This window comes from Hymenobacter sp. GOD-10R, assembly GCF_035609205.1.
Lineage (GTDB): Bacteria > Bacteroidota > Bacteroidia > Cytophagales > Hymenobacteraceae > Hymenobacter.
Genome location: NZ_CP141184.1, coordinates 3,662,245 through 3,719,915 on the forward strand (window position 1 = coordinate 3,662,245; position 57,671 = coordinate 3,719,915).

50 protein-coding genes (2 of these 50 only partly in view) are annotated in these 57,671 nt (G+C 54.4%); 23 read left to right on the forward strand and 27 right to left on the reverse strand.

Annotated features, from left to right (window positions below; genetic code table 11):
• Window positions 1–209: the 5' portion of an SDR family NAD(P)-dependent oxidoreductase gene (locus SD425_RS14570; RefSeq protein ID WP_324670671.1), read on the reverse strand. 1,837 nt of this gene lie to the left of the window's left edge; 209 of the gene's 2,046 nt are visible here — the first part of the coding sequence; its start codon is at window positions 207–209; its stop codon lies off the left edge, out of view.
• A 39-nt stretch (window positions 210–248) separates the two neighbouring features.
• Window positions 249–1,367, reverse strand: a complete 1,119-nt coding sequence (locus SD425_RS14575; RefSeq protein WP_324670672.1) for an NAD-dependent epimerase/dehydratase family protein — start codon at window positions 1,365–1,367, stop codon at window positions 249–251.
• A 641-nt stretch (window positions 1,368–2,008) separates the two neighbouring features.
• Between SD425_RS14575 and SD425_RS14580 the strand changes: the two genes are divergently transcribed.
• On the forward strand, window positions 2,009–2,437 hold the full coding sequence (locus tag SD425_RS14580; protein WP_324670673.1) for a hypothetical protein: 429 nt from the start codon (window positions 2,009–2,011) through the stop codon (window positions 2,435–2,437).
• 147 nt (window positions 2,438–2,584) lie between these two features.
• On the opposite strand, the gene rplT is transcribed toward SD425_RS14580, so the two are convergent.
• From rplT to SD425_RS14620, 8 genes are all read right to left on the reverse strand, one after another.
• Window positions 2,585–2,929, reverse strand: a complete 345-nt coding sequence (gene rplT, locus SD425_RS14585; protein ID WP_086593417.1) for a 50S ribosomal protein L20 — start codon at window positions 2,927–2,929, stop codon at window positions 2,585–2,587.
• A 134-nt stretch (window positions 2,930–3,063) separates the two neighbouring features.
• Window positions 3,064–3,258, reverse strand: a complete 195-nt coding sequence (rpmI, locus tag SD425_RS14590) for a 50S ribosomal protein L35 (RefSeq protein WP_324670674.1) — start codon at window positions 3,256–3,258, stop codon at window positions 3,064–3,066.
• Between the two features lie 66 nt (window positions 3,259–3,324).
• Complete coding sequence (gene infC, locus SD425_RS14595) at window positions 3,325–3,939, reverse strand: translation initiation factor IF-3 (RefSeq protein WP_324679545.1); 615 nt, start codon at window positions 3,937–3,939, stop codon at window positions 3,325–3,327.
• A 333-nt stretch (window positions 3,940–4,272) separates the two neighbouring features.
• Entirely contained in the window at window positions 4,273–6,225 is a 1,953-nt protein-coding gene (thrS, locus tag SD425_RS14600) for a threonine--tRNA ligase (protein WP_324670675.1), read from the reverse strand.
• Between the two features lie 180 nt (window positions 6,226–6,405).
• Window positions 6,406–7,419 carry a tetratricopeptide repeat protein gene (locus SD425_RS14605; RefSeq protein ID WP_324670676.1) on the reverse strand — a complete coding sequence of 338 codons (1,014 nt, stop codon included), beginning with the start codon at window positions 7,417–7,419 and terminating at the stop codon, window positions 6,406–6,408.
• Window positions 7,420–7,613: 194 nt separating this feature from the next.
• Window positions 7,614–8,468, reverse strand: a complete 855-nt coding sequence (locus SD425_RS14610) for a tetratricopeptide repeat protein (protein WP_324670677.1) — start codon at window positions 8,466–8,468, stop codon at window positions 7,614–7,616.
• Between the two features lie 175 nt (window positions 8,469–8,643).
• Window positions 8,644–11,574 (reverse strand): DNA gyrase/topoisomerase IV subunit A, encoded by a 2,931-nt coding sequence (locus SD425_RS14615; RefSeq protein ID WP_324670678.1) that lies wholly within the window; start codon window positions 11,572–11,574, stop codon window positions 8,644–8,646.
• 149 nt (window positions 11,575–11,723) lie between these two features.
• The gene (locus SD425_RS14620; RefSeq protein WP_324670680.1) at window positions 11,724–13,643 is read right to left on the reverse strand and encodes a DNA topoisomerase IV subunit B; all 1,920 of its coding nucleotides are present in this window, start codon (window positions 13,641–13,643) and stop codon (window positions 11,724–11,726) included.
• Between the two features lie 240 nt (window positions 13,644–13,883).
• Between SD425_RS14620 and SD425_RS14625 the strand changes: the two genes are divergently transcribed.
• From SD425_RS14625 to SD425_RS14640, 4 genes are all read left to right on the forward strand, one after another.
• The gene (locus SD425_RS14625) at window positions 13,884–15,086 is read left to right on the forward strand and encodes an AI-2E family transporter (RefSeq protein WP_324670681.1); all 1,203 of its coding nucleotides are present in this window, start codon (window positions 13,884–13,886) and stop codon (window positions 15,084–15,086) included.
• A gap of 76 nt (window positions 15,087–15,162) precedes the next feature.
• On the forward strand, window positions 15,163–15,624 hold the full coding sequence (locus tag SD425_RS14630; RefSeq protein ID WP_324670682.1) for a PA2169 family four-helix-bundle protein: 462 nt from the start codon (window positions 15,163–15,165) through the stop codon (window positions 15,622–15,624).
• A 173-nt stretch (window positions 15,625–15,797) separates the two neighbouring features.
• On the forward strand, window positions 15,798–17,279 hold the full coding sequence (locus SD425_RS14635) for an exonuclease domain-containing protein (protein ID WP_324670683.1): 1,482 nt from the start codon (window positions 15,798–15,800) through the stop codon (window positions 17,277–17,279).
• A 201-nt stretch (window positions 17,280–17,480) separates the two neighbouring features.
• Entirely contained in the window at window positions 17,481–17,903 is a 423-nt protein-coding gene (locus tag SD425_RS14640; RefSeq protein ID WP_324670684.1) for a hypothetical protein, read from the forward strand.
• A gap of 35 nt (window positions 17,904–17,938) precedes the next feature.
• Here SD425_RS14640 and SD425_RS14645 read toward each other — a convergent pair whose 3' ends face one another.
• A complete protein-coding gene (locus SD425_RS14645) occupies window positions 17,939–19,552 on the reverse strand; it encodes a hypothetical protein (RefSeq protein WP_324670685.1) in 1,614 nt (537 codons plus the stop codon).
• Between the two features lie 170 nt (window positions 19,553–19,722).
• On the opposite strand from SD425_RS14645, the gene SD425_RS14650 reads away from it, so the two are divergent.
• Window positions 19,723–21,255 carry a hypothetical protein gene (locus SD425_RS14650; RefSeq protein ID WP_324670686.1) on the forward strand — a complete coding sequence of 511 codons (1,533 nt, stop codon included), beginning with the start codon at window positions 19,723–19,725 and terminating at the stop codon, window positions 21,253–21,255.
• Window positions 21,256–21,317: 62 nt separating this feature from the next.
• Here SD425_RS14650 and SD425_RS14655 read toward each other — a convergent pair whose 3' ends face one another.
• On the reverse strand, window positions 21,318–22,430 hold the full coding sequence (locus SD425_RS14655) for a DNA topoisomerase IB (RefSeq protein WP_324670687.1): 1,113 nt from the start codon (window positions 22,428–22,430) through the stop codon (window positions 21,318–21,320).
• Window positions 22,431–22,682: 252 nt separating this feature from the next.
• Between SD425_RS14655 and SD425_RS14660 the strand changes: the two genes are divergently transcribed.
• The 4 genes from SD425_RS14660 to SD425_RS14675 all read left to right on the forward strand — a co-directional run bounded on the left by SD425_RS14660 (window position 22,683) and on the right by SD425_RS14675 (window position 28,650).
• Complete coding sequence (locus tag SD425_RS14660) at window positions 22,683–23,489, forward strand: M48 family metalloprotease (RefSeq protein WP_324670688.1); 807 nt, start codon at window positions 22,683–22,685, stop codon at window positions 23,487–23,489.
• Window positions 23,490–23,564: 75 nt separating this feature from the next.
• Entirely contained in the window at window positions 23,565–24,371 is an 807-nt protein-coding gene (locus SD425_RS14665) for a M48 family metalloprotease (protein ID WP_324670689.1), read from the forward strand.
• 128 nt (window positions 24,372–24,499) lie between these two features.
• Complete coding sequence (locus SD425_RS14670; RefSeq protein ID WP_324670690.1) at window positions 24,500–25,633, forward strand: App1 family protein; 1,134 nt, start codon at window positions 24,500–24,502, stop codon at window positions 25,631–25,633.
• Window positions 25,634–25,839: 206 nt separating this feature from the next.
• A complete protein-coding gene (locus SD425_RS14675; protein WP_324670691.1) occupies window positions 25,840–28,650 on the forward strand; it encodes a pitrilysin family protein in 2,811 nt (936 codons plus the stop codon).
• Window positions 28,651–28,764: 114 nt separating this feature from the next.
• Here the strand turns inward: SD425_RS14675 and SD425_RS14680 are convergent, their stop codons facing one another.
• Window positions 28,765–29,202 carry a nuclear transport factor 2 family protein gene (locus tag SD425_RS14680; RefSeq protein ID WP_324670692.1) on the reverse strand — a complete coding sequence of 146 codons (438 nt, stop codon included), beginning with the start codon at window positions 29,200–29,202 and terminating at the stop codon, window positions 28,765–28,767.
• Window positions 29,203–29,230: 28 nt separating this feature from the next.
• Window positions 29,231–30,013 carry a monofunctional biosynthetic peptidoglycan transglycosylase gene (gene mtgA, locus SD425_RS14685; RefSeq protein WP_324670693.1) on the reverse strand — a complete coding sequence of 261 codons (783 nt, stop codon included), beginning with the start codon at window positions 30,011–30,013 and terminating at the stop codon, window positions 29,231–29,233.
• A gap of 93 nt (window positions 30,014–30,106) precedes the next feature.
• Between mtgA and SD425_RS14690 the strand changes: the two genes are divergently transcribed.
• Together SD425_RS14690 and SD425_RS14695 are read left to right on the forward strand one after the other, a co-directional pair.
• Window positions 30,107–30,742, forward strand: a complete 636-nt coding sequence (locus SD425_RS14690; RefSeq protein WP_324670695.1) for an LON peptidase substrate-binding domain-containing protein — start codon at window positions 30,107–30,109, stop codon at window positions 30,740–30,742.
• An 88-nt stretch (window positions 30,743–30,830) separates the two neighbouring features.
• Window positions 30,831–32,093: a metallophosphoesterase gene (locus SD425_RS14695; protein ID WP_324670696.1), complete on the forward strand. Its 1,263-nt coding sequence runs from the start codon at window positions 30,831–30,833 to the stop codon at window positions 32,091–32,093.
• On the opposite strand, the gene SD425_RS14700 is transcribed toward SD425_RS14695, so the two are convergent.
• On the reverse strand, window positions 32,032–32,952 hold the full coding sequence (locus tag SD425_RS14700; protein ID WP_324670697.1) for a diacylglycerol kinase family protein: 921 nt from the start codon (window positions 32,950–32,952) through the stop codon (window positions 32,032–32,034). The genes SD425_RS14695 and SD425_RS14700 overlap by 62 nt on opposite strands.
• 118 nt (window positions 32,953–33,070) lie before the next feature.
• A complete protein-coding gene (locus SD425_RS14705; RefSeq protein WP_324670698.1) occupies window positions 33,071–33,880 on the reverse strand; it encodes a M48 family metallopeptidase in 810 nt (269 codons plus the stop codon).
• Between the two features lie 194 nt (window positions 33,881–34,074).
• Here SD425_RS14705 and SD425_RS14710 point away from each other — a divergent pair, with 194 nt between their 5' ends.
• Window positions 34,075–34,269 carry a hypothetical protein gene (locus SD425_RS14710; RefSeq protein ID WP_324670699.1) on the forward strand — a complete coding sequence of 65 codons (195 nt, stop codon included), beginning with the start codon at window positions 34,075–34,077 and terminating at the stop codon, window positions 34,267–34,269.
• A 96-nt stretch (window positions 34,270–34,365) separates the two neighbouring features.
• Here SD425_RS14710 and SD425_RS14715 read toward each other — a convergent pair whose 3' ends face one another.
• Complete coding sequence (locus SD425_RS14715; RefSeq protein WP_324670700.1) at window positions 34,366–35,181, reverse strand: murein L,D-transpeptidase catalytic domain family protein; 816 nt, start codon at window positions 35,179–35,181, stop codon at window positions 34,366–34,368.
• A 148-nt stretch (window positions 35,182–35,329) separates the two neighbouring features.
• On the opposite strand from SD425_RS14715, the gene SD425_RS14720 reads away from it, so the two are divergent.
• Window positions 35,330–35,737 carry a hypothetical protein gene (locus SD425_RS14720; protein WP_324670701.1) on the forward strand — a complete coding sequence of 136 codons (408 nt, stop codon included), beginning with the start codon at window positions 35,330–35,332 and terminating at the stop codon, window positions 35,735–35,737.
• A 99-nt stretch (window positions 35,738–35,836) separates the two neighbouring features.
• On the opposite strand, the gene SD425_RS14725 is transcribed toward SD425_RS14720, so the two are convergent.
• The gene (locus SD425_RS14725; RefSeq protein WP_324670702.1) at window positions 35,837–36,238 is read right to left on the reverse strand and encodes a hypothetical protein; all 402 of its coding nucleotides are present in this window, start codon (window positions 36,236–36,238) and stop codon (window positions 35,837–35,839) included.
• Between the two features lie 258 nt (window positions 36,239–36,496).
• Window positions 36,497–36,967 (reverse strand): DUF4199 domain-containing protein, encoded by a 471-nt coding sequence (locus SD425_RS14730; RefSeq protein WP_324670703.1) that lies wholly within the window; start codon window positions 36,965–36,967, stop codon window positions 36,497–36,499.
• 365 nt (window positions 36,968–37,332) lie between these two features.
• On the opposite strand from SD425_RS14730, the gene SD425_RS14735 reads away from it, so the two are divergent.
• Entirely contained in the window at window positions 37,333–38,955 is a 1,623-nt protein-coding gene (locus tag SD425_RS14735) for an ABC-F family ATP-binding cassette domain-containing protein (protein ID WP_324670704.1), read from the forward strand.
• A 17-nt stretch (window positions 38,956–38,972) separates the two neighbouring features.
• Complete coding sequence (locus SD425_RS14740) at window positions 38,973–39,779, forward strand: hypothetical protein (RefSeq protein WP_324670705.1); 807 nt, start codon at window positions 38,973–38,975, stop codon at window positions 39,777–39,779.
• A 109-nt stretch (window positions 39,780–39,888) separates the two neighbouring features.
• Here the strand turns inward: SD425_RS14740 and SD425_RS14745 are convergent, their stop codons facing one another.
• Window positions 39,889–40,056 (reverse strand): lmo0937 family membrane protein, encoded by a 168-nt coding sequence (locus SD425_RS14745; protein ID WP_324670706.1) that lies wholly within the window; start codon window positions 40,054–40,056, stop codon window positions 39,889–39,891.
• Between the two features lie 348 nt (window positions 40,057–40,404).
• Between SD425_RS14745 and SD425_RS14750 the strand changes: the two genes are divergently transcribed.
• Window positions 40,405–41,295, forward strand: coding sequence for a 3-hydroxybutyryl-CoA dehydrogenase (locus SD425_RS14750; protein WP_324670707.1), 891 nt, complete (start codon window positions 40,405–40,407; stop codon window positions 41,293–41,295).
• A 183-nt stretch (window positions 41,296–41,478) separates the two neighbouring features.
• On the forward strand, window positions 41,479–42,027 hold the full coding sequence (gene msrA, locus SD425_RS14755; protein ID WP_086593385.1) for a peptide-methionine (S)-S-oxide reductase MsrA: 549 nt from the start codon (window positions 41,479–41,481) through the stop codon (window positions 42,025–42,027).
• 104 nt (window positions 42,028–42,131) lie between these two features.
• On the opposite strand, the gene SD425_RS14760 is transcribed toward msrA, so the two are convergent.
• The 7 genes from SD425_RS14760 to SD425_RS14790 all read right to left on the reverse strand — a co-directional run bounded on the left by SD425_RS14760 (window position 42,132) and on the right by SD425_RS14790 (window position 52,297).
• Window positions 42,132–45,245 carry a CusA/CzcA family heavy metal efflux RND transporter gene (locus SD425_RS14760; RefSeq protein WP_324670708.1) on the reverse strand — a complete coding sequence of 1,038 codons (3,114 nt, stop codon included), beginning with the start codon at window positions 45,243–45,245 and terminating at the stop codon, window positions 42,132–42,134.
• A gap of 237 nt (window positions 45,246–45,482) precedes the next feature.
• On the reverse strand, window positions 45,483–46,646 hold the full coding sequence (locus SD425_RS14765; protein ID WP_324670709.1) for an efflux RND transporter periplasmic adaptor subunit: 1,164 nt from the start codon (window positions 46,644–46,646) through the stop codon (window positions 45,483–45,485).
• 86 nt (window positions 46,647–46,732) lie between these two features.
• Window positions 46,733–48,055: a TolC family protein gene (locus SD425_RS14770; RefSeq protein ID WP_324670710.1), complete on the reverse strand. Its 1,323-nt coding sequence runs from the start codon at window positions 48,053–48,055 to the stop codon at window positions 46,733–46,735.
• A 179-nt stretch (window positions 48,056–48,234) separates the two neighbouring features.
• Window positions 48,235–49,602, reverse strand: coding sequence for a sensor histidine kinase (locus SD425_RS14775; RefSeq protein WP_324670711.1), 1,368 nt, complete (start codon window positions 49,600–49,602; stop codon window positions 48,235–48,237).
• Window positions 49,599–50,279 carry a response regulator transcription factor gene (locus SD425_RS14780; RefSeq protein WP_324670712.1) on the reverse strand — a complete coding sequence of 227 codons (681 nt, stop codon included), beginning with the start codon at window positions 50,277–50,279 and terminating at the stop codon, window positions 49,599–49,601. Before SD425_RS14780 ends, SD425_RS14775 begins: the two co-directional genes overlap by 4 nt.
• A gap of 292 nt (window positions 50,280–50,571) precedes the next feature.
• Window positions 50,572–51,399, reverse strand: a complete 828-nt coding sequence (locus SD425_RS14785) for a 2,3,4,5-tetrahydropyridine-2,6-dicarboxylate N-succinyltransferase (RefSeq protein WP_324670713.1) — start codon at window positions 51,397–51,399, stop codon at window positions 50,572–50,574.
• A gap of 154 nt (window positions 51,400–51,553) precedes the next feature.
• Window positions 51,554–52,297 (reverse strand): helix-turn-helix transcriptional regulator, encoded by a 744-nt coding sequence (locus SD425_RS14790; protein WP_324670714.1) that lies wholly within the window; start codon window positions 52,295–52,297, stop codon window positions 51,554–51,556.
• Between the two features lie 260 nt (window positions 52,298–52,557).
• Between SD425_RS14790 and SD425_RS14795 the strand changes: the two genes are divergently transcribed.
• The 5 genes from SD425_RS14795 to SD425_RS14815 all read left to right on the forward strand — a co-directional run.
• The gene (locus SD425_RS14795; protein ID WP_324670715.1) at window positions 52,558–53,589 is read left to right on the forward strand and encodes a hypothetical protein; all 1,032 of its coding nucleotides are present in this window, start codon (window positions 52,558–52,560) and stop codon (window positions 53,587–53,589) included.
• 30 nt (window positions 53,590–53,619) lie between these two features.
• Window positions 53,620–54,822 carry a T9SS type A sorting domain-containing protein gene (locus SD425_RS14800; RefSeq protein WP_324670716.1) on the forward strand — a complete coding sequence of 401 codons (1,203 nt, stop codon included), beginning with the start codon at window positions 53,620–53,622 and terminating at the stop codon, window positions 54,820–54,822.
• 188 nt (window positions 54,823–55,010) lie between these two features.
• Complete coding sequence (locus tag SD425_RS14805; RefSeq protein ID WP_324670717.1) at window positions 55,011–56,150, forward strand: glycosyltransferase; 1,140 nt, start codon at window positions 55,011–55,013, stop codon at window positions 56,148–56,150.
• Between the two features lie 107 nt (window positions 56,151–56,257).
• The gene (locus tag SD425_RS14810) at window positions 56,258–57,268 is read left to right on the forward strand and encodes a beta-ketoacyl-ACP synthase III (protein WP_324670718.1); all 1,011 of its coding nucleotides are present in this window, start codon (window positions 56,258–56,260) and stop codon (window positions 57,266–57,268) included.
• A gap of 145 nt (window positions 57,269–57,413) precedes the next feature.
• Window positions 57,414–57,671, forward strand: the start of a protein-coding gene (locus SD425_RS14815) for a metal-dependent transcriptional regulator (protein WP_324670719.1). It continues 399 nt past the right edge of the window; 258 of the gene's 657 nt are visible here — the first part of the coding sequence; its start codon is at window positions 57,414–57,416; its stop codon lies off the right edge, out of view.

A 57,671-nucleotide genomic window follows, 5' to 3' on the forward strand; every position in this document is an offset into this window, starting at 1 on the left:
ATTGTTGGCAACAGCCAGTGGTACCACTCGCGGCCACCTTCCGCGTAGAAATCAGCCCAAGACACACCAGTGCGCAACTCCGTTACGCCGAGTTCCTTCAGATCATTTAGCACTTGCGTAACACGCTCGTACTCTCCCGGCCGAAACCATTCTATAATGCCAATACTAGGACGAGTCTGCTTTTGCTCTGTGGTTACAGAATTATTCATGTTCTTATCCTTCAATATGTTAGAAGAAGCCTGCTTACCTTAAACCGTCAGGCCACGAGCTGCTAGCTCGGCGCTGGCCTCGTTCACACGGTCATAAGCAATTTGCCCTTCCAGCCAGGAGGCTAGCTCTTCCAAGCCGCTATTGAACTCTACCTGCGGATAAAAACTAAGTTTTTCCTTCGCCAAAGAGATGTCGGCGTAGCAGTGGCGAATGTCACCCACGCGGTACTTGCCCGTGATTTGCGGCAGCAGTTCAGCTTTGTCGAGCACTTTAGCCAGCCGCTCCGATATTTCGCTGATGGTGTAGTTGTTGCCACTCCCTACGTTGAATACTTGCCCATTCGCCTCCTCTTTCTCCAAAGCGAGACGGCAAGCCAAGGCCACATCCCGAACGTGCACAAAATCGCGCTGCTGCTGCCCGTCCTCAAAAATCATGGGCGCATTCCCATTGAGCAAACGTGAGGCAAAAATGGCTAGTACCCCCGTATAGGGGTTTGAAAGCGCCTGACGGGTGCCGTACACGTTGAAAAAGCGCATCGCCACGGTCGGGATATTGTAAGCGCGACCCACCATCAGGCTCATGCGCTCTTGGTCGTACTTCGACAGCGCATACACCGATGATAGGCAGGGTAATTTGGTTTCGTTGGTCGGGATCGGCTGCAAGGGTTGTCCTTGAGCATCTAAGAGTTCCCAATTACCTTCTTTCAACTGCTCTAAAGGACGCTCAGAGGCCATTACCTGCTCACCTGACGCGCTTTTATAAAGTCCTTCGCCGTAGATGCTCATGCTGCTGGCTACCACCAGCTTTTTCACTGGCTTCTTAATCAGAGCTTCCAGCAACACGGCTGTTCCAACGTTGTTGACCTCAGTGTACTCTTTGATTTCGTACATGCTTTGGCCTACCCCAACCATTGCGGCGAAGTGAAAAACAGCATCTACACCGTCTAATGCCCGCTTTACAGCATCAGGGTCGCGGACGTCCCCTACCAGCAGCTCTACGTCTTCATGCAAGTAATCTGGGCGCACGCAATCTTTCCCGTGTACTTGCTCCGACAGATTATCTAAGGCTCTTACCGTGTATCCGTGGCTTAGCAGTTCATCTGCTAAGTGTGATCCAATGAAGCCAGCGCCACCAGTTATCAGGACTTTCTGTTTCATACGTGTTTGGTTGGTTGTGTGAAGGTTGGTGTACTTGCAGGGCTAGTACTTATAAGCAGTAGAGTGATCTACAAGTAGCTCTTAGCCCCTTGCGTGAGACGTTCAGGCGCGAAGTCTCGGAGGACTAGGTCGTGCTAATAAGTGAACAGGTGTTAGCCTGCTCGAAGAAGATGCGCCACAGATAGTATAGAAGAGCCTGTAGGAGCTGTTCGATGAACAATTGAGAAGATGCTTGATGCTCGAGCCACAAGGTTGAGCGGTGGCCTGCTTCTTTGCACGGTTACCTGCATTAAATGCTGCTCGTTGTTTACTTGCTGAACGCTGTACCAACACTCCTCAAAATAGTTCCCTATCTTATTTAATGAATAAAACGCAACTAGACAATTAGGGTTGTAGAAGAAGCTTCCCGCAAAGAATATGGCAGCTAAAAACGCCCAATGGACGAGCTTAACCAAGCTCAACAGTAGCAAATGTGCTCTTAGTTAAACTTGTTGATTCCTTGTCGCTTCTACATGCAACCTCGTAATAATACTAATTGACCTCGAACTTTTAAGGAAAATTTAATTTTGTTACAGAATCGATTGAAACTAGCAGCTAGTCACGCAAGGTATTTGCAGACTGGTTGCTTCTAATCCATTATAATGGCGACTTCCCACGCACGACCTCCCAAGGCCCCACACTTTGCCAATGCAGTGGGAGATATTTACTACTCTACACAAGGCCACATACATTTGCAATGGAGCGCAGACCGTATCCAGCTCACTGACTTACAAGCGTTCTATGAGCAGGCTCTTCTATTACTAGATAATACAGACTCCCGTAAGATCTTATCTGAACATGGTCAACGGCAGCCTTTATCGGCGGCGGCTCAGCATTGGATCACCCGCGAATGGCTCCCGCGCGCTATGAAGCAAGTACGCGCAGAATATTGCGCCATCGTTGACGGCAGCAATCCAATGCACAGACTATCGACGCAAACAGTAATTACAGACGCCCCCTCTGACTTTATCTTCAAGCGTTTTGACACTGTTAGCGAAGCAGAAGCTTGGCTAGGCAGCTTGCCCCGCTAATAGATAATGATAGCAACAGTTATTGCTCGTAACCCGATTTAGTGTGCTGATTATAAGAACTGAATGCTTTTCCTTTCGCGATAGGGCATAAAAAAACCGCTTAGCAGAATCTGCTAAGCGGTTTTTATTTCAGCTTACGCTGAGAACTTATTTGATTTTTTCCACAATACCGCGGAAAGCCTCGGGATGGTTGAGTGCCAGATCAGCTAGTACTTTGCGGTTCAGATCGATACCTGCTTTTTTCAGGCCGCCCATGAACTGAGAGTAAGATAATCCATGCTCGCGAGCCCCAGCGTTGATACGCTGAATCCAAAGAGCACGGAACTCGCGCTTCTTGGTTTTACGGTCGCGATAGGCATAGAGTAGGCCTTTCTCAACGGCGTTCTTAGCAACGGTCCAAACATTCTTGCGACGGCCGAAATAGCCCTTCGCCAACTTCATTACTTTCTTGCGACGGTGGCGTGAGGCCACGTGATTGACGCTTCTTGGCATAACCTACTTTTTTTGGCGACCGGTGACAATCTTGTCTTGTAGACCGGGCGCCTGGTTTAAAAAATTAAATGGCTGAACTATGGGTCGCTAGGTGGTTAGCGCCTGCTAGGAGCTTCCTACCTACCGTCTGCCATTTAGATGTTCAACATATCCTTTACGCGGTTCATGTCGGCCGAGCTAACCAACGTAGCATGCGTCAAAGCGCGCTTCTGCTTGGTCGTCTTTTTCGTTAGGATGTGGCTTTTGAAGGCGTGCTTCCGCTTCACCTTGCCCGAGCCGGTGAGCGTAAAACGCTTCTTAGCACCGGATTTCGTCTTTACTTTTGGCATTGTGGTATATATTGAGAAAAAGAAATGCTGTTGGAGTAAGCCCGCAAAAGAAATCAGTTGATACTTTTACTGAGCTTCCTTCGGAGCCGGAACTCCTTCTTTGGGCGTTGCAGGCTTTGGCTTCGGAGTAGCAATTGCAACTTTGGGTGCCAAGTACAAGAACATGCGTTTGCCTTCTAGCTTCGGAAGTTGCTCTACTTTGGCTAGCTCTTCAAGAGCCTGCGCAAACTTAAGCAGCAGGATTTCACCGCGTTCTTTGAACACGATTGAACGACCTACAAAGTGCACGTAAGCTTTGATCTTAGCGCCTTCTTTGAGGAATTCTTGCGCATGCTTAAGCTTGAAGGCAAAGTCGTGCTCATCGGTATTAGGACCGAAACGAATTTCTTTCACTACCACTTTCGTGGCTTTGGCCTTCATTTCGCGGGTGCGCTTCTTCTGCTCGTACTTGAATTTCGAGTAGTCGATGATGCGGCACACCGGCGGTACGGCAGTGGGCGAAATTTCTACTAGATCAAGGTTTTGCTCCTGAGCCATGCGGCGGGCCTGGTCAACAGAATAAATGCCTTGTTCGACATTTTCACCTACTAGGCGTACTTCACGAGCCGTAATCTTCTGGTTGATTTTAAACGGCTCCTCCACCTGAGTACGGGGAACGTAGCGACGATTCGGGGTTGCTATGGGTTGGGTCTCCTTATGAAAGGTGAGGAAATAAATTAACTTTTGCGGCTGAGGTTACTAGCAGTACTAGTTTCCTAATCAGCGGGCAAATATCCGGCTTTTTTTGGAATCTAAAAAAGCCACTATATAAAATTGTCTTCCAACCTGATGTTATATGTTCGCCTTCAGACGCAATACGTTAGCAGACAAGGACAACTTTACAGCAAACAATTATTCTTTTAGTAGTTAAACCTACCGTTTGCTTCCAAATACAAACGGCAGGCCTACCATTTTGTTAGATTTTATTCGAAAATGCTTCTAAATTCTTTCAGCAGTTATTCAACTTTATTTCGATCAGGCAACAACTTTTCCCTCCATCATATCGGCAACTTGGCCTTGGAAGCTGCGCACAAAGGCATCGACTGGCATACTGCCTACGTCACCTTCGCCGTGCTTGCGCACTGAAACGATACCATTCTCCTGCTCTTTCTCTCCTACAATGAGCATGTAAGGGACTTTGGCAATTTCCGCATCGCGAATTTTGCGCCCTATTTTCTCGTCGCGGTTGTCGATGGAACCACGCAGTTCAGCAGCTTGAAGACGCTCAAAAACTTGCTGAGCGTAGTCTTGATACTTTTCCGAAATCGGTAGAATGGCAAATTGCTCGGGCGAAAGCCACAACGGGAAGTTGCCGGCGCAGTGCTCGATAAGCACGGCCACGAAACGCTCCAACGAACCAAACGGCGCGCGGTGAATCATGACAGGACGCTGTCGGGAGTTGTCGGGCGCCACGTATTCTAATTCGAAACGCTCGGGCAGATTGTAATCTACCTGAATGGTACCGAGCTGCCACTTGCGGCCTAGCGCATCGCGCACCATGAAGTCGAGCTTAGGGCCGTAGAAAGCAGCTTCACCGAGTTCGGTTACCGTGTTGAGCCCTTTTTCGGTGGCAGCTTCTTGAATAGCAGCTTCAGCGCGGGCCCAGTTTTCGTCAGAACCAATGTACTTGGCCTTATTTTCCGGGTCGCGGAGAGAAATCTGAGCCGTGAAATCGGGGAAATCTAACGCCTTGAGCACATACAGCACAATGTCGATTACCTTCAGGAACTCCTCCTTTACCTGATCGGGGCGGCAGAAAATGTGGGCATCGTCTTGCGTAAAGCCGCGCACCCGGGTCAGGCCGTGCAGCTCACCGCTTTGCTCATAGCGATACACCGTTCCGAACTCCGCCAAACGCAACGGTAAGTCACGGTACGAACGGGGCTTGGTCTTGTATATTTCGCAGTGGTGTGGGCAGTTCATGGGCTTAAGCATGAATTCCTCCCCCGGGTTTGGCGTCTTGATAGGCTGGAACGAATCGGCGCCGTACTTCTCGTAGTGGCCGCTGGTTACGTATAGCTCCTTCGAGCCAATGTTGGGTGTCACGACGGGCAGGTAACCGGCTTTCACCTGGGCGCGGCGCAGAAACTGCTCTAGCCGCTCGCGGAGAGCGGTGCCTTTGGGTAGCCACAGCGGCAGCCCTGCTCCTACTTTCTCCGAAAAGGCAAACAGCTCCAGTTCTTTACCTAGCTTGCGGTGGTCGCGGCGCTTGGCTTCTTCCAGCTTTTCTAGATACTCCGTTAGCTCTTTTGCCTTGGGGAAGGTAATGCCGTAGATACGGGTCAGTTGCTTATTCTTCTCGTCGCCGCGCCAGTAAGCCCCGGCTACGTTCATGAGCTTCACCGCCTTGATAGGGCTAGTATCAGGCAAATGCGGCCCGCGGCAAAGGTCGGTAAAGTCACCTTGCGTGTAAAAGGTAATCTGACCGTCTTCTAAGTTTTGAAGTAGGTCGAGCTTATAAGGGTCTCCTTTTTCTTCAAAGTAGGCAATGGCCTCAGCTTTTGGCACTTCACGGCGTATATACTGGCTCTTTTTCTTGACCAGCTCGACCATCTTTTGCTCAATTTTCGGAAAATCGTCCGTTGAAATCGCACGGCCTTCTCCTAGGTCAATGTCGTAATAGAAGCCATTTTCGATGGATGGACCAATACCTAGCTTCACGCCAGGATACAAGGCCTCCAATGCTTCGGCTAATAAGTGAGCGGAAGAATGCCAGAAAGTGGCCTTACCAGACGGATCGTTCCAGGTTAGGATTTCTACCTTGGCATTCTCAGTGATGGGGCGAGCCAAGTCACGAACTTCGCCGTTCACACGCACACTTAGAGCGTTGCGGGCCAGACCTTCGCTGATGCTGGCGGCCACATCATAGCCCGACACTCCGGCCTCAAATTGGCGCACGGAGCCGTCGGGAAGCGTAATATCAATCATATTGAGAGGGAGCTAAAAAACAGCACGTGCCCGCAAGTTAGCAGCTTGAACCAAATTATGAGGAAGCAAGCTGCTCATCGGGTTTGGGTATTTACTTTACTACTGCCCCAACAGGACAAAGGGGCGTCGAAATTCCCTGCCTACAATAATACCCTGACTTATGGCAATCAACAGCAACATTTACTCTTCTGGCGGGGCAGGTTCATCGGTATTTTGCGCTGTGGCCGATAGGGTATCGTTCTGCTGCCGGCGCACCTTATCTCTTACTTTCCACACTTTATAAGTCCAATGTCGGTTACCAGGGTTCTCGGCCACCAGGAGGCGGTATTGGGCTAGGGCTTCAGCTTGCTGACCGAGGCTTTCATAGCTCTCTGCTAGCATCTGACGAGCATCTAGCAGGCGAGGTGCACGGCGCAATGCACGACGCAGGTGCGGCAGCACAGCTGCGTACTGGTGCCGTTGGTAGGCTGCTAGTGCCAACCGATAGTCGGCGCGGTACAAAGTGGTATCTAGTTGCACGGCCCGACTGTAGCAACGCTGAGCACTATCAAGATGACTTTGCAATTCGAACTGCCTGCCGTAATCGTACCACAGCGGCGCATAGGCAGGCGTGACCCGCAGGCCACGCTGCGAGTACGTCATTGCCTGAAGAGGCTGGTGGTTGGCATTATATAGAAAAGCTAGCTGGTGTAGAATCTCAGGCTGCCGTGGCTCACGCGCCAAGCTGGCACGCAGGTAATCAAGCGCCTGCACGGTATCGGCTACCGCGGCATAGGCTAGTCCTTTGTAGAAAAGGGCTGCTGCGTGTTCGGGCTCTTGGCGGAGCACGCGGTCGAGTTGGTCGAGGGCAGCTTCATAGTGGCGCAATGCCAAGTTCGCCTCTCCTACCAGCAAGTTTAATTCCGGAGACGAGTAACCCTGTTGTGCGGCGGCCTCTGCCGCCTCAAGCGTTGCAGTTAACCGATTCTGTCCGCGTAGAATGCGGGCTTTAGTGAAGTAAAATTCGCCTTCATCCTCATTTAAATCAATGGCGCGGTTAATATCTTCGAGCGCGGGGCTAAACTGGCCGGCCGCAAGCCGGAAGCTCGCCCGCCGAGCGTAAAGTGCTGCATTTTGAGGCTGGCGCGCAATAGCACCCTCCAATTCTTGCGCTTGCAGTTGAGGCCCGCTTTGCACGGTAGCTAAGTTGACCATTCTATCAGGGCGCTCCGTGGACGCGCGCTCACATGCCGTAGTCATGACAGCACTTACCAAAAGCACCCGCAGAATAGAACGTGGAGAAACCACCATGCCGTGTTGAAGCCTACTGAAGTTTCAGCAAAGATAACCTTTGCGGAAGTGTTTGCCAGTCGTATCACTTGTCGCCTTAGCTGGCCTAGGTTGCAAACTCAATCTCGTTTCAGGCTAACCGTATCTGCTTGCTGCATACGCTTGATCTCAGGCGGAGTATCGTCGTCGATGAGTTGGTGCTTGCGTATCGCTCTGCGCTGCAGCTGTTGCAGCAGAATGCGGCTCCGTCGACTCACCTCTAGCTCCTCACTCGTTGCTGGCGTGATCTTCAGCGCTGCTTTGAGGATATTCCGAGCGTTGGTGTACTGTCCCTGGTTGCGGTACACCCGAGCTAGGTCGTAGCAGAATTGGATGCGCTTAGGATCTAGCTCGTGGGCGCGTCGTAAGGCATCAATGGCTTTGCGGCTCCCGGCACCGTTTGGCGTACCACCTAGGAATAACCGGCTGAAAATGCGCTCAAAGAAATTATAATGGTCGACTCGGTAGTGCCAGCGCCCGAGCAACTGCCAGGCATCAGCCCAATCGGGGCGGCGTGCTACGGCTCGGAACACGTAGGGCTTCATCTCCCGGTAGGCTATTAAGTATTGACGCGTCCCGAATAAGGTTGCTTGGTTGGCGATAGTAAAAGCCGCGGCATAATTTGCTTCACCACCTTCCGGATTGACCACTAGAGCCCGGTTAGCATAGAGGCGAGCCGTTGCGTAGTACGCTGCTTTCCGCGTCTCATCTGTGTAACGCGCGCCAATACGGACGCTGAGCACGGCTGCCGACCAAAGCGCTTCGTAATTGCCCGGCGCTTTACTGAGCACTTGCTCGTACTTGGCCAAGGCCTCCGACTCGCGGTAGCTATTCTTCAACGAACGAGCCTCCGTTAAGATCTTGGGGATGTCTGTGGTCGCGACACTGGCGGGTGTTGGTGAACCTTGTACTTCTGGTGTTTGAGCAAAAACCAAGCAAGTGCTAGTCAATAGCCTCAACAGCACAAGCAGGAGAAGCAAACGAGAGCAGCGCAAGGGTATAGAAAGGAAACGACCGGGCACAACAGATGAGTTCGACTAAGCTAGGTCTTACAGAACCTACATACGCAAAAAAGAGCCCCGGTTTGGTTGCCAGGGCTCTTGTAAGTAGTTAGAACAACTTAAGCTGTGATTTCGGCCGCCGCAGTAAAGCTTGGGCTTGGGCTACTTCTTCGGCTGTCACTGTTACTTCACCGGATTCTACAGGCTCAGGTTCCGTAGCAGTTGGGGCTACACGCGGAATGGTAGCTGGGCCACGGCGCTTGGCTACTTCGCGTCGTTCCGGTTCGGGGCCTTCGTTGGTGAGTAAGGTTATTGCGTGAATCTTGAAGTAGTTGAGCTTATTGCCCATCGCCTTCCAGCCTTTCACATCGATAAACTCATGCAGATGAATAGCCTCAGTTTCCTTATCGGCTTTCTTATCGCGCTGAAGCTTCACTTCCACTTGTGGCTCTGTGCAGCAAGTAGCGCACAGCAGCTTCGAGCCTTTCGTTTCCGAAATAAAGGTAAAGCGCTTATCCAGAGTACTCGTCTCAATCTTGAAACGCTTCACATAATGCGTCTTTGTTTCGCCTTCCACGTACACCGCGCTGATGACTGTTTCGGGCTCTAGCTTGCGCATAAGCACAATGTTGGGCACATCGAAGTGGTGAGCAGGGTCGGGCGACTTGAGCTCGTAAGTACCGTCTTTGTGCACCAGCAGAATGGTGTGGTCGGTATCGAAAGCACCTAGGTAGCGGCCGTGGCCTGCATTGTTGAGGCGGCCTGTTACTTCGTCGAAGAACGTTTCGCGACCACCTAGGGTCGAATCGCCGCGGCTTTTCTGCGTAATTTTCTTAATCGGCTGCTTGGTCACGATGTTGCCCATCGAACCTTTGCCTTTGATAGCTAGCTCAGCAAAATCGAAGTCAAACTGTTTCACGCGAGCTGGCGCCTTGTCCACCAACTGTATCGTCACAATTTCCGACTCCGAGTTGGGGTTGGCCGTCAAATATAGCGTCTTGGTACCTTTCGTACCCTTCGTGAGGTCGTAAGTTTTGTCGCGGGTGATGCCCGTTACCAAGAAACGCTTAGCGAAGCTAATGCCTGAGGCGCCATCCTGGTAAATCATATTGTACACGAGTCGGTCGTCATTCTTATTATAGACGCCAACGTGCAAAATGTCCTTGCCGACGAAGGTCTTTTCTGCAATTCGAGTTACCATGAAAGAACCGTCGCGGCGAATAGCGATGATGTCATCCAGGTCAGAGCAGTCGCACACGAACTCGTCTTTCTTCAACCCATAGCCCACGAAACCATCTTGGCGATTGACGTAAAGCTTCTGGTTTGCCACGGCTACCTTCTGCGCCGTCACTACGTCGAAGGTACGTAGCTGCGTTTTCCGCTCGCGGTTGGTTCCGTACTTTTTCAGCAGGCCCTCGAAGTAGTTGATGGCATAGCGCGTGATGTTCGCTAAGTGGTCGGCTACTTCGGCCAATTCAGCTTCGAGGCGCTGGATATATTCTTCAGCCTTGAACGAGTCGAACTTGGAGATACGCTTGATGCGAATCTCCGTCAGACGGGTGAGGTCTTCTTCCGTGATGGCACGGCGCAGCACCAAGCGCGTATCATTGGCTTTCGCTTTCTCGCCGTCGATGCGCACAAACTTCTTCAAGCCGGCATCAATGGTCGCTAAAATATCTTCCCACGTCTCGCACTCCTCAATCTTGCGGTAGATGCGGTTTTCGATGAAGATTTTCTCCAGCGAAGCCGAGTGCCACTTCTCTTGCAGCTCGTCGCGCTGAATCTCCAGCTCACGCTCCAGAAGCCGCACCGTTTTCTGGGTGCTCAACCGCAGCATGTCCTCTACCCCCACAAAGTGCGGCTTATCTTCGATGATAACGCAGGTGTTGGGGGAGATGCTGATTTCGCAGTCGGTGAAGGCATAGAGCGCATCCATGGTCAAGTCGGGTGACACGCCCGTGGGCAGGTGCACCTGAATTTCCACGTCGGCCGCTGTGTTGTCGACTACCTTCTTGATCTTGATCTTATTGGCTTCCGATGCCTTCACGATGCTCTCCATCAGCGCCGTCGTGGTGGTGCCATAAGGGATGTCGCGAATCACCAGCATGGTCTTGTCTACCTTCTCAATGGTAGCCCGCAGGCGCAGCTTCGCGCCGCGCAATCCACCGTTATAGTTACTAACGTCGCAGAGGCCACCGGTCGGGAAGTCGGGGTACAACTCAAAAGGCCGCCCCCGCAGCACATCAATGCTAGCCTTGCACAACTCGCGGAAGTTGTGGGGCATAATCTTGGTGCTCAAACCGACGGCAATGCCTTCGATGCCCTGCGCCAGCAGCAGCGGAAACTTCACCGGCAGCGTAACAGGCTCACGCTTGCGACCGTCGTAGCTGAGCTGCCACTCCGTAATGTCAGGATTGAAGACCACATCCAGGGCAAACTTGCTTAGGCGCGCCTCAATGTAACGCGGCGCCGCAGCCGAGTCGCCGGTGCGGATGTCACCCCAGTTTCCTTGGTGATCGATTAGAAGGTCTTTCTGACCTAGGTTCACAATAGCGTCGCCAATCGATGCGTCACCGTGAGGGTGATACTGCATCGTTTGACCAATGATGTTAGCCACCTTGTTCAGACGACCATCATCCATCTCCTTCATCGCGTGCAGAATACGACGCTGCACGGGCTTCAGACCGTCTTCAATGGCCGGTACGGCGCGCTCCAGGATTACGTAGCTGGCGTAGTCCAGAAACCAGTTCTGGTACATGCCGTTGACACTCGCAATGTCGTGGATAGTCTCGCCGGGGGCAAACGTAGCTTCTTCTTCGGGCGCTTCCGCTACTGGCTCTTCATCCAAGCTAGCTTCCAGCGTCACCGACTCAGCCAACAGCTCGCCAGTCTCACTTACCACGAGTTGTGCCTCTTGCGCGTCGTCATCGGCTTGCGCCGACGTAGCCGGCTCAGACTCAAACTCAAAGGAGTCGCCGGAACCGAACAGGTTGGGCTCTTCTTCGTGGTTGGGGTCTTGGGGGTTCTTCTCTTCTGACATAAAAGGTGTGGCCCTTGCCACGGTTACTGTTCTTGTACCTCTCTCCTATCTCAAGCCCGGCCGTTGCTCCTTAACTAAAGAACAGCTGAGCTTGAGTAGAAGGCTTCTTCAACATGCACTGCCTACAAGCTAAGCAGTAAAATTCATTTTTAAGCTAGGTCTGCCTCCGCTACTTCCTCCACGGGCAGTACGTCGGAGGTAATTAGATCTTTCTCTAAACGCAGGTTTTCGATGATGAATTCCTGACGAGCGGGCGTGTTTTTGCCCATGTAGTACGTCAACAGCTTCTGAATACTGCGGTCCGATTGCAAGATCACCGGCTCCAGCCGGATGTTATCACCGATGAACCGACCAAACTCCTCGGGCGAGATTTCACCCAGCCCTTTGAAGCGTGTGATTTCCGGGTTACGACCTAGCTTCCGCATGGCCTCCTGCTTTTCACGCTCATCGTAGCAATAAATGGTCGTCTTCTTATTGCGTACGCGGAATAGGGGTGTTTCGAGAATGTAGACGTGGCCGTTGCGCACTAAGTCGGGGAAGAATTGCAGGAAGAAGGTGAGCAGCAACAGCCGGATGTGCATGCCATCCACGTCGGCGTCAGTGGCAATGACCACGCGGTTGTAGCGCAGCCCTTCCAAGCCTTCCTCAATGTTGAGCGCGTGCTGGAGCAGGTTGAGCTCTTCATTTTCGTACACAATCTTCTTCTTCATCCCGAAGCAGTTCAGCGGCTTACCGCGCAGCGAGAACACCGCTTCGGTTTCCACGCTACGGCTCTTGGTGATGCTACCCGAAGCCGAATCCCCCTCGGTGATGAAGAGCGTCGTCAAGGTTTCTTTCTCCACATCCTTGCTGCCCTCGCCAAAGTGGAAGCGGCAGTCGCGGAGCTTGCGGTTGTGCAAGCTAGCTTTCTTGGCACGTTGGTTAGCTAGCTTTTTTACGCCGGCCATATCCTTCCGTTCCCGCTCGCTTTGTTCGATACGCTTGCGCAGATCTTCAGCGGTAGCAGGATTCTTGTGCAGGTAATTGTCGAGGTGCTCCTTCACGAAGTCTACCACGAAGTTGCGCACCGTTGCCCCGTCAGGCTCCATCACAATGGAACCTAGCTTGGTTTTAGTCTGCGACTCAAACACCGGCTCTTGCACCCGAATGGCAATGGCGCCCACGATAGAAGCCCGGATGTCGGTAGCGTCGTAGTCTTTTTTATAAAACTCGCGCAGCGTCTTCACCACGCCTTCCCGGAAAGCAGCCAAGTGCGTACCGCCCTGTGTGGTATTCTGACCATTCACGAAGGAGTAGTACTCTTCACCGTAATCCGTGCCGTGCGTCAGAGCTAGCTCAATGTCGTTTCCCTTCAGGTGAATGATGGGGTACTTGATCGTATCCGGATCGGTCTTGCGCTCCAGCAAGTCCAGCAAGCCATTGACGGAATGATACTTCTGGCCGTTGAAGTTAATCGTGAGCCCAGCGTTCAGGTAAGCATAGTTCCAGAGCTGGCTTTCGAGAAACTCCGACTTAAACTTGTAGTTGCGGAAGATGGTCGGGTCGGGCTCGAAAGCCATCATCGTTCCGTTCCGCTGCGAAGTCTTCACTGGTTTGGGGTCGCTCACCAGTTGCCCTGCCTGAAACTCGGCCGCCTTCATGATGCCTTCGCGTACGCTCTGCACTACAAAGTTGGAACTCAAGGCATTCACCGCTTTCGTACCTACCCCGTTTAAGCCTACCGATTTCTGGAATACTTTAGAGTCGTACTTGCCGCCGGTGTTGATTTTGCTCACCACATCGACCACCTTACCCAGCGGAATACCACGGCCGTAGTCGCGCACAATCACGCGCTGGTTATCGATGATCTTGATATCAATCGTGCGGCCGTAGCCCATCATGTGCTCATCGATGGAGTTATCAATAACCTCTTTTACAAGAATATAGATACCATCGTCAGGCGATGAGCCGTCGCCTAGCTTACCGATGTACATGCCCGGGCGTAACCGGATGTGCTCGCGCCAATCGAGGGAGCGGATGCTGTCTTCGGTGTACTCATGGGGGGCCTGCGGTAGTTGTTCGTCAGCCATCAGAAAATGCTAAATCAAATTTGAGGTAAAATAACGCAGAAAATCGGCTTTTTCCCGGCCGTATTCGTAAAGGCGGACCAAAGGACGAGCAGGTAGAAACAAGCTATTGCCAAAGACTAATTTTATTGGCAAATCATTTTTCTACAACCCATCTCCGTTTTTCATAGTTCACCAGAAACAACCAAATATAGCCTAAATCCGGCTATTTCCCTCGCCCCCTGTACCTAATTTTTTTAGCCAATGCTACCAACCCCTAACAATTTTAACACGCCGCGCCACTCCAATCCGCCCATTGAGATCAAGCAGTCAGCAGTAGTCCATTACACCTTTTTGCTCATTGGACTTTCGCTGCTGGTCTTTGTGCTGCACCGGCTTGATGACATTCTACTGCCGATCTTCTTCTCAGGCCTCTTAGCGGTATTGCTATTGCCGCTTTGCTTGCGTTTCGAGAGCTGGGGCTTCTCTCGCATTCTGGCTATCGTCACGTGTTTGTTGCTGGTTATCCTGCTGATTGTGGGCCTTTTCTACATTTTCGGTTCCCAGATTATTCAGTTCCGCGACGAGCTACCGATTCTGCAAGAACGCCTTGCCGAGTACTTCGACAAGATCCAGCAAATGCTGAGCTCGCGGTTTGGCATGCAGCCGATCAGCAAAGATCAATTGATTGACCAATCGCTGGATTCGCTGAAGACTCGTGCTGGCGGCTGGCTAGGTACCACGCTCAACACGACCACCTCAGTTCTGAGTGTTGTGACGCTGATTCCGATCTACATCTTCTGCTTGCTGTACTACCGCGACCATATCCGGCAGTTCATGTTCCGCTTTGTAGCTCCCGATAAGCGTACGTCGGTGCTGCATACTATCGATAACATTCAGACGGTAATCCAAGCGTACATCTCTGGCCTGCTTACTGTTATCGTAATTGTAGCCGTGCTCAACGCAATTGGTTTGCTTGTGCTTCAGGTGAAATTTGCTATTTTCTTTGCTGTGTTCGCCTCGGTGCTGGCGGTTATTCCTTACATCGGTATTTTCATCGGTGCAGCCTTACCCACGCTCATCACTTTAGTAGAAACTGGCTCGCCGCTGCACGCCGCAGGCGTACTCGGAGTATTCCTGGTAGTACAATTCTTGGAGGGCAACTTCATTACACCTACGATCACCGGTTCCAAAGTGAGTATCAACCCAATGGCAGCTATCATTGCGCTGATCCTAGGTGGTGAGTTGTGGGGTACGCCGGGTATGATCTTGAGCATTCCGCTGACAGCTGTGCTGAAAGTAATCTTCGACTCGTCGAAGGCTACCGAACCTTGGGGCTTCTTGCTAGGTGATATTTCCGACGGCGAAGACACGAAGAAGGACAAATCAGACGATAAGCCCGGATTTTTTGCCCGCATTTGGCAGCGGATTCGCGGTGAGCATGTAACCCCAAGCACACGCCGTTAGTATAAGCCCTAACAGCGCAGCTTCATGAAGCTGAGCTACTTTCTGAAAACGAACTCTTTCATAACACCCAACCAAAATGGCTATCAACGAATCAACTGCCCGCGCTTACAACGACCTTGTAGAAATCAACGAAACTGGTGCTAAAGGCTACCAGGAAGCTGCTGAAGGCGTAAGCAACCCCCAATTGAAATCAGAGTTGGCTCAATACAGCCAGCAACGCGCACAGTTTGCTTCTGAGCTGAAGCAACACGCTAAGCAGTATGGCATTTCTACCGAAACTGGTAACACCATCGAAGGTGTGCTGACGGATGCTGCCGCTGCCGTTCACCGTGGCTGGATTAACCTGAAGTCGGCCGTAACCGGCCAAGATGACAACGCCATCCTAGGCGAGTGCGAAACTGGCGATGCAACAGCTCTGGAAGCTTACGAGCAAGCGCTGAAAGCTGCCGACCTGCCCGCTGAAGCAAAGTCAGTTATACAACAGCAGCACGGCCAGATCTTGGCAGCTAAAAACAAAATCACTGCGCTGAAGCACTAGGTTCAACCTAGCTTTTAGACGTACGAAAGGCGGTCTGCTCTGGCAGGCCGCCTTTTTGTTTGCGCTCTGGCGACTAATGAACAGCTTACGCACATTCCTTGTGCAACCTTCCAGTAGCCTATCTTTGTTAGTAGTACCTAGCTCTATCTTTTGTCTTTGCTACCGCCCCGCTTTTGTACGCTATAATTGACTTGGAAACCACTGGTGGGCAGCCCACCCAGGACCGGATTACGGAAGTTGCCATCTTTATCCACGATGGTACGCAAGTCGTGCATCAATTCTCGACTCTCCTGAACCCGGGACGGCCTATCCCCTTCTTTATCACGCAGCTCACGGGCATCACCGACGACATGGTGCGCGACGCGCCGAAGTTTCATGAGGTAGCGCGCAAGATTGTGGAGCTGACGGAAGGCTGCGTGTTTGTAGCGCACAATGTGCGGTTTGACTACTCTTTTCTGAAAAAAGAATTTGCAGACCTAGGCTACAATTATTCGCGCAAAACGCTTTGCACAGTGCGTCTGAGCCGCTCATTGATTCCGGGACAACCTAGCTACAGCCTAGGTAAGCTGTGCCAGAACATTGGTATTCCGTTGGAGGGGCGTCACCGCGCCGCGGGTGATGCGGCGGCTACGACCGTGCTCTTTGACCGCCTGCTCAAGATAACGCAGCAGGAAGAAAACCTAGCGGACCCAAACGCTACGCCCGCTGATACGCTTGCCGCGGTGGATGCCACTGCACCCAACGGTCGCAAGCCTACCAAGCAACCTAGCCCCAAACGAGTTGCTGCCGTGCAAGAGGCCATCAAGACGGCTTTGCTACCGCCTAATATCACGCCGCAGCAAGTAGCTGCGCTCCCGCAAGAAGCTGGTGTGTACTACTTTCACAATGAGCAAGGGGAAGTAATTTATGTTGGTAAGAGCATCAACATCTACAAACGCATTCAGCAACACTTCGCTGTCGATTACAAGTCGCGCAAGAGCTTAGAGTTCAAGAATTCTATTTCCGATATTACGTGGGAGCTGACGGGTTCGGAGCTGGTCGCGCTGCTTTACGAATCGCACGAGATTAAGCGACTGAAGCCGCTTTACAACCGAGCACAACGACGCTCGGTCTTTCCGGCCGGCATTTTTCTGCGCACCGATGAGCAAGGCTACAAGCACCTCTACTACGGACGTGCCGACGACCATGCGGTTTCGCACCCACTTATTGCGCTAACTAACCAGTTTAAGGCGAAAGGATTTCTGTTTCACAAAGTTGCTAAGTTCAACTTATGTCAGAAGCTCTGCGACTTATACAAAACCCAGGGCGCTTGCTTCGACTACCAAGTGCACCGCTGCAAAGGAGCGTGCCTAGGCCTGGAGGCGCCCGAAGAATACAACAAGCGCGTGGAAGAAGCCATTGAGTCATTTACCTACGAGCACAGCTCGTTTGTGGTAATCGGACGGGGCCGCACAGAGCTAGAGAAAACGGTAGTCGTGGTAGAGCACGGCCGTTACCTAGGCTTCGGCTACGTGGATACGGAGACGTTTTCGGCGCGGAAGCTCGCCGACTTCAAGGAAATCGTTACGCGCTACAACGACAACAAAGACGTACAGCAGATTATTCGTCAGTATCTGCGCACCAAGCACAAAGACAAAGTCAAGATCTTCAAGTAGCTAGCTTTTATGCTTGGTCACTTATTGTCTTTGGTAGCCAGGTGAGCCTGCGCGCATCCAGCATTTTCTTTTAGTAGCTGCGCGTAGGCTCACCCTAAACTGGTAAATTGCTTACCTATACAGCTCAGCTGTGCCGCCCTCCTGCTACCTGTTTGCACATTTCTGTCTCCCAACATCAATGTGTCTTTTCAAGCGTTTTTAATGCCTGATTTACGTTACCCCATCCACGAGTCCCTCTTTTTTCACAACAATCTAGCAAGCATCATCGCGCATAACTTTGGGTATGTGCGTATTGAGTGGCACCCGACGATGGTGCGCACCTCGGAGCTGCGTGAGGCCTACGAGCATGTGCTGCTGCTGCTAAAGGAGTCTGGCATCACCAAGGTTTTGTCTGACCACCAGCTACTTGCGGCCATTATGCCCGACGATCAGTATTGGCTTGCCAACGACTGGGTACCACGCGCCGTGCAGGAAGTTGGCTATGCGCGTTGCGCCATCATTCAAGCATATGACGTCATCAGCCACCTAGCTACGTTGAAAATCACGAACTCGTTGATTACCACGTTGGCGGTGAACTACTTCGACGACCAAAGACAAGCGGAAGGCTGGTTACTCCAAGCTTGATCAAGGGCAACGCCAGCAGCGGAATCTAGGTCAGCTCAAAACAAGCGGTGACGCAAGAGCCAGCCAGCCGCATCAAACTCTTCTGCGCGGGGCTTATACGCTTCTACTTTTACTTTTTTTGCGGTGACCTGGATCGTGTTACCATCACCGCTGTCGTACACCGTTATGTTTGCCAAGCTAGCTTTCGGGGGCACCGTATGCTGCTGTATAGTATCCTGCCCAGCTCCGTCGTAAATACCCACGGCGATGCCGGCGTCGGGCAAGCTTTGTAGGTCGAACACATCGGCGCCACCGAGGCCAAAGATCTTGATGGAGCGCGTCTCTCGTGCATCGAACGTGCGTTGGTTGAGCAGGCTATCGGGCTGATCGACTCGCTTGGCATAAATCTGCACCCGTAATTGCGACCTACCCTGAGAAGTTATGACGAAACGCTCTGCCTGCTCGGTGCCGGGCAGCTCAATATCGCGGGCGAGCAGTTCGTAGAACTTGGCAGCTACGGCAGGCAGCTGTTCGCGCCGCTGGCGTAGCTTGGAGTCGAACTCTGACCCGACCAAATGATAGACTTGCTGGGGCCATACGAGCAGCGACTGCCGAATAACATCGTCGGAAAGCTGCCGCCGCATAGAATCAGCCACTTGCTGGAAGTCGCTGGCCGAAAGGTAAGCGAGCAGCGACTTATCCATGGGCAGCGCAGCGCGGTTCAGCCCCTCCACATTCTGTAGCTTGATCTTGCCGTGAAAACTCTGGTAATTAGTTTTAAACCAGCTGATAATGCGCGTCAGCACGCCATCGTCAAACTTAAAAAAGGCATGGTCCCGGTCGCGGGGAATGGCCCGGTATACGATACCGCCAGGCGTGGGAAAGCTAGCCCACCGCCATTGATCCTCGCGCCGACTCCAGTCGCCGAGCCACATATCAAACAAACGCGCCCGCAGGTATTGGCGCGCATCAACGCGGTAGCGCTGGCTGTAGACTAGGTTGGTAAAGGCTTTGCGCGAACTTTCCACCCGCGCCGAGCGGCCGAAGTTGGGGCTGTCACGCTGGTTACCATCAGGGCGCTCCTCCAGCAGGTATAATGCATTCGCGAAGCTCTTGCGGAAGCTGCCTAGGGCCGGGTCATCGGGCAGCCACACCAAGCGCGGATTTGTGTAATACACGCCAGCGGCTTTGGCCAACGGCGGCACAATGTAAGCTCCGTAGGGATTGATAACGCTGGTCTGATCTTTCATCAGGTTGGCGATAAGGCCTTGCTGAAACTGAGCGGGCAGCGCCTTGGTGGCATCTTTATCGACGGAGCGCAGCACGTACTCTAGGTCGTCGCGCGTCACCAACCGAAGGTTTCTCGTTTGAAAGCTCCCCCCCTCGCGCACTGGAGTGAAACCACCCGGTACGGCCGTGCGCAGGTTGAACACGCGCGCTTGAACCGGCACGGCCCATACCTTGCGGTAATGTTTACCCCAAAAAAACCGGTGGATGGCCCCGCGCATGTACTGCGGGCCGGCCGCTACTTGTACTGTGGAGTCAGCCGCAATAGTCGGTGGAGGGCCAGTAGGCTTCGCGGGCGCGGAGCAGGAAACGCACAGCAACCCGCACGATAACACCTTCACGCGAGAGCTACGCCAGCAATAAGAAATAAGAGTTAATGTCATAACTACGCGACCTAGAGGTCGGGCGCCACACGGGCGGCCACCTTATAGCGCAAACCAGGGCGGGGCGGTTGTGCTTGTTATCTTTTATTGATGGGTTTCGTTGAAGCACCTAGGTTGTGCTTTCTCTCCTTTAGATGGTTGTTCGCTTACTTCTCCTTGTATGTTGGCTGATGGTTGCTAGTTGCGCCCGGCAGCGTTTTTTTCAAACAGATGCTCGGCTGCCAAGTGCTCCCCCACTTGCTGCCACGGCCGATAGTGCCCGCGTGACGGCCGGTCGGCATTACCGCGCGAATGCACTTTACAATGTCTTCTTTGGCCGTCATTACCGCCACGTCTGGACGACACCTGTTACCGTACCCGTACTGAAGCCTCAAACGGTGGTGCCGGGCGGCTTGCAGGCGGGCAAGCTAGGAGGAGGATTCCAGAGTACCAGCATGACCTTGCTCGGCGCCAACGGCCGTGAATACGCCCTACGGACGCTTGATAAAGATCCGTACAAAACGTTGCCTCGGCTGCTGCAAAAAACCTTCGTGCTCAACTTAGTGCGCGACGCCACTTCGGCCATCAACCCCTACGGCGCGTTTGTGGTGCCGCCGCTGGCCGAGGCTGCCGGGGTGCTACATACCACGCCTCAGCTCTTTTACATCCGAGCCGATGAAAAAGGCTTGGGGGAGAACGCACCGAAGTTTCAGGGAAAGCTAGCCTTGCTCGAAGAGAAGTTTGATGGTAAGAGCAACCTCACGCCTGCCTTTGGCGAAGCACAAAACCTGGAAGACAGCGACGATGTGCTGCGCGCGCGCTACCAAGATCCCAGCTGTCAGTTCGATCAATTGGCATTTGCGCGGGCCCGCCTGCTCGACCTCTGGCTCGGCGATTGGGACCGACACGAAGGTCAGTGGCAATGGGCCGTATACGAGCAACAGAACCGCACCTTGTATCGACCCATCCCCAAAGACCGAGACCAGGTTTTTTACCGCTTCGACGATGGACTGGTGCCGTGGCTCGTGAGTCGCCCGTTCGTGGTAGGAAAGCTGCGCACCTTTAAGCCGCACTACGAAACCATCGCGGGCTTAGTAAAAAATGCCCGCTTCATCGACGAGCGGGCTCTTAATGAGGTAACCAGCGCACAGTTTCAAAAGCTAGCCCTCGATCTGCAAAGCCGGCTCACTGACGAAGCCATTGAGACGGCGCTCCACCGCCTGCCACCGCCTGTTTACGCACTAGAGGGCGCACGCACAGCCGCTGCCTTGCGAGCACGCCGGGTCTCGCTGCCAACAGCAGCGCGCACTTATTATAAATTGCTAGCGCGTGAGGTGACAGTGGTAGGCACCGATCAAGCCGAGCGGTTTGTGGTGCAGCGTCTCACCGACTCCACGACCCAAGTGCAGGTGTATGCGGCCAAAGGCCAACCCATGTACGAGCGTATTTTCCGTAGCGCTGAAACAAAGCTCATCACCTTGCACGGCCTAGGTGGCGAAGACACGTTTGAACTAAGCGGCGACGTGATGCATGGCATCCGCGTTAACATTTTCGGAGGACCAAACCGCGACGAAGTCAAGGACACATCACGGGTGCGCCACAGCCGCCGGAAAACTTACTACTACGACACGCGTAGCGGCAACACCTTAGAGGCTGGCCCTAGCACCCGCGACCGAACCCGAAAAGGTGTCGAAACTCACGCCTACGACCGCGAAGGGGACTAAAGAGTGACTGAGTGACTGTTCTAGTACCTTGCCCGGCTGTTTAACTCAGTCACTCAGTCACGCTACACTGTCTCCAGCATATCTAGCACCATGTGCTCGGTAGGCGTTAGCAGGTCGTTTTCTTTGGGGTCGATGTCGTGTTTACGGAGGTAGTCGATGAGCTTATCTGAGTTGAACAGCTCCACTACCTGGGGGTGAATGTAGTACTTGCTACAAACGGTAGGCGTGTTGCCGAGGCCGGTTGCTACTTCTTTCACGGCGCGCTTCAGCACTTTCGCTTTGGGCAGGTCCGGCTCTTCGTTAATCACGTTCTCCAGGCATGCTACCATCTTCACGGTGCCGCCCCAAGTGCGGAAGTCCTTCGCCGAGAGGCTCATGCCGGTTACGTCATGCAAGTATTGGTTCACGTCGCCCGATTCTAGCTCGGCACGGTGGCCATCAGCATCGTAGTATTGGAACAAATGCTGCCCCGGGATTTCCTTACACTTCTGTACCAAGCGCGCGAGCTTTCGGTCGTGCAGGGTAACATCGTGGGGCACACCCTTTTTGCCGATAAAGGAAAAGCGCACCATATCCCCTTCCACCTTCACGTGCCGGTCGCGCAAGGTGGTCAGGCCGTAGCTCTTGTTTTTCTTGGCGTACTCGCGGTTGCCCACCCGAATAAACGACTGGTCCATCAGATTCAGCACCAAGGCTATAACCTTCTCCTTATCTAGTTGCGGGCGCTTTAGGTCCTTCTGAATTTGCTGCCGCAATTCGGGCAGCTTCTCCCCAAACGCTCGCAAGCGGCTGAACTTGGTAAGGCTTCGGGCCGCATCCCAGGCAGCATGGTAGAGGTACTGTTTGCGCCCTTTGGCGTCGCGTCCGGTCACTTGCAAGTGCGAGTTGGCGGATGGCGAAATCCAAACGTCGGTCCATGCGGGCGGAATAACAAAGTGCTGAATACGGTCCATTACCTTCTCATCCGTAACAGACTGTCCTTTAGCATCTAGGTACGTGAAAGTACCATCTGGGCCGGGCTGCCGGGTAAGGCCTGGCTTGGTGTCGGTAAGGTACCGTAGGCCAGCTAGCTCCGCTTGACGGGCAGGGTCCTTGTAAAGCTCGTGCGCTTCTGCAAGCGGGTCGAGCAGCTTCTTCTTCGTTTTTGGGCGCGGATGTGTAGCAGCGACAGACATAAGAGGTCTTCAGGAAAGGGCTGCTTGGTAGCAGCACAGGTGGTTTTTCCTGTACGTAGATGCGCCGGGAAAGTAGCGCGCTATGCCTCACCTATCGTTTGCTCATGCAATTCGACCTTGACTATTTTCGTTAGATATAAGCGTCAATATAACTAAAATTGAATATCTATCGTAAGCGTGCCACACCCGGTTCTGGCACCGTTTTTTCTTCATTTTCACCGTCCTGTTCATCTTTCCAACCCTGCTTTTCTTATGCAGCGCCCCTTTTTGCAGCTCGCTCTCTTCTTCTCTCTAATTGCTCTTATTGCTACTGGCGCTACCACTCCTCACCAAGGTTTCTCGCTGTTCTCCATCGAAGATGACAAAGCCCTAGGTAACCAAGTTGCTGCCCAAACTGACTCTACCTACCGTGCCAAAGGCCAGCTTCTAGACCGTAACAGCAAGAATGCCCGAGCTTATCAGCTGCTCGATGGCGTCGTGAACCGTGTGCTCAACAGCGGCCAGATCACCTACCGCACACAATTTCCGTGGGACGTAAAAATTATCAAGGACGATGCCACGCAAAACGCTTTTGCTACGCCCGGCGGCCACATCTACGTTTTCTCCGGTCTGATTAAATATCTCGATCAGGAAGATCAACTGGCCGGCGTAATCGGCCACGAAATTGCCCACGCCGACCGCCGTCACTCTATCAAATCCTTGCAAAAGCAATACGGCGTAAGCTTTCTGTTGAGCATCGCCTTAGGCAAAAACCCTGGCCAGTTGGCGCAGATAGCCGCCGGCCTAGGTCAGCTCAAGTTCAGCCGTGACTACGAGCGTGAGGCTGATTCGTATTCAGTAGCTTACCTAAAAGCGACGAACTACTATTCTTGCGACGGTACGGCTGGCTTCTTCATTAAAGCTGAAAAAGCTGGTCAGTCGAACCCGCCTGAGTTCCTGAGCACCCACCCCAACCCCGGTTCGCGCATCGCCAACATCCAAGCGAAAGCCAAGCAGCTAGGTTGCACAGGCCGTAGCTCGTCGAGCGCCAACTTGACCGAGTTAAAGAAACTGCTGTAGCCGTCGTTGCTACTACGAGCTTTTGGCCCACGCCGTACTCTTTCTACTTACCCTTCTATTTCCTTTCCAGTTTTTATGATACACCTCCTGCGTAAGCCGTGGCTTCTTCTTTCCCTGGCTACGTCATTGTTGGGCACTGCTGCTTGCTCCGGCGACGGCGACAACGTAGTGCTTTTCTCCATCGAAGACGACAAAGCCCTAGGCGACAAAGTTGCCACCGAAACCGACTCTACGTACCGCGCCAAAGGCCAACTCTTAGAGCGCGCTAACAATGCCCGCGCTTACCAGCTGCTCGATCCTATGGTGAACCGCGTACTGAACAATGGCCAACTCGTGCACCGCAACGATTTTCCCTGGGACGTAAAAATCATCAAGGACGACGCCACGCAAAACGCCTTTGCCACGCCCGGTGGTCACATCTACGTTTTCTCTGGCCTGATTAAGTTCTTAGATAATGAAAGCCAACTGGCAGGCGTGCTCGGCCACGAAATTGCTCACGCTGACCGCCGCCACACCTCGAAGCAGCTCCAGCAGCAATACGGCATTTCCTTGCTCCTAAGCCTGGTGCTGGGTGAGAACCCCAACCAGCTTGCTCAGATTGCGACTGGCCTAGGTCAACTCAAATTCAGCCGCGATTTTGAGCGCGAAGCTGACGAATACTCAGTTGTGTACCTGAATAACACCAGTTATTCCTGCGACGGCACGGCTGGTTTCTTCAGCAAGGCTCAAAGCGCTGGTCAGCAAAACCCACCGGAGTTCCTGAGCACGCACCCCGACCCAGGCGCCCGCATTGAAGCCATTACGGCCAAAGCCGCAAGTTTAGGCTGCACCGGCCGCTCGGTTGATAACTCGTCATTTTTGGCGCTGCAAAAAGCACTATAAGCTGCTCCAAAAGCATTCCTGACAACGTCCGCTGCACTAGTAGCGGACGTTGTTGTTTTTAGGCGTACCGTAACATTACCGTTGAGGCTTCTCGTATCTTCTGGCCATACCGTTCTTTGTTGCCAACTATGCCTCTTCTCGACAAACTAAATGACTGGGCTGAACGCGCCGATGACCTCGTGCTTCAGATGCGTGCTCGGCTTGGGTTGTTGCACCCTTTGCAAATAGTACCTTACTGCAGCTACGGCACCCCTTCCCGGCTCTACGTGAAAGGCCGTTTGCTCACCGATAAAGGCATCGGCGAGCCCTCGGCCGACGACTCCCGCTGGCAGAACCTGCTGAATATGTACCGGCGTTTCGAGAGCAACGAAATTCCCGATGCTCAGCTGTTAATTCGACCCGCCGATGGTTCCGAGCACCCTATCATGACCGACGAGGAAGGATACTTCACGCTCAACTTAGAGCCCTCGATGCTAGGTGAACCAATCGACTACTTATGGTACGCCGTGGATGTCGAGTTAAAAGCTGCCCCTGCGCCTATCCCCACACCGCCCGGCATACACGCCCAAGCGCGGGTGCTCATTCCGCCCGCCGACGCGGAGTATGGGGTTATCAGCGACCTAGATGATACTGTTATTCAAACGTCCGCTACGGACTTGTTGCAGATGGCCCGCACGGTGCTGCTGCGCAATGCTCATTCGCGCCTACCGTTCAAGGGGGTAGCCGAGTTCTACCGGGCCTTGCAGCTAGGTCGGAACGGCAAGCGTAACAATCCCTTCTTCTACGTGAGCAGCAGCCCTTGGAACCTGTATGACTTGCTGGAAGACTTCCTGGCGCTAAACAAAATTCCAGCCGGCCCGATTTTGCTGCGCGATATGGCTCTTAGCCGCAAGCGCAGCGACCGGCACGTCAACCCACACCACGGTCATAAGCTCAAGGAGATAGAAAACCTGTTGCTCACCTACCCAAAGCTTCCCTTCGTGCTCATCGGCGACAGTGGGCAGGAAGACGCCAACATCTACCGGGAAGTGGTGCAGCGCCACCCGAACCGTATCCTAGCTATTTACATCCGCGACATCATGCGCCCCGACCGGGCGACGCTCGTGGAGAAAGTAGCCGAAGACTTACTGGATAACGAGCATAAAGTAGAAATGCTGCTGGTGCAAGACACCGTGCAAGCCGCTGAGCACGCGGCACGGACTGGCCTTATTTTCACCGAAGCCATTCCAGCTATCGAGAAGGAAAAGCAAAAGGACGAGTAAACCTAGGTCTTCTCGAAACTTCTTTATGCGGCCCGCTAGGTATTCTTGGCGGGCCGCGTGGCTTGTGAGTCTTGGTATTACTAAAGTACCCTCAGTATAATCCTACGATGGTCACTTCTTGGCGCCACAATTCGCGTAACTGCTTGTATTCTAGTGAATAGTTATTATCTATAGCGTACCAATCCATCTAAAACTAGTATCCTTCTATGCAAAGCTTTATTGCCTCTATTCGACCGTGGTGCCTAGCGTCTTTACTGCTCACCGCGAGCCTCTCCTCCGTGCATGCGCAAGGCCAGCTTTCCGCGGGCGCCACGAAAGTAACTTCCGTAGAAGGCATCACCGAATATCAGCTCAGCAACGGGTTGCGGGTGCTGTTGTTCCCGGATGCGTCGAAGCCGACAATGACCGTAAACATCACGTATCTGGTAGGTTCGCGGCACGAGGGCTACGGGGAAACCGGCATGGCTCACCTGCTCGAACACATGGTGTTTAAGGGGTCGACCAACCACAAGAACATCACCCAGGAGCTGACCGAGCACGGCGCCCGCCCCAACGGCACCACTTGGTACGACCGCACTAACTACTTTGAAACCTTCGCGGCAACCGACGAAAACCTCAACTGGGCCCTCAGCCTGGAAGCCGACCGCATGGTGAACAGCTTCATTAGCAAGACGGACCTAGCCACAGAGTTTTCAGTGGTTCGCAATGAGTTTGAAATGGGCGAAAACTCGCCTCAAGGAGTGCTGATGGAACGGGTATTATCCTCCGCTTACCTATGGCACAACTACGGTAAATCAACCATCGGCTCGAAGGAAGATATTGAGCGCGTGCCGATTGACAACCTGCAAGCCTTCTACAAACGCTTCTACCAGCCTGATAATGCCGTGCTCGTCGTAGCGGGCAAGATTGATGAGCCGAAAACCCTGAAGCTGATCAGCCAATACTTTGGGGCTATTCCGAAGCCAACTCGGCAGCTCTCCGCCTCTTACACAACGGAACCCACCCAAGACGGTGAACGAAGCGTAGCGCTGCGCCGTGTAGGCGACACACAAGGCCTCGCTGTGGCCTACCACACGCCGGCCGGTGCCCACCCCGACTACGCCACCCTCGACGTGCTCATGGACGTGCTGACCAACGAGCCTTCCGGCCGTTTGTACAAGGCCCTCGTTGACAAAAAGAAAGTAGCTTATACCTATGGCTGGACGCCGGCCTTGCACGACCCTGGCTTCGCGTTTTTCTACGCCGAAGTGCGCAAAGAACAGTCATTGGATTCGGCCCGCACGGCCATGCTGGGTACCCTCGATGCCGTGACGCGCCAAGCTCCCACCCCCGAGGAAGTAGAACGCGCCAAAACCAAGCTTCTGAGCGGGATTGAGATGATGTTCAAGAACACAGAGCGTGTGGGCCTAGATCTGAGCGAATGGATTGCAGCGGGCGACTGGCGCTTGGTGTTTCTCTACCGCGACAACATTCGTAAGGTGAAGCCCGCCGATGTGCAACGCGTTGCTGGTGCTTACCTAAAGCCCTCCAACCGCACGGTCGGCGTCTTTATCCCAGATCAGAAGCCTGATCGGGCGGAGATTCCTGCTACGCCGGATGTAGCGGCCCTGGTGAAGAACTACAAGGGAGAGAAAATTGTAGCGGCGGGCGAAGCCTTCGATGTGTCGCCGGCCAACATTGAAGCGCGGACCAAGCGCGGTCAGGAGAAAGACATCAAGTACGCTACCCTCGCCAAGAGTACCCGCGGCAACAGCGTCAACGTGCAGCTAACCTTGCGCTACGGCGACGAGAAAAGCCTGACCAACAAGCCCGTGGTAGCCAGCATGACCGCCTCCATGCTGGAGCGTGGCACCAAAACCCGCAGCTACCAGCAGATCCGGGATGAGCTAGACAAATTGAAGTCGCGCGCTTACGTGTACGGCGGCACCCAAACGGCGTCGGTGACGGTGGAGACGGCCAAAGAGAATCTGCCGGCAGTGATGAAGGTGGTAACTGATTACCTGAAGAATCCCTCGTTCCCTGAAGCAGAATTCAATAAGCTGAGAGAGGAACGCCTAGCAGGCTTAGAAGCGCAAAAACAAGAACCTCAAGCCATTGCCTTCAGCACCAGTCAGCGGCTGCTCAACCCCTATCCCAAAGGCCACCCGCTCTACGTCATGACCTTTGACGAAGAAATTGAGGCGCTTAAAGCACTAACGCTGAACGAGGTAAAGCAATTCTACAAAGACTTCTACGGGGCTGACAATGCGGCCCTAGCCGTGGTAGGCGCCAGCGACGAGGCAACCGTGCGCACGCTCGTCAAGAATGACCTAGCTAAGTGGAAAGCCAGCAAGCCTTATACGCGTATCGCCCGCACGTACCAGGACGTGAAGCCGGGTAGCCAAGCGCTACAAACCACCGACAAAGCCAACGCCGTGTACGTGGCCGGGCTCAACCTACCCATGCGCGACGACGACCCCGATTATCCAGCGCTTGTGCTAGGCAACTACTTGTTTGGCGGCGGCTTCCTGAACTCGCGGCTCGCTACACGGGTGCGGCAGAAGGAGGGCATTAGCTACGGTATTGGCTCAACGGTAGGGGCCGACCCGCGCGACAAGCTAGCTTCGTACACCATCTACGCCATTTACAACCCCGAAAACAAGGACCGGCTGAACAAGGCGATTCAGGAAGAGTTTGCCCGCATGGCAAAGGAAGGCTTCTCGGCCGACGAGGTGAAAGCGGCCAAGAGTGGCTACCTGCAAAACCGAGCCGTGTCGCGCGCCCAAGACAACGTGCTGTCAGGTCGTTTGAACACCTACCTCGACCTGAACCGCACCTTTGCTTGGGATGCTGATTTTGAAAAGAAGATGCAGGCCCTGACGCCCGAGCAGGTAAACAACGCTGTGAAGAAATACCTCGACTACAACAAGCTGGTGTTCGTGGAAGCCGGTGACTACGAAAAAGCAGCAAAAAAGAAAACGGAGCCCAAGACGGCGGAACCCGCCTCATATCAGGCAACCGCACCGAAAAAACCCTAGGTTTGGTATCGTTTCGCGGTTAAAAACGAAAGAGCTTCTGCCAAGGCAGAAGCTCTTTCTGTTATATCCTAGATGTGCGGTTCGAGAATACCCCGTCTTCACTGGCGACTAAACCTAGCTTGAATGATCGGCTACAATCACCCAATGGCCTTCTACACGGCGAAATACCAGCAGGAAATGGCCTTCTAAGTCGCCAGCGGCAGGGCGCGTGAGGTGCCAACGGCCAACTACCTGCGCTACCTCGGCGCCAAGCGGCGTGATATGCAGGTTGGAGAACGTAAGCTGCCCCATGGCCGCAGCATCGGGGTAGTTGCGACGGTAGTTATCGAGAGTGGGTTGCCAGCCGTAGGTGAGTCCCCGCTTGCCAATGAATACCAGCGAGTCGGAGTGCCAATAGCCTTGCATGAACCCAGCTACGTCGCCGCGGTTCCAGGCGGCCGTTTGCGTAGCCAGCACTTGGCTGATAGCCTGCCGGCTCGCCGCTGGGCGCTGTGCCACGGTGGCGGTAGTGGCGAGCATCACCAGACTGATAATGAGTACACCTAGCTTCATGCAACTTCAAAGATTAGGATTAGGAAGGTTATTCTGTTATCAGCTCTCGCACGTAGGCTGTACCACCTAGTCGCCGCATGTTGCGGAGCACGCGCTGCTGTTTGGCTCGCGCCACCGGCCCCGGATTGCTAGCTCGGAAGCGCAGGGGGTTCGGCAATACGCCAGCCAGCAACGCCGCTTCTCCTGGCGTGAGGCGATTGGCCGGCTTATGAAAGTAGCGTTGCGCCGCTGCTTCTACCCCGAAGGTACAGTCACCCATCTCGGCCACGCTCAGGTACATTTCCATGATGCGGCGCTTGTTCCAGAGCAGTTCGATGAGCACCGTGAAGTACGCTTCCGCGGCCTTGCGGATGTAGCTGCGCCCCTGCCACAGAAACACGTTTTTGGCTACCTGCTGCGAGATGGTGCTGCCGCCGCGCAACTTCTTACCCCCACTCATATTGTATTTGGCAGCTTCCCATAGGGCGTTGCCATCGAAGCCGTGGTGAATGAGAAAGCGCTGATCTTCGGCTGCAATCAGGGCTAGTGGCACTTGGGGTGCTACTTCATCTAGGTGCCGAAAACGGTAGCGAATACGCCGGTCGTCCTCCTGAATACCATAGTAGCCTTTGCCGACGGGCGCGTGAGCCCGCCGCTCCAACATCAGGAACGTGGCCGGCGGCGACACCCACCGGTAGATCAGCACCCAGGCAATGGAAGTTAGGAACAATGCTACCACTACTTGCAGCAGGATACGCTGAGCGAGCTGCCAATATCGTTTAAAATCTGTCGACACTGCTGAGAAAACGAACCGTAGAAAGCGAGCCGCCATGGGCTCACGGGCAAAAGTAGCAGATTTGCTTCCGCCGCTTGAGAACTGTACAGCTTTTTGCGGTACTTTTCCTGCGTCTTCTTCTCACTCGCCATGCCCCGCACCCTCGCCCTATTTCCGCTTAACCTCGTCGTTTTTCCTGGCGAAAAGCTTAACCTCCACATCTTTGAGCCCCGCTACCGCCAACTCGTGCGCGACTGCATTGAAAGCGGTATCACCTTCGGCATTCCGCCTTATATCAACGAGAGCGTAAGTGAGCTAGGTACAGAGGTGCGCCTATTGGACGTGGAGAAGACTTACCCCAACGGCGAAATGGATGTTCGAACCCAGGGTGTCAGCGTGTTTCGAATCCGCGACTTTTACCGGCAAGCACCCGGCAAGCTTTATGCGGCAGCCCGCATCGAAGACATTACCGATGATACCACGGAAGACCCGCTGCTTAAGCCGCGCATCACGGAATACGTGCGCCAGCTCTACGAAGCCCTGGGCCTCAGACGTCTCTTCCTAGACCTAGCGCCCAACTACCGGGTCTATGAAATTGCCCACCACTTAGGTTTCACGCAAGAGCAAGAATATCAGCTACTGGAAGCTACGAGCGAAAGCGAGCGGCAAGAGATTGTGCTGGAGCACTTAGAAAATATTTTGCCGGTGGTCGTCGAGACAGAACGCTTGAAGGAACGTGTGCGCCTCAACGGCCACTTCAAGAACCTAACACCCCCCAATTTTTAACCCCTAGGCAAGGGCTAACCGCGAAGAATTATCCAAGTTGATAGCAGTGTTTGGAGCAGCGCCGTATAAGAGGTAAAAGCCTACTGCGTTGCCTAGCTATCTTCTTTACTCGCTGCTACTTATCCTCGGGCTGCTGGTGCTCTGGCTCGCGTACAACTACACGCAAGAACGTCGCTACCGGCGCCAGCCCTACGTGGCGCCTAGCCTGCACGACTGGGCAGATCACCAACCTAGCCCCGATTTAGCCTTGCGCCACCGCATTGCGCTGGTCGGCGACATAGGTGCCGTGGCTACGGATGGCTCCGACCCCGTGCTCAATCTCTTGCAAGGCTGGCTTCGGGAAGCCGACGCAGCCAGTACCGTCGTGCTGCTCGGCGACAATGTATACCCGACGGGGTTGCCCGCTGAGGATGCTCCCGGCCGAGCCGCCGCCGAACACCGTCTGAACATCCAGCTCGATACGTTGCGCAACTATGTCGGCCGTATTGTTTACCTCAGTGGCAACCATGATTGGAACAAAGGTCGCCACAACGGTTACCAGTACCTGCTGCGGCAAGAAGCGTACGTAAAACAGCACTTACCCACTGCTTACTACTTGCCCGCTAACGGCTGCCCTGGTCCCTCCACGTTGCAACTCGCTGAAAACCTGTTGTTGGTGGTGATCAATACGCAGTGGTGGGTGCAGCATGGGCCGCGTCCCCTAGGTGCCCTGCATGGCTGCACGGCCTCCGATTCGAAGACGCCCTTTCAGCAGTTGCAGAAGATTCTGGAGCAGAACCGCCACCAGCAGATTGTGGTAGCTGGGCATCACCCGTTATACTCTAATGCCCTGCACGGGGGTAAGTTCACGGCCAAGCAGCACGTTTTTCCGCTTACCACAGTCTACAAGAAGGCCTATGTACCCCTACCGATTATCGGGTCGTTGCTGCCGCTTTACCGCAAAGTAGTAGGCGCTGAAGAAGACATGGCCCACCCCCGCTACCGCAAAATGCGCCGACGCTTGCTGAAAGTGTTGCAGCAGTTTCCGAACATCATCTACGCCGCCGGCCACGACCACAACTTGCAGTACTTCCACTACAAAAATGGCCACTATCTGGTGAGCGGCTCGGGTAGCAAAACGGCCTTTGTGCAGAAGGGCGGCCGCGCCACCTTTATTCACGAACACAAGGGTTTCTTCGGGCTCGACTTTTACCAAAACGGCGAAGTGTGGCTGCGCACCCTGGAGCCTACCGATGCTGTCAACCCTAGCCCCGAAGTGTTTCGGCAGCAACTTGTTGGGGCTTCGGCTATTACTCCTGCTCCTCCGGTTGTGGCACGGGCGTCAGCACCCGCAGGCTCCGCGGGTGTATAACCACCTCAATCGGTAGAGTCAGCTCAATCGGCTCGCCATCGACCTGCGCTAGCACCTGCTGCTGCCCCGGCACCGAAATGCTAGCCCGTCGGCAACGCATACGGCGCGTGTACGTGGAGGCGTCAAAAGCATTCGTGTACAGTTGATAAAGAATGCCAATACCGGCCGTTACGGGAAACGGCTCAATGAGGCACACCTCGAACTCCCCATCATCTAGGTCACTATCGGGGTTGATAACCACGTTGCTGCCGAACGTATTGGCATTGGCAATGGTCAGCATAAACGCCGGGCCTTCGTACGTCTCGCGGTCCGTCTCAATGCGATACGTGCACGGCTCGTAGTTCATGTACTCCTGCATGGCAATACGGATGTACGCACCTGGTCCACGGGTATCCCCGCTGCAAAAACGCTCCACTACCAGCGCATTAAAACCTAGGTCGGCGAGGTGCGCAGAGAAATGCCCACCTACTTCCATCGTGTCAATCTCGCGCACCTGGTAATCCCAGATCAGCTGACGCGCCGCCTCCAAATCCTGCGGAATACCTAGGTCCTTGGAGAGTCCATTGCCTGAGCCGAGGGGCAGTATTCCCAGCAACAGGTCACTACCGAGTAAGGCTTCAGCTACGAGCTTTACAGTGCCGTCGCCGCCCGCCGCAAATACTGCATCGTACGAGTGATCGGCTAGGTGGGCGCGCAGCTTATCGAGGTCGTCTTCGCCGGTGGTGTAGAAGAAAGCAGCCGTACGACCCCGCTCTGTGCAGAAGGCAGTTAGCTCTTCCTCTAGGTCGCCTTTGTCGATGTCACCCGAAACGGGGTTTAGCACGAAAAGCAGCTGGCGTAGAATGGTCGATGGAGGCATATAGGTGTTGGTGAAAATGGTAGGCGTTGGCTAGCTAAGCTAGCTCGTCAGATTAAACGCAACGTGGCCGAAAGTTTCTCCCGGCCACGTGCATTCTTTTTGTCTTAAATAGTGGGGTTTACTGCTTCAAACCCGTTGGGACGCCGCTGGGATAATCGGCGGCAATTTCCTTCTGCAATTCCTGGATGCGGTTGCCGGGGTTTGGGTGTGTGCTTAAGAACTCAGGGGTCCGACCGCTGCCGCCTTCCTGTTGCAACACTTCCATTACTTTGATCATAGACCGCGGGTCGTAGCCAGCCGGCACCGTGAAATCAACAGCTAGCTTATCTGCCTCCAGCTCGTCTTGTCGGCCATAGCGCAGGTTGAGCAATTTGGCCACCATTGCTGCCACAGCAGCATTGGCGATGGTACCGGGCCGGTCGGGGTCGTAGCTAGCAATAGCGGCCGCGCCCGTCAGCCCTTGCGTGAGTTGCGACTTGGCAACTTGCTCGGCGGAGTGCCGACCAACCACGTGTCCAATTTCGTGCGCCAAGACACCAGCAACTTCGCCTTCTGAACTTAGCTTTTTGAGTAGCCCCGCCGTGATAAATACCTGCCCGCCCGGTAGCGCGAAAGCATTGATTGTGTTTTCGTCGGCCAGCAAGTGGAACTGGAATTTGTAGGGTGTCTGGCCCGCTTTGGTGCTGTGTATAATCTGCTGACCAATGCGCTCTACAGCCGCGCCAGCAGCTTTATCGGGGTGGATACCCCCATATTGCTGAGCCATTTCGGGTGCAGCCTGCAAGCCAAGGGCAATTTCTTGGTCAGCCGACATGGAGACGTGCTGCACTTCACCGGTCACTTCATTGGTGGAGCGGTTGCAGTAATAGGTGGCGAAAGAGAAGGCGGCCATCACCAACGCAATCAAATAGCGAAGATTTCCTCTCATGGTAAAAGAGACATTAAAAAGGGAACAGGGAGAGACAAAACAGCTTGTACATGGCTGTCGGGCTTGTAACGCGCGGCTGCAAGCAGGGTTGCATAGGATTTAAGACAGCCTAAATGTGAAAGTTTACGTATTAGGCTTAGTTAATATTCTAACCTTCCTCTCCCCTTTCTCCTCTTCAACTCAACTTCTTCATCATGAATCAGAAACGCACCTTCGGCTCGTTACTTACCCTCCTCGGTATTATCGGTATTATCTACGGCGCGCTCGGCTTTATGCAAATTGCTGGGCTAGGTCTTAGCAAAATGAACTCACTTGTTCCCTTCTTCGTCGGTCTGATCTTTTTCTTCGCCGGCATCAACCTGGTAAAAACGACCAGCGACCGAGCGTAGTCGTTGTTTAAGCTGTTTGGTCCTAATAGTATAGTATACAAGAAAGCCCGGCTAATAGGCCGGGCTTTCTTGTGTGTTGCTGTATAAGCAAGCCGCCTAGCTAACAGGCATGCCCTTGCTGCGCGCAAAGCCGAGCAGCGCCCCATCCAGCTGCAGCCAATTAGAGTTGTAGCTGGCAGCTGCGGGTCCATGGATGTAGATAGCACTACCGCCTTTGATAACCTTAATTATCTCGGAACTCAGCTCGGTGGGCAGGGCTGGGCAGCCTTGGCTGCGGCCTAGACGGCCGTGTTGCTGCACAAAAGCTTCGCTCACATACTCAGCGCCATGCACCACAATTGAGCGGTCATGTGCATTGGTGTTATAGTTGGGGTCAAGGCCGTGCAGCTTCAGCGACAGGCCGTGCTTGCCTTGGTACGTGCGGCCCGTGCGATAAAAACCTAGGCTGCTCATTTCGGAGCCTTCTACGTTGGAAAACTTCTCAGCAAACTCTTCCCCCGTGTTCTTGCCGTGCGCTACTAGGGTGTTGAATAGCAATTGTTGCCGCTGTAAGTCAATCACCCACAGGCGCTTCATCCGACTGGAGCGGCTGAAGTCGATAACCGTTAGCACGTGCTTATCCGTCGATACGGAACCGCGGCGTTGCAAGCTATAGTAACCGAGCAGGGCTTCGCGAAATACCGTCAGCGGCAGACCCGTCGTCGTCAGATTTGCCTGCACGTAGGTAAGAGCTACATTCTGCTCAAAAGCAGCGAGGTACATGGCACGGCGGGCGGCGTCGGTGATGATGGGCGTACCCGTTGCTTTTGGCGCTGGGTGCAGCGTAGCCGCGCTAGGGGCGGCACTCACGGGCAGCAAGAAAGTGCTGCAGAAAAGCAAGAAGCTGGCAATCGTAGTCGGGGCTTTGGTCATTGGCTACAATAAGTCAACAATGCGGTAAATGAGTCGAAAACCGTGTGCCGCAGGGGCGGAACATTACAAATCTAGTACTTTCGTCGTACTTAGGCTCTAGAAAATTGTGTGCCTTTTTCTCAACGTCAGCAGCGGCTGACTCCTACTTATGCTTGCTCGTCGTTTCTACAGTTGCCTGCTATTCAGCCTTTTTTCCGCTCCAACGCTGTTTCTGGGGGCGTGCGGCCACTCCCTGCCCGACTTTCCCGACTTCGATGCGGCTGCTTGGCAAAGCGACTCTTTTGGGTGTCAAAATAAGCGGGCTGGGTTGCTTCCCATTCTTGAAAAACACCGCGCAGAACTATTTGGCGCCCGTACCAACGCTATTGATGCTTTCCTAGGTCACCCCGATGGGGCCGAACTCGACGAACAAACGGAGAAGACGTACTTCTACTACATTGAGTCAGGACCGCAGTGCGAGCGGGGGCACGCGCGTTCAGCAGCCAACAAGCTGCTGATTCACTTCGGCGCGACGGGTACCGTTACGGAGATTCACTACGAGCGTCCCCGGAAATAACCTAGGCTCCGGGTGCTGGCCACCGTGGCGTATAAAGCAAAAGGCGCTGCCGATAATTCGACAGCGCCTTTTGGTTGGGAGAGAGTACGTACGGGGTGCTTAGCCTACGCCATTTTCCTTGGAGGAAACGTTGCTTGGTTTGGCGTCGTGCAAGAATTCGCTGTGGTAGAGGCTTAATTGGGTCGGTGTCAGGATGCGGCTGCACTCGGCTTCGTACTGGCCTTCTAGCTCATTGAGCTTCGCATTGCGCTTGATGACATCGGTGTATTGCCACTCGATTTCTTCAATTGCGGTTAGTTTAATCTCGTTCACGGCCCGGAGCTGCACGTACTGGCCTTCGTTGAGGTGAAGCTTGTTAGCCATCTGCCGGGTTAGGTTATCAATCATCTCAGCTGGCGGGGCACTCGACACAGCACGTTCTGCGCGCCAATCGTTCATTTGGGCAGCCGCCGAGTTTACAAGGGCAACAAGCAGAGCGAAAGTGAAAAACAACGCTTTCATGAAGGTGTGTAATGAGGGGAATTTTCGGGAGCTGTCGGCTACACTTCTCAAAAACCAGGCAAAACTTGCTGTCTAGCTCTTCTGCGTGCTTTATATAATACAAACATATATTATATATGTTTAATAAGCAAATGCCGGTCGAGCTTTTTTACAAATTATATTCATACAATTTATAAGTATATTCCATAAAGTGCATATAGACGCAAAAAAGCCAGTTCTTGTACAGAACTGGCTTCCATTTTAGCAGCAATAAGTAGCTTACTCGATTCCTTCGATCGGCTTATGATCGGGGCTCTTGAAATATTGCATGGCTACTAGTGAAATAATGACACCGCCAAGCGTACCCATTAGGATGATAGCCAAGAAGGCCATGAGGGCCGACAAATCATAGCCGAACAAGTCACGTGCGTGGCTTAAGTCAAGTAAGTTGGGCTTGATGGCACTCATGACAATAAAGAAGAACCCTAGCACAATGCTAGCGACCATTGCCGTAATCGAACCGGTACCCATGCCTTGCAGGTAGGCAATACGATTGTCTTTGGCGCGCTTGAAGTTGGCAATGGCCATCGAGATGCCGATGGAGATAATGACGAGGTTGAGGCCACCAGCTTCGAGCCGGTCGAAGAACCCAGCGAAAACCGCTATCAGCGTGTACACAATCATGGCAGCGGCGGTAAGCAGCCCGTAGCGGAAGCCATTTTGTTCGGGGGTAAGGCGAGCGTCACCCATAGGAGGTCAGGAAAAATGTTTTGGAGATAGAGGAGATAGATCAAAGAAGCGGGCGGAACTGCCGCACGGCTATTCTGTGTTAGATAACACCCAGAGTAGCGGGCATTTCCACTTTGTTTTTTCTATACTCTTTTCTGGAAGCTGATGTTGTGCAGCTCGCTATTTTTTTTGGTTTAACCGCTATCCACGGCACTTTTAAGTAAACCAAACACTTGAGAATGAGCGACCAAGTTTTTCGGATAGTTTACTTTTGATATACGCTGTTTAGCGGCTGCACGTGGCATTTTGCGTATTTTTGCGCGCCACGACAGCTAGGGTTAGTTTACACAACCAGTTGACATCTCGTTTCTCCGCATTTTTCTGCTATGATCAGTACCTCCAATGTAAGTCTGCGCTACGGTAAGCGCGTATTGTTTGAAGACGTTACAATCAAATTTCTACCAGGCAACGTGTACGGCCTCATTGGGGCTAACGGAGCAGGTAAATCAACTTTCCTGAAAATTCTGTCGGGTGAGATTGAAGCTAACACGGGTTCCGTGGATATGCCAAAAGGCGCCCGCCTTTCGGTCTTGAAACAGAACCAGTTTGAGTACGACAATTATCCTGTGCTCCAAACCGTCATAATGGGCCACACGCGCCTGTGGAAGGTGATGGAGGAGAAGGACGCCATCTATGCCAAAGCCGATTTTTCGGATGCTGATGGCGAGCGGGCCGCGGAGTTGGAAGGCGAGTTTGCCGACTTAGAAGGCTGGAATGCCGACTACGAAGCGGCTGAACTACTCAGCGGCCTAGGTATTGGCGAAGACAAGCACTACACCATGATGTCCGACCTAGGTACGTCGGATAAGGTGCGCGTGCTGCTGGCCCAGGCGCTGTTCGGTAACCCCGACGTGCTACTGCTCGACGAACCAACCAACGGTCTGGATGCCGAGACCGTGCTATGGCTCGAAAACTTCCTCGACTCGTTCCAGAACACGGTTATCGTGGTGAGCCACGACCGCCACTTCCTCGACGCGGTATGTAATTACATGGCCGACCTCGATTTCTCGAAAATCACGATGTACCCCGGCAACTACTCGTTTTGGTACGAGTCGTCGCAACTGGCTTTGCGTCAGCGTCAGGAGGTAAACAAAAAGACGGAAGACAAGCGGAAGGAATTGGAGGAGTTTGTGCGTCGTTTCTCGGCTAACGCCTCTAAGTCGAAACAGGCAACTTCCCGTCAGAAATTGCTGCAAAAGCTCACGCTGGAGGAAATCAAGCCATCGTCGCGCAAGTATCCTTATATCGCCTTCAAAGCAGAGCGCGAGGCGGGCAATCAGTTGCTGACGGTAGATAACCTGTCGGCTTCGGTTGATGGACAGCCTATTTTCCGCAACGTATCATTCTCGCTCGATAAAGGCGACAAAGTAGCCATCGTGGGCCGCGACGACCGAGCCGCTTCCCTCCTCTTCGACATCTTGTTTGAGCAGATCAAGGCGGAGAAAGGCACTTTCAAATGGGGCACCACTATTACCCCTAGCTATTTCCCGAAGGAAAACACCGAGTTCTTTGACACCGATCTGAACCTGGTAGACTGGTTGCGCCAGTACTCAACGGAGAAGGATGAGAGCTTTATCCGCGGCTTCCTAGGCCGGATGCTGTTTTCGGGTGAAGAGTCGCAGAAAAAGTCGAACGTGCTGAGCGGGGGCGAGAAAGTGCGCTGCATGCTTTCCAAGATGATGATGGAAGCTGGCAACGTGCTTGTGCTCGACGACCCAACGAACCACTTGGATCTAGAAAGCATCCAGGCGCTGAACAACTCGTTGCGCGACTTCAGCGGCACGCTCATCTTCGCTTCACACGACTTGCAGTTTATTGATACTGTAGCCAATCGTATCATCGAGTTGACGCCCGATGGAATTTTGGATCGTCGGATGACGTATGAAGAGTATCTGGCCGATGAGCAAATAAAAGCGCAACGCCAGCGCATGTACCAACTCGTGTCGTAAGCACGTTGTAGCTGTCTATGAAACGTTTTCTTTCCGTGCTGGCTCTTGCAGGAGCTAGCTTGCTAGTGGCTCCGGGGGCAGCGCTAGCTCAGACTGACACTACCTCCACTAAGCCCCAGCTGAATACGGCACCTCCCGGTTCCAAACCCCAACTCAATACCGCGCCGCCCGGCAGAACCGCCCCGCCTACGTACGAGAAGACAGCACCGCGGCCAGCGGTGCCTGTACCGGTTCCACCGCCCATCGATGAGCCGCTGCCTTCCCAGCAGCCACGCCCTAGCAAGGATAATCCTTCGGGGTTAAGCTTCCCGAAAGGCACGTCTTCTGCCGAGCAGCCGAAGCCGATATACAAGTATTTTGTGTACAGCAACTTTGGCTTAGGCTACAGCAGCCTCTACGGCCTAAATCAATTCAGCGCCAGTATTGCTCCGGCCATAGGCTACCGGGTTACGGAGAAGTTTGCTTTCGGACCGGGCATTTCGTACGCCTATAACAGCTATGCTTACCAAGGCGGCGGCAAAGGTATTCACACCAACAGCCTAGGCGTGAAGCTCTTTGGTCAGTATATGGTGTTCAACCAGTTCTTTATTCACGCCGAATACGAAGTGACGCACGCCGAGGTACTGTTTGAGGACAACCAAGGATATCTCTATCCGGGCAAGATGACGGTAAAAACGCCGTTGGCTGGTGTTGGCTACCGCCAGCAGTTCAGTGATAAGTTTGCTGGCGACATCGTAATCCTGTATAACTTCAATGACGGCTACCAGGACATCTACGGCCAGCCAGTTATTCGCTTTAGCTTCCTATACAACCTAGGTAAGTAGCCTTCGACGTAGACACAAAAAAGGAGCGGCCCCGATTGGGGCCGCTCCTTTTTTGTTTTTCAGACAGTAGCATCAAACCGATGCATCAGCCACAAGCAGGCGGGCTAGTTTATACCGTGCCGCCGCGAATCAGGCGTAGCACAATAGCAATGATAGCCAGCACCAGCAAAATGTGGATCAGGTTACCGCTGGCAATGCCAGCGCCTAATACGCCAAAGAAACCCAGCGCCCAGATGATGATGAGAATGACGGCGATGATGTACAGCAAATTACCCATGGTGTTTGGAATTGTTTGATGATGGAAAGGGGGAGAGAAACCTTTCGCCTCATACCAAGTTGCTCCTTGGAGAAGCCCTTAGTGCGACGATTTGATGGTTTGTACGCTACGGTATTTCAAAAGGATATATTTGGATTAAATTATTATATCTAAAAAATACGCTTTTCACCGAAAAACGCCATTTTCTGCTTAATTTGGCTGTTTTCTGCGCGTACGTTTTTTTTCTTTCAGCGGATTCCGACCTCCTAATTTCGTACATATACCCAGACGAGTTTTCGGCTTAGCTTTACCACCAATCCCCCTACCGCACACTGGTGCGGCTATAGTTCCACCCAAATTTCACGTCACATGCTTACTGTCGCCGTTATCGGCTCTGGCACCATGGGCAATGGTATTGCCCACGTTTTCGCACAACACGGCTTTTCCGTTGCTCTTATCGACATCAACCAACCAGCCTTAGATAAAGCGCTGGGTACCATCGGCAAAAACCTCGACCGCCAAGTAACCAAGGGGAGCCTAACGGCCGAAGACAAGGATGCTACCCTAAGTCGCCTGACCACCTACACCAGCCTAGCCGAGGGTGTACGCGAAGCCCAGCTGGTGGTAGAAGCAGCCACCGAGAACATTGACCTGAAGCTGAAGATCTTCCGCGACCTTGATCAGCATGCGCCCAAGGAAGCCATCCTAGCTTCCAACACCTCCTCCATTTCTATCACCCAGATTGCGGCCGTCACCCAGCGGCCCACGCAGGTGATTGGCATGCACTTCATGAACCCGGTGCCGGTGATGCAGCTCGTCGAAGTCATTCGCGGCTACGCCACCTCTGACGCCGTGACAACCCAGGTAATGGACCTAGCCCGTCAGCTCAACAAAACGCCGGTTGAAGTGAACGACTACCCGGGCTTCGTGGCCAACCGCATTCTGATGCCCATGATCAACGAGGCGATTTATACCTTGTTTGAAGGTGTGGCTGGCGTAGCCGAAATCGACACGGTGATGAAGCTAGGTATGGCCCACCCCATGGGGCCCTTGCAGCTCGCCGACTTCATTGGGCTGGACGTGTGCCTCGCTATTTTGAAAGTTTTGCACGAAGGTTTTGGCAACCCTAAATACGCTCCCTGTCCTTTACTCGTAAATATGGTAGCGGCGGGTCGTTTGGGCGTGAAATCGGGCGAAGGTTTCTACTCCTGGGGGCACAGCACAAAGGACTTGGTGCTGGCCGAGCGGTTCCGAAAGTAGGCAGCGAGCCGGTGCCGAATCAGCCGCCCGTGCATAGTTGAGCTTTTTAAACTTTTTCGCCTGAAATATCCTTGTATTCGTATGGTAAAGCTTTTAACGGCCGTGCTGCTGACGCTAGGCCTTTCGTCGGTCAGTTTTGCGCAGGGCAAGGCCGTAACTCAACCTGTAACTTCAACTAAGAACATGGAATTAGCAACATTCGGTGCCGGCTGCTTCTGGTGCACAGAAGCCGTTTTTCAGGATTTAGAAGGCGTCGAGAAAGTAGAATCGGGCTACGCTGGTGGGCGCATTGCCAACCCTACGTACAAGGAAGTATGCTCGGGCCTCACGGGCCACGCCGAAGTGATTAACATCACCTACGACCCAAGCAAAATTAGCTTTGAAGAGTTGCTGGAAGTGTTTTGGAAAACTCACGACCCGACCACGCTCAACCGCCAGGGCAACGACGTGGGTACCCAGTACCGCTCGGTAGTGTACTACCACAACGACGAGCAGAAGCGCCTCACCGAGGAGTATAAGAAGAAACTCAACGACGCCCACGCTTTCCCAAACCCCGTTGTAACGGAAATCACGGCAGCTCCTACCTTCTACAAGGCCGAGAACTACCACCAAGACTACTACAATCTGAATGGCACTCAGCCTTACTGCCAGTTTGTAGTGAAGCCGAAAGTCGATAAAGTCCGCGCTGTATTTGGCGACAAGCTGAAGAAGTCGGCTACGGCAGCGAAGTAATCTGAACCACAGATTTTTCGGATTTTGTAGTCGGTTTGACAGTACCAAATAGTAAAAGAGGCCACCCGCTTGGGTGGCCTCTTTTGTTTGGGCTTCTTGGCTAGTTATGCCTTCCGAGCAGCTAGCTTTTTGTCGTGCCCGCGGTGGGTGGCTTCGAAGATCAGGGGGAAGATGAACAGCGTCAGGATGGTGGAGGTTACTAGGCCGCCGATGACCACGATGGCTAAAGGCTTTTGTGTTTGGGAGCCGATGCCGGTGCTGATGGCGGCCGGAAACAAGCCGATGGCGGCCATCATGGCGGTCATGAGCACGGGGCGGATACGGCTGGTAACGCCCTCGTAAATGGACTGGTCGAGTGGCAGCTTTTTGAGCAGGTTCTGTTTGAAGACGGTGATGAGAATCACGCCATCTTGGATACAAATACCAAACAGGGCGATGAAACCGATGCCCGCCGAGATGCTGAAGTTGGTGCCGGTGATGAGCAGGGCCGCAATGCCGCCAGTGATGGCGAAGGGCACATTGAGCAGCACCAATCCGGCATCCTTCATATTGCCGAACAGCACAAACAGAATAAAGAATATCAGCAGCAGCGAGATGGGCACTACTTGGGCGAGGCGCTGGGTGGCGCGCTGTTGGTTTTCGAAGTCGCCGGCCCAGGAGTACAAGTAGCCTCGGGGCAGCGGCACGGCGCCATTCACTTTGCTTTGGGCTTCCTCAATGGTGCTGCCCATATCGCGGCCGCGCACCGAGAATTTCACGGCAATGAAGCGCTCCGTGTTATCACGGAAGATGAGCGAAGGGCCGGTGAGCGTGCTAATAGTGGCAATTTCGCGTAGCGGAATCTTGGTTTCGTTCATCGTTGGCACCATCAGGCGGCCGATTTCCTCCTCAGTTTTACGGAACTCGGGTAGGTAGCGCACCCGGATGCTGAAGCGCCGCTCGCCATCGTAGAACTGTGAGGCTTCTTTACCCCCGATTGCCATTTCGACCACCGCATTGGCGTCGGCGGGGCTCACGCCGTAGCGGGCCATGCGCCGCTCGCTCAGGTCGATGCGCAACTCGGGCTGACCCACGGCATGCACAATACCTAGGTCGGCAATGCCTTGCACGGAGCTGAGCTCTTTGTACACGGCATCCGCTTTCTGCTCCAAGAAGTTGAGGTCGTCGCCGAAGATCTTCACGGCAATAGAGCCTTTCACCCCCGATACCGCCTCTTCTACGTTATCCTGAATAGGCTGCGAGAAGTTGAACACCACACTCGGGAACACGCTCAGCGCCCGCTGCATACTATCGATGAGGGCGGCGCGATAAACCGGGTTTTTCATTTCCGGCGTGTGCTTGGTGTCTACGTGAAACTCCACGTTGTAGAAGCCTGTCGGGTCGGTGCCGTCGTTAGGGCGCCCGGTTTGGCTCATCACCTGCTTTACTTGCTTGAAGGTCAGCAACTTTTCGCGCATTTTATTGCTCATCGCCACCGATTTATCCAGCGAAATACTCATGGGCAGTGAGGCGCGCACGTAGAGCGAGCCTTCGTCGAGTTGGGGCAGGAATTCAGAACCTAGCAGCCGGAAGGCCCCGATGCCCACCACCAGCCACACGCCCGCCACCAGTAGGCTAATGGCCTTGTTGCGGTACACCCGGCGGAAAATGAACAACGAACCCCGTGTGACGAAGTCCACGAAGTAGTTGTGCTTCTCGCGCACGTTCTTCTTCAGCATGATGCTCGCCAGCACCGGCACCAGCGTGAGCGTGAAAATGAGCGCGCCGAGCAGGGCGAAACCTAGGGTCCAGGCCAGGGGCGAGAACATCTTGCCTTCTACCTTCTCGAAGGAGAAAATAGGCAGCAACGCCGTGATGATGATGAGCTTAGCCGTGAAGATGGTTTTGCCCATCTCGGTGCCAGTCTTGCGGATCAGACCTAGCTTGGCGAGCTTGTTGAACTTCTCCATGCCCACCTTATGGGCCTTATGGTCGAGGGCGACAAAGAGCCCTTCCACCATCACGACGGCCCCGTCCACGATAATCCCGAAGTCGATGGCGCCCATACTCAACAGGTTAGCCGACATGCCTTTTAGCCGCAGACAGATAAAGGCAAAGAGCAGCGCCAGCGGAATCACTACCGACACGGTGACAGTGGTACGCCAGTCGGCCATGAATAGGAATACGACCACCGTTACCAGCAGAATACCCTCTAGGAGGTTGTGCAACACGGTATCGGTGGCGAAGTTGATGAGCACTTCGCGGTCGTAGAACAGCTTGATCTTGACGTCGCCGGGCAGAACTTTCTCGTTCAGCTCAGTGATTTTAGTTTTGATCCGAGCAATAACTTCCGACGGATTTTCACCCTTGCGCATCACTACAATGCCTTCCACCACGTCCTTATTGTGGTCGAGGCCCACCTGACCTAGGCGGGGCAGCGCCGACTCGTGCACATCGGCCACGTTGCGCACCAGCAGCGGCGTGCCGTTGATGTTCTTGATGATGATGTTGCTGATATCGTCGAGCTTAGTAAGCAAGCTGATGCCGCGCACCACGTAGGCCTCGCCGTTTTTCTCAATCACATCGCCGCCCACGTTGATGTTGGAGCGCGACACGGCCTCGTACACGTCGAGGGGCGTGATATCGTAGGCTTGCAGGCGCCGCGGGTTGATGCTCAGCTCGAAGCTCTTGACCTCGCCGCCGAAGCTGTTCACGTCGGCCACACCGGCCACGGCTTTCAGGCGCCGCTCGATTACCCAGTCCTGCAAGGTTTTCAGCTCGCGTACGTCGCGGGTTTTGCTGGTGAGCGTGTAGCGGAAGATTTCGCCGGTGGGGCCGTAGGGCGGCTGCACCTCGGGCTCAACGCCTTCGGGCAGCGCGGCGCCGGGCAGCAGGTTATTCACCTGCACGCGGGCGTAGGCGTCGTCTACATCATCATCAAAAATCACTTTCACCACCGACAGGCCAAAGAGTGTGGTCGAGCGGATGTTGTTCTTTTTCTGAGCCGGGTTGAGGGCTACCTCGATGGGCAGGGTGATGAACTTCTCAATCTCTTCGGCCGAGCGGCCCGGCCACTGCGTGATAATCGTGACCTGGGTGTTGGTAACGTCCGGGAATGCATCGATGGCCGTGTGCTTGTAGCTGTACACGCCCGCCGCAATAGCCAGCGCCGTGCAGAAAAACACGAAGTAGCGGTTGCGTAGCGAGAAACCTAGGATACCTTGAATGAACTTATGCATATGTGAGGGATAAACAGGGAGCCAGCACTGGCCAGCGAAGGCTGTAGGCTAGCCTCCCTCCTGTTGGTGAGGAGGATAACGGGAGCTAGGAAATCCAAGGGAGCGGCAAGCAATAGTGCCAGGAACCAGAAGCTGAGCTGAATAATGGGCTCCTTTACTCCCTTCTCAAAAAGGAGCCTAGCTAGCTTCTGGTCCTGGACTTTTGTCGAAGCCTCGCGTGAGGAGGCCGAGTTTGGGCTACTTATTCAGCGCATGATAGAGCAGCAGCGGGTCGTTGCTCACTACCTGCTCGCCGGGCTTCAGCCCCGCGCGGATGTAGGTGATGCCGTTGGCGCTGGGGCCGGGCGTCACGGGGCGCGTTTCGATGTTGTTGCGGTCGTGAAAGACCAAAATGAAGTTGCGGCTGCGCTCAAATACCAGCGCCGACGACGGCACGCTCAGCATCACCGAGTCGGTGAGGGACGTGACGGTCACGTTGGCGAACATCTCGGGCTTAAGCCGGTTCTCGGGGTTCGCCAAGCGAATGCGCACGCGCATCACTTTGCTCTCGGGGTCGAGGGCACTGTAGGTGTTGTCGATTTTGCCGTGGTACACCTTGCCGGGAAAAGCCAGGGTGGTGATGGTGGCCGCCTGACCGGGCTGCACGCGGGCAATGTCGTCCTCGAATACGCTGGCCGTCACCCACACCGATTTCAGGTCGGAGATGGTGAACATCGTTTGGTCGTTGTCGGGGCGAATGAGGGTACGCGGGTTCACCGCTTTTTCCACCACGAAGCCCGACTCCGGCGCTTTCACTTGGTAGCGGGCGGAGCTGCTGCCGCTACGTGTGCCGTAAATATTGCCTACTGCTTGGTTGCGCTGCACCTCGGCGCGGGCTTTGAGCACTTCCTGCTTGGCCTCTTCGTATTCGCGCTCCGAAGCTAGTCCGTTCTGAAATAGCTCCTTGGTGCTAGCCAGCGCCCGCTGAGCCGTGGCCAGCGTCGCGTTGGACGCCGCCGATTCGTTGCGGAAGCCGGCAATGTCGGAGCTTTCCAGTTCGGCTAGTACCTGGCCCGCCTTCACGTACTGGCCGAGGCCCGCGTTTACTTTCGTAACGATACCGCTTACCAGCGGGAACACTTTGTTGACGTGCTCTTCATCGTAGGCAATTTTGCCGGTGAGCTTTAGCTCGTCGCGCACGGGGGCACGACGCACGGTCTCCAGTTGGATGCGGTTCAGCAAAGAATCGGTGAGCACAAACGACGGCTCTTTCACCGCAACTTCCTTGGGCGCCTCGTGGCAGCCGCTCAAGCCAAGGCTGATGATGGCCAAGACGGCAGTCAAGCGGCCGACCATGATCCAGCGCCCAGTCAGGCAATTTATCGAGAATAGTGGTCGACGGCTAAAAGCAAATAACCACATAGAATGTACAGTTGAGGGTTAGAATAAAGGATGAGTGGTGCTATCTGGCCCGCGGCCGGAGATAGTTGAAGCGAAACCTAGGTAGGCTACCAGGCAAACACCCGGCGACCTAGGTTCTGGTTGAGGTTCTCGAAGGCGTTGAGCTGTTCGGCGCGCGCATCGTTGAGCTGCACCATGTTGTCTTTGTAAGACTCCAGGAAGTCCAGAAACTCCAGCGTGCTGATGGCTTTGCGTTGGTAGCTGATCAGTACGCCGTCGAAGAGTTTATTGAAATCGGTGAAGTAGGCGTTGGGAAAACTGCTTGCCAAGCGCTCAGCCTCGGCCGCTTTGGCGTAGGCTTCGGCTACTTCGGTCTCCACTTGGGTGGCTTGCTGGTTCAGGGCCTGCTCGCTGGCTTTGATCTGCGCCTCCGCCAACTTAATGTTACCCTGGTTGCGGTTGAACAGCGGCAGCGGCACGCCTACGGTCAGGCCCGTGTAGTTCTTCCCCACCGAGCCGTTGAAATCATATAAGCCGCCCACGGTGAGGTCGGGTACGGCAAGGGCTTTCTGCACCCGTAGGTTCTGCTGCTCCTGCCGGTTGATGGCCTCCGCCGCACGCAGATCGGGCCGACTTTCGCGGGCAATTTCCAGAGCCTGGGCCAGTGGGAAGCTTTCGAGACGCAGGTTGCTGGCCGCGGCCGTGGGTAAGCTAGGTTGCAGGGTGCGCGGCGGGCGGTTACCGAGCAGTAAGTTCAGCGTGGCTTGGTACTCGCTAATGTCGTTTACCAGCTCTTTCCGCTCGCTTTCCAGCGAAAACAGCGCGGCTTTCAGGCGCACCACTTCTTTCAATGACACGTTACCCTTTTCCAGCTGGGCTTGGTAAATGGTGAGCGTGCGCTGCAAGGCCTCGCGCTGACGCTGGTACACGCCCAGCGTCTGCTGATCGTAGTAGAGCTTCACGAAATTGCTGCGCAATTCGTAGTGTAACGTGCGCACCAAGTCGTTGAAGTTGTGGCCTTCTATCTCAGTACCAATACGCTGATACTCGACATTCTTGCGCCGCTTGCCACCCAGCAAGAGTAGCTGCTGATACGAGGCCACCCACTGCTTCCGATCCTCCACCGTTTCAAAGAGGCGGTGGTTGTAGGGGTTATAGGCATTGCGCTCGACGGAAACTTCCGGGTTGGCAAACAGCCTAGCTTGTACCTCTTGGGCCTGCGCCGCCGTGATGTTGAACTTTTGCGCCAGCAGCTGAAAGTTGGTATTCAGGAACTGCTGCTCGGCTTCCGCCAAGGTTAGGCGCAGCGTATCGGTGGGTAGCGGCGCGGCTATCGGCGTCGTCAGACTGGGCTGCGTAGTTTGGGCAACAGCCAGATTAGAGACCGACGCTAAAATTAATAAACCACTAAATAGCAAGTATGTACGCATGAGCTACGGGATAGTCCGGATTGGTCATGCAAAGGTACCGTAGCCTAAAAGAGAGGAAATTATAGGGTTATTAGAAGTGTATTAGATTAGGATTAGAAGCCCCGCGCTAGGCTAGGTAGCAGACTCTAACTGTGCATCAACGGCTTCCCTTATCTCTCGATGGTGCCCGCAACAGCTTCTTATCCGGCCAGCGGCAGCACCACGCGCATGGTGGTACCCTTGTGCACCTCCGAATCAATTTCTAGCTCGCCACCGTGCAGAGAGATAATCTTGATGGCCAAGGGCAACCCGACCCCAAAACCACTAAAGTCGAGGGCGTTGCCGGCGCGGAAAAACGTTTGGCGGATGTGCGGCAGATCTTCCGGGGCAATGCCAATACCTTGATCAATAATGCAGAGTACCAGCCGCTTGCCGTCGTAGTTGAGGGTGCACACCACTGGTCTGTTATCCGAGAATTTGCAGGCGTTGTTGATGAGATTGGTGAGTGCTAGGCGCAACAGGTTTCGGTCGCCCGGAAGTGTGAGTTGCTCAGCATCGTCGGGCAGCTCCCCTACCTGTATAGACAAGCTACAGCCGGGCTGCACCAGCGTCATTTCCTCGCAGGCTTCGTACAAAACCTCGTCTAGGCGGAGCGTGCCGCCCATGGGTAACGTGGCCTCATCGGCGTTGAGTTGCGCCAGTTGCAGGAGGCGATTGGTAATATCCTTGAGCTTTTGCGCTTCAGCCAGTGACGATTGCAGCGCTTCCTGGTACATCTCGGCGGAGCGCGGCCGATTCAGGATGATATCCATTTCCCCAATCATAGCCGTGAGCGGCGTACGCAGCTCGTGCGAGGCATTGGCAATAAAGCTCTGCTGCTGCTGAAACGCCGCTTCCAAGCGCTGAATCATCAAGTTGAAGGTTTCGGCTAACTCCGTCAGCTCATCGTGGCTGGTCCCTACGGGCACGCGCAAGTGCAAGCCTGAAGCGCCAATGCGCTGGGCGTGCTGCACCACATGGCGCACCGGCTCCAGCGCGCTTTTGGCAAATAGCCGACCTAGGCCAAAGCTCAGCGCTAAGCCCGTGATTAGCACGCTCCCCATCACCAAGCGCAGGTAGGCGAGCCGCTCCCACCCGCCCACGTACACGGCCGATACCAAGATGCGAAAGTCGCCTTGGTTGTCGTGGTACAGAATGCCCACCGTTTGCCGGTCGCCCTGCCGTAGCACGATTTGCGGCTGCTGCGCCAGCCGCGGCAGTAGGTCGGGCGGAAAGTGTTGCAGCGGCTCTTTTGTGAATCGGGACTTTCCGTTGCTGTCGTAGATACCTAGGTACTCGTCGGGAAGCTCGTGGATAAAGCGTTGGCGGGCCTTCTCGGTGGCGGTCCGGCTTTGCTCGTCGGCTTCCAGAAACAAGGCCGCCGCGAGTTGGGCCCGCTCAAGCAGGCGCTGGGCAAAAACGCGTTCGGTGCTCTGCTCGGCCAGGTAATAAATTACGCCAAAGCTGCCGAGCAGCAGCAGCGCAACCAGCAGCGTAAACTGAAGGGCTAGCTTGTTGCGAATACTCATGTTCCTGGTTCGTCGCGTAGCACATATCCCATCCCGATTACCGTCTGAATCAGCGGATAGGCGAAGGGTTTGTCGATCTTGTTGCGCAGATAGTTGATGTACACATCTACCACGTTGGTGCCGGTGTCAAAATTCAGCGTCCAGACTTTTTCGGCAATGAGGGGGCGAGAAAGCACCTCGTTTTTGTGCAGCAACAGCAGCTCCAATAACGCAAACTCGCGGGCCGTGAGATTGATCAACTGCCCGGCCCGGCGCACCACTTTCGTCTGCGGGTTCAGCTCTAGGTCAGCCGCCACCAGCTCAGCCGGGCTAGCTCGCGTGGCCCGCCGGGCCAGGGCCTGCACCCGTGCCAGCAACTCGCGGAAGGCAAATGGCTTTACGACGTAATCGTCGGCACCGAGCTGAAACGCTTCTACTTTATTGTCGGTCGTACCTAGGGCCGTCAGCATCAGGATGGGCACGGTGGCGTCGCGCCGCCGGATCAGGGTACACAGCTCATAGCCGTTGAGGTAAGGCAGCCCCACATCGAGCACAATTACATCGTAGCTGTTGCTCAGGGCGAGGTGCTGGCCGACTTTGCCATCGTAGGCCACATCTACTTCGTAGCCTTCTTCCTCGAAGCCCATTTTTAGGGTGGCTACTACTTTCAACTCGTCCTCTACCAGGAGAATTTTCATAGGCGAATAACTGACGGTGCAGACGTAAATGAACTACGTACAACTGGTGCTGGCCCGTCATCTGCCAAGCTAGGTTGCTGAGGCAAAGGTAGCTCCGCCGGTAGCCGACTGATGTTAGAAGGGTATTAGATTACATACCTCCTTGCTGTTTGGCTCTACATTGGGCTAGGTGATGCTTTCAGAAAATAGAGTGATTTGAGCTAAAACCACAAAGCGCCAACTGCTGGTGCAGTTGGCGCTTTGTGTAAAAAGACTGGCAGAAACTGCGGCGATGTGACTCTGCAACGCGACCTTATACTGCTACGTCGTTCTCGCGCAGGGCGTCGTTCAATGACGTCTTCAGGTCGGTGCTAGCTTTGCGCTGACCGATGATGAGGGCGCAAGGCACGTGGAACTCGCCTGCCGGGAACTGCTTAGCGTACGAACCCGGAATAACAACCGAGCGGGCGGGCACAACGCCGCGGTACTCTTTCGGCTCGGGGCCCGTCACGTCGATAATTTTGGTGCTGCCGGTGATGGTCACGCCGGCACCGATTACGGCTTCTTTGCCGATGTGGCAACCTTCCACCAGGATACTGCGCGAGCCGATGAAGGCGCCATCTTCTACAATAACGGGGGCCGCCTGCACGGGCTCCAGCACGCCACCGATGCCCACGCCGCCGCTCAAGTGTACGCCTTTACCAATCTGCGCGCACGAGCCTACCGTTGCCCAGGTATCTACCATGGTACCCTCGCCTACGTAGGCGCCGATGTTGGTGTAGCTCGGCATCAGGATAACGCCAGAAGCTAGGTACGCGCCGTAGCGGGCCGTTGCGGGCGGCACTACACGCACGCCTTGGCTAGCGTAGTCGGTCTTGAGGCGCATTTTGTCGCGGTACTCAAAGGGCTTCAGCTCAATGGTTTCCATCTGCTGAATGGGGAAGTACAGGATGACGGCTTTCTTCACCCAGTCGTTCACCTGCCACTCACCTTCTTTGCCCTCGATGGGCTGCGCTACGCGCAAACGGCCCTTGTCGAGCTCTTCGATAACGGCGTGAATGGCGTCGGTGGTGGTGGTTTGCTGGAGCAGGCTGCGGTCGTTCCAGGCCGCTTCAATGATGCTTTGGAGGTCGGTGTTCATGAGAAATCTTACACAAGACGAAATGAACGGCAAAGCTAGCACGTCTGGTCAGACTTCCCCGTCGAATCTCTTCATCAGAAAGCCGAAACCTAGGGTTGCTTCCCACGAAAGGCACGCCGCTTAGCGCTAAGAAGCAGCTATTGCTACCAACGGCTCAGACATCTAGGTGCTGTAGCAGGCGGCTCAAGTCGCGGGCGGGTTCTTTGCGGTGAATGTTGCGCCGGTGGGTGTTCACCGTGTGGCGACTCACGCATAAGCGTTCGGCGATTTCCACGGAGCTCAGCCCCTGCAATACGAGGTCGAGCACTTGCTGCTCCCGCGTGCTCAGGTCGGCTTCGGTGCGCTGCACGCGCTGCGTGACCCAGGCCGCAAAGCTAGGATGACTGCCATGGAAGCGCACTTCGTGGGTGCGTTTGTGGTGGGTAAGGTCGGTATAGATGCCGCCAATTATCACCGGTGTGCCGTCCGCATCCAGCTGAAGCATAAAGTTTTGGCGCAACACGCGCACATAATGCCCTGCCTGGTGGCGCAACCGGTAATCGACGCTGAATACGTGGTCGTGGCAAGCCGGACCTAGGCCTTTTGAGAACTCAGCCGCTAGCGCCGTAGCCTGCGCGACTAGTGGCGCGTCGTCGGGGTGCATGCGCGCATATAGGTCCTCCAGACTGAAAGCTTCGGGCTCAATACCGAGCAACAGTTGTACCCCCGCACTGACGAAAAGGGTTTGCTGCGCCCGCACATCGTAGGCCATCAAAAACTGTTTGCTCAATATGTGCTCGGCCACGGCGCTGGCAGCATCGAGAGCCGATTGGGCGGGCTCTTCTTTATCCCCGTTGGGATAAATCGTACGCCAAACATCACGCACAAGGCCAAGAGCCGTTGCTGGAGGATTCACCATTGGTCCGTTCGGTAGCTTAGTGTATAAAGGATGTTCAATACCACATCAAAAAGTACTGATTATTAATAAGTAGCGAGCGAAAATTACCTAAAAATGAGTATTGATTGTGGTACTCATTTTAAGGGAATTTTAACAGAGTAAGGTCTGGCTTTCACTAGCCCCGGCGCACCCGCCTCCACTAACTAGGTTGGCCGCAGTATCCTATTTATCTGTGAAGTAGAAACACGCTTATATCCTCCACTTTATCTATTCCTTTTCTCATGAAAAAACCGCTACTAAAGCAGCTGCTCGCGCACTTATTGCCAGTGCTTGGCCTTGCCAGCTTATTTATCCAGCCAGTGCAGGCGCAGAAGGTGCAAGACGAAATCTTCTGGACGACCTTCCACAAAACGCCTAGCGTTACTTTGAAACCGCAATACGCCACCTACTCTGTGGAGTATGACCTAGGCAACCTGGTGATGAACGTAAGCAGCCGGCCCGTTTTGCAAGACCTTACCTACCAAAAAGCGGATGGCGACCTGCTGCTACGCATCACGGCAAAGAATCTATACATAACGCACCGTGAGTTGAATCGCAGCAACACCCGCAACGGCTACGAGTTTTCCTACACCGTCAATTACAGCGGGGACTTTGGCTATGAGCTGCGTGATACCAAAAACGACAAAGTGCTAGCGACCTACCATAAGACGGAGGGGGCCGTGAACACATCAGCTTTCAACAACCCGCGCGACTTGGAGTCTTACACGAACAACGCCTTTGTGGGCGAGAAAAGCCGACAGCTATTAGAGAGCATGATGCAACGAGCTGATTTTGCGTTGAACTCGCACGACTACAAAGTTGGTCTCACGCTCAACACCATGGAAGGCACCGCTCCCGCTTACTCCGATATCAACAAAGCAACCAACGAGTTAAAAGCGTTGCTCGCCAGCAAGGACCCCATGGATAAAGCGAAGGTACAAACCCTGGCAGCTACTTGGTCGCAACATCTAGCGCATGCCAATTGGGAGGATAAGAAAAGCGAAATCAATAAGAAGATTGCCGGAGCCCTGCTCGAAAACCTATGCGTAGCGTCGCTGCTAACCGAAGATTACACGAAGCTAGGTGAGTATGCGACAGAGTACATCAAGCGTAATCCGGGTCTGTTCAGCCGCCCCCTGTCGTTTGCATCAGACCTGAGCTATGGGGGTACATCGCAAACATCTGAGGCCACCGTTTCGCTGAACCGAAATGTGCCCGTTCATAAAAGCGTGTACTATGACGACTTGGTGGCCGATGTGATGCCCCGCAAGTAGCTACTCACCCCCTCTTCATACCTAGTTGCTATGAATTCTTCGTCAGTAAGTTTTCGTCGGCAAGGGCAGCCGCTCTACCTTGGGCGGCTGCTCGGGTTAGTTGGGTTGCTCTTGGCGCTGCTTGTGGGGAATCGCACCCTAGCCCAGCAAGGCTCTAAGATGCCTACTCCTAGCGATTTGCACTGGTGCCGACCGGAGGCGCTGAGCAAGCCTGGGGCTGATCTGATTGGAAAGCTAGCTGGCCTGAATGTGGCTCGTATGGGTGCGATTGTGCCGGAAGTTCGGCTCATCTATTTGGTACCGAGCGACCGAACTATCAACCCGGTTTACGCCGGCGCTATTGCCAACGCAGCCCGCGACCTGCGGCGTTGGTACCAGCAGCAGCTCGGCAATACGAAAACATTCACCTTGCACTCACCTGTGGTCGAGACCTACCAGACCACGCACTCAGTTTCCTGGTACCAAACAAACCCCAATGGCGCACCCTTCGCGCAGTTCTACTACAATGCAGCCCAAGATGTTTTTGCCATTACCGGCGGCACCTACTATGACCCGAACTACGTGTACGCCATCTACATCGACGCCGAATCGAGCTGCGGCCAATGCGGCGGGTGCGGCGGTGGCGGGGTGCTGGTCGTAAACTCCAATGACTTACGCGGGCTAGTGGGCCAACCGGCCATCCGCATGTGCGCCAACGACCCGGAACCGGTGCAGTACCCACCTTGCCGGTGGGTAGGCGGCCTAGGCCACGAGCTAGGCCATGCTTTCGGGTTGCCCCATCCACCTGGTTGCGACGAGGGCCAGAGCACCTGCGACTACAACGACCTGATGTGGTTGGGCTACATTCCGTATCCAGCCACTTACCTGCGCGCCAGCGAGCAAGCCACGCTCAACCAAAGTCCCTTCTTCACGGCGCAAAGCCCTGCCACCGGTCCTACTTCCTGCAATATTCTACTGGCAACTCACTCGTCGAATTCGCTGGTGGGCTTAAGTTTGAGTCCAAACCCAGCCCATGCAAGCGTCACGGTGCAGTTGCCTGCTCTGGTTGGCGCCACCCAAGTTACTCTCACGCTGATCGACGCCCTGGGGCGCACGGTAAGTACGTACACGAGGGCGCTATCCGCCGGAGGCCTGCGCCAGGAGCTAGCCCTTTCGGGGCTGACCCAAGGGGTGTATGTCGTACACGCGCAAGTTGGTACGGCGCACGCCGTACGCCGCTTGCTAGTTGAATGACCATTGACTCCCTACCTCCCGGAAGGCTGTACGCTTGCGCCTATAATCTAGCCGTGAGGCGCTGCTTTGGCAGCGCCTCACTTGCTTTCTAGCTGTCAGAAAAAACTCGGTGGTAACTTAGCCACCCGGCTTGGTTCAAATCAAAGCAGAACCAGCGGCGCAACTTCACCTAGCTTTTGGCCGCACCGATGGCGCTTTCTCCCCTGCTACTGGCTTCCGTCCTGAAACCGCTGGATGACACGCGCATGTACGGTAAGTTTGGCCGTACCCTAGCAAGTCGGCCAGATCTGGACGTCCACGTGGCCGGACGACGTGCACCGCGCCCCGAGAATGCGCCTCCGAACCTGCACACGCACGAGTTGCTGGCCGGTTCGCGCCTGAGCCTAGGTCGGCTGGTGGCGCAGTGGCGCTATTGGCAGTTGCTGAAGCAAGTAAAGCCTAGGTTGGTTATCGTGCATGCCCCGGAGCTGCTGCCGCTTACGTTGCTGTGGCGCAGCCTAGGTGGCGAGCGGCACTTCGTGTACGATGTGCGTGAGAATTATGCCCTCAACATCCTGACCCAGCAGGTATACCCTAGCTGGTTGCGCCGGATCTTAGCAAGCCTGGTACGTCGCGCAGAAAAGGCCGCTGCTCGCCGGGCGGCCAAGATCATTTTGGCTGAGCGCAGCTACGCTGATGAGCTGCCATTTGCCACGGCAGAGCGCACCGTTATTCTGGAAAACAAATACCAGCCGCAGCCGGGTGAAGCTGTCCCGACGCAAGCACGCCCTATACCAGAACCGGATGCGCCGCTGCAACTGCTGTATTCGGGCACCATTTCGAAGCTAAACGGTGTATTCGAGGCCATTGGCTTTGCCCAGAAGCTGCGGGAACAATGGCCTGCGGCGCACCTTACCATCATCGGGTTTTGTCAGCAGCCGGAGGTCTTGGCGCAACTCCAGGCCATCGTCGCCGCCGATCCGGGTATTACGCTCATTGGTGGCGGTGAGCTAATTCCTCATGCGCGCATCGTAGCCGAGATTCAGCGTAGCCACCTAGGTCTGCTTCCGTATCAGCACCACCCTAGCTCGGCGCGCTGCATGCCTACCAAGCTGTTCGAATACCTAGCCAATGGATTGCCCATTCTCACGCCGCCTGCCGCGCTTTGGACAGACGTTGTGAATGAGTTGCAAGCGGGAATGAACGTTACCTTTCGGCCGCCTTTTGAAACGCCCAATTTTGCCGAACGCCTGCGTGCTCACCACTTCTACCCGCGTGGCATCCCGCCCGAAGCATTTTGGGCGTCGGAAGCACCTAAATTGTGGCAAATAGTGGATTCTCTGTCGTAACTCCCGACCTTTGCCGCCCGCCTGACACCTAAAGGCCAATTGTGGTTTACTTTCTGTAGTTTCGACTGACTTTCCTCCCTATTCCACCCGCCCAACTAACCTAGCTTATGTCCTCTCTCCGTTCTTCCGAAATTGCTGGCGTCGGCCACTACGTACCCGACCGTGTAATCCGCAACGCGGATATCGAACAACTCATGGAAACTTCCGATGCTTGGATCCAAGAACGGACCGGCATTCAGGAGCGCCGCTGGTTCACGGAGGGCGTGGATACTACCTCCAACATGGGCGCCAAAGCCGCGCAGCGCGCCCTCGATGCGGCCGGCCTCACGCCCGATGATGTGCAGCTCATCGTGTTTGCCACCCTATCACCCGACTACGTTTTCCCGGGTTCGGGCGTGTTGTTGCAGCGCGAAATGGGCATGAAGGGCAGCACTCCGGCCTTCGACGTGCGCAACCAGTGCTCGGGCTTCATTTACTCCCTTTCCCTGGCCGATCAGTTTATCAAGACGGGCATGTACGATACGGTACTGGTCGTCGGCTCCGAGATTCACTCCTCGGGTCTGGATAAGACCACGCGTGGCCGCAGCGTTTCGGTTATTTTTGGCGACGGCGCCGGCGCTGTGGTGCTGCGCCCTAGCACCCGCGAAGGCCACGGTGTTCTAAGCACCCACCTGCACGCACAGGGCGAGCACGCTGAAGAGTTGATTGTGAAAGAGCCCGGTTCGAACCGCGAAAACCGGGTGAAGGTTGCCTTTGAAAATGAGCCCGACATGTACCCGTACATGAACGGCCAAAACGTGTTCAAACACGCAGTGGTGCGCTTTCCCCAGGTGATCAAGGAGGCACTCGATCAAAACGGCTATCAGCCCCAGGACATCAACATGCTCATTCCGCACCAAGCTAACCTGCGCATCACGCAGTACGTGCAGCAGAAGATGGGCCTCACCGACGATAAAATCTTCAGCAACATTCAGCGTTACGGCAACACTACCGCTGCCTCCATCCCAATTGCCTTAAGCGAGGCCGTACAAGAAGGCCGTATCAAACGCGGCGACCTGGTATGCCTAGCTGCCTTTGGCTCGGGCTTCACGTGGGCTTCTGCGCTAGTTAAGTGGTAAGTCGCGGGTAAGCCGTTTCACCCGTCACGCTGAGCTTACCAGAGCCTCTCTACCGCACTGCTAATCCTGCCTTGATAGGAGGATGGAGCGGTAGAGAGGCTCTGTTAAGCTCAGCATGACGCTTTGATTATATAAACTGAAGTAAATGCCTAGCCACACCGAGGAAAATTATCTAAAGGCCATTTATAAACTCTCGGAAGCCGAGCCCGGTACGGAGGTCAGCACCAACCGCATCGCGGACGTGCTGCAAACGCGGGCGGCTTCAGTAACGGATATGCTGCGCCGCCTCGGGGAAAAGGGTCTGCTACACTACCAACGCTACCGCGGCGTGTCGCTCACGCATGAAGGCCGGCAGGTGGCTCTGCTCACCATTCGGAAGCACCGGCTGTGGGAAGTGTTCTTG

Bases quoted from the DNA above. Each gene is read 5' to 3' on its own strand.
- SD425_RS14810 (WP_324670718.1), top strand. From the start codon at position 56,258: ATGTCCTCTCTCCGTTCTTCCGAAATTGCTGGCGTCGGCCACTACGTA.
- mtgA (WP_324670693.1), bottom strand. From the start codon at position 30,013: ATGGCGGCTCGCTTTCTACGGTTCGTTTTCTCAGCAGTGTCGACAGAT.
- msrA (WP_086593385.1), top strand. From the start codon at position 41,479: ATGGAATTAGCAACATTCGGTGCCGGCTGCTTCTGGTGCACAGAAGCC.
- SD425_RS14665 (WP_324670689.1), top strand. From the start codon at position 23,565: ATGATACACCTCCTGCGTAAGCCGTGGCTTCTTCTTTCCCTGGCTACG.
- SD425_RS14740 (WP_324670705.1), top strand. From the start codon at position 38,973: ATGAAACGTTTTCTTTCCGTGCTGGCTCTTGCAGGAGCTAGCTTGCTA.
- SD425_RS14680 (WP_324670692.1), bottom strand. From the start codon at position 29,202: ATGAAGCTAGGTGTACTCATTATCAGTCTGGTGATGCTCGCCACTACC.
- SD425_RS14710 (WP_324670699.1), top strand. From the start codon at position 34,075: ATGAATCAGAAACGCACCTTCGGCTCGTTACTTACCCTCCTCGGTATT.
- SD425_RS14780 (WP_324670712.1), bottom strand. From the start codon at position 50,279: ATGAAAATTCTCCTGGTAGAGGACGAGTTGAAAGTAGTAGCCACCCTA.
- SD425_RS14730 (WP_324670703.1), bottom strand. From the start codon at position 36,967: ATGGGTGACGCTCGCCTTACCCCCGAACAAAATGGCTTCCGCTACGGG.
- SD425_RS14705 (WP_324670698.1), bottom strand. From the start codon at position 33,880: ATGAGAGGAAATCTTCGCTATTTGATTGCGTTGGTGATGGCCGCCTTC.
- SD425_RS14715 (WP_324670700.1), bottom strand. From the start codon at position 35,181: ATGACCAAAGCCCCGACTACGATTGCCAGCTTCTTGCTTTTCTGCAGC.
- SD425_RS14725 (WP_324670702.1), bottom strand. From the start codon at position 36,238: ATGAAAGCGTTGTTTTTCACTTTCGCTCTGCTTGTTGCCCTTGTAAAC.
- SD425_RS14700 (WP_324670697.1), bottom strand. From the start codon at position 32,952: ATGCCTCCATCGACCATTCTACGCCAGCTGCTTTTCGTGCTAAACCCC.
- SD425_RS14720 (WP_324670701.1), top strand. From the start codon at position 35,330: ATGCTTGCTCGTCGTTTCTACAGTTGCCTGCTATTCAGCCTTTTTTCC.
- SD425_RS14620 (WP_324670680.1), bottom strand. From the start codon at position 13,643: ATGGCTGACGAACAACTACCGCAGGCCCCCCATGAGTACACCGAAGAC.
- SD425_RS14670 (WP_324670690.1), top strand. From the start codon at position 24,500: ATGCCTCTTCTCGACAAACTAAATGACTGGGCTGAACGCGCCGATGAC.
- SD425_RS14625 (WP_324670681.1), top strand. From the start codon at position 13,884: ATGCTACCAACCCCTAACAATTTTAACACGCCGCGCCACTCCAATCCG.
- rpmI (WP_324670674.1), bottom strand. From the start codon at position 3,258: ATGCCAAAAGTAAAGACGAAATCCGGTGCTAAGAAGCGTTTTACGCTC.
- SD425_RS14800 (WP_324670716.1), top strand. From the start codon at position 53,620: ATGAATTCTTCGTCAGTAAGTTTTCGTCGGCAAGGGCAGCCGCTCTAC.
- SD425_RS14750 (WP_324670707.1), top strand. From the start codon at position 40,405: ATGCTTACTGTCGCCGTTATCGGCTCTGGCACCATGGGCAATGGTATT.
- SD425_RS14655 (WP_324670687.1), bottom strand. From the start codon at position 22,430: ATGTCTGTCGCTGCTACACATCCGCGCCCAAAAACGAAGAAGAAGCTG.
- SD425_RS14650 (WP_324670686.1), top strand. From the start codon at position 19,723: ATGGTTGCTAGTTGCGCCCGGCAGCGTTTTTTTCAAACAGATGCTCGG.
- SD425_RS14770 (WP_324670710.1), bottom strand. From the start codon at position 48,055: ATGCGTACATACTTGCTATTTAGTGGTTTATTAATTTTAGCGTCGGTC.
- SD425_RS14690 (WP_324670695.1), top strand. From the start codon at position 30,107: ATGCCCCGCACCCTCGCCCTATTTCCGCTTAACCTCGTCGTTTTTCCT.
- SD425_RS14765 (WP_324670709.1), bottom strand. From the start codon at position 46,646: ATGTGGTTATTTGCTTTTAGCCGTCGACCACTATTCTCGATAAATTGC.
- SD425_RS14675 (WP_324670691.1), top strand. From the start codon at position 25,840: ATGCAAAGCTTTATTGCCTCTATTCGACCGTGGTGCCTAGCGTCTTTA.
- SD425_RS14795 (WP_324670715.1), top strand. From the start codon at position 52,558: ATGAAAAAACCGCTACTAAAGCAGCTGCTCGCGCACTTATTGCCAGTG.
- SD425_RS14580 (WP_324670673.1), top strand. From the start codon at position 2,009: ATGGCGACTTCCCACGCACGACCTCCCAAGGCCCCACACTTTGCCAAT.
- thrS (WP_324670675.1), bottom strand. From the start codon at position 6,225: ATGATTGATATTACGCTTCCCGACGGCTCCGTGCGCCAATTTGAGGCC.
- SD425_RS14630 (WP_324670682.1), top strand. From the start codon at position 15,163: ATGGCTATCAACGAATCAACTGCCCGCGCTTACAACGACCTTGTAGAA.
- SD425_RS14735 (WP_324670704.1), top strand. From the start codon at position 37,333: ATGATCAGTACCTCCAATGTAAGTCTGCGCTACGGTAAGCGCGTATTG.
- SD425_RS14805 (WP_324670717.1), top strand. From the start codon at position 55,011: ATGGCGCTTTCTCCCCTGCTACTGGCTTCCGTCCTGAAACCGCTGGAT.
- SD425_RS14605 (WP_324670676.1), bottom strand. From the start codon at position 7,419: ATGGTCAACTTAGCTACCGTGCAAAGCGGGCCTCAACTGCAAGCGCAA.
- SD425_RS14760 (WP_324670708.1), bottom strand. From the start codon at position 45,245: ATGCATAAGTTCATTCAAGGTATCCTAGGTTTCTCGCTACGCAACCGC.
- SD425_RS14640 (WP_324670684.1), top strand. From the start codon at position 17,481: ATGCCTGATTTACGTTACCCCATCCACGAGTCCCTCTTTTTTCACAAC.
- rplT (WP_086593417.1), bottom strand. From the start codon at position 2,929: ATGCCAAGAAGCGTCAATCACGTGGCCTCACGCCACCGTCGCAAGAAA.
- SD425_RS14575 (WP_324670672.1), bottom strand. From the start codon at position 1,367: ATGAAACAGAAAGTCCTGATAACTGGTGGCGCTGGCTTCATTGGATCA.
- SD425_RS14785 (WP_324670713.1), bottom strand. From the start codon at position 51,399: ATGAACACCGACCTCCAAAGCATCATTGAAGCGGCCTGGAACGACCGC.
- SD425_RS14615 (WP_324670678.1), bottom strand. From the start codon at position 11,574: ATGTCAGAAGAGAAGAACCCCCAAGACCCCAACCACGAAGAAGAGCCC.
- SD425_RS14745 (WP_324670706.1), bottom strand. From the start codon at position 40,056: ATGGGTAATTTGCTGTACATCATCGCCGTCATTCTCATCATCATCTGG.
- SD425_RS14645 (WP_324670685.1), bottom strand. From the start codon at position 19,552: ATGACATTAACTCTTATTTCTTATTGCTGGCGTAGCTCTCGCGTGAAG.
- SD425_RS14775 (WP_324670711.1), bottom strand. From the start codon at position 49,602: ATGAGTATTCGCAACAAGCTAGCCCTTCAGTTTACGCTGCTGGTTGCG.
- SD425_RS14660 (WP_324670688.1), top strand. From the start codon at position 22,683: ATGCAGCGCCCCTTTTTGCAGCTCGCTCTCTTCTTCTCTCTAATTGCT.
- SD425_RS14790 (WP_324670714.1), bottom strand. From the start codon at position 52,297: ATGGTGAATCCTCCAGCAACGGCTCTTGGCCTTGTGCGTGATGTTTGG.